Annotated in this window: 43 protein-coding genes, 1 tRNA gene and 2 pseudogenes; 17 read left to right on the top strand and 29 right to left on the bottom strand. The window is 60.2% G+C overall.

Annotated elements, in window-relative coordinates:
• Window positions 1-70: 70 nt before the first annotated feature.
• The 3 genes from AO388_RS18200 to AO388_RS18190 form a co-directional block, all read right to left on the bottom strand.
• On the bottom strand, window positions 71-1,018 hold the full coding sequence (locus AO388_RS18200) for a SphA family protein (RefSeq protein ID WP_003435410.1): 948 nt from the start codon (window positions 1,016-1,018) through the stop codon (window positions 71-73).
• 85 nt (window positions 1,019-1,103) lie between these two features.
• Entirely contained in the window at window positions 1,104-1,871 is a 768-nt protein-coding gene (locus AO388_RS18195; RefSeq protein WP_058416880.1) for a coniferyl-alcohol dehydrogenase, read from the bottom strand.
• Between the two features lie 86 nt (window positions 1,872-1,957).
• Window positions 1,958-3,439 carry a benzaldehyde dehydrogenase gene (locus tag AO388_RS18190; RefSeq protein WP_058396883.1) on the bottom strand — a complete coding sequence of 494 codons (1,482 nt, stop codon included), beginning with the start codon at window positions 3,437-3,439 and terminating at the stop codon, window positions 1,958-1,960.
• Window positions 3,440-3,719: 280 nt separating this feature from the next.
• Here AO388_RS18190 and AO388_RS18185 point away from each other — a divergent pair, with 280 nt between their 5' ends.
• The gene (locus AO388_RS18185; protein WP_032609751.1) at window positions 3,720-5,483 is read left to right on the top strand and encodes a sigma-54-dependent Fis family transcriptional regulator; all 1,764 of its coding nucleotides are present in this window, start codon (window positions 3,720-3,722) and stop codon (window positions 5,481-5,483) included.
• Between the two features lie 50 nt (window positions 5,484-5,533).
• Here the strand turns inward: AO388_RS18185 and treS are convergent, their stop codons facing one another.
• The 4 genes from treS to AO388_RS18165 all read right to left on the bottom strand — a co-directional run bounded on the left by treS (window position 5,534) and on the right by AO388_RS18165 (window position 9,462).
• A complete protein-coding gene (gene treS / locus AO388_RS18180) occupies window positions 5,534-7,597 on the bottom strand; it encodes a maltose alpha-D-glucosyltransferase (protein ID WP_003370787.1) in 2,064 nt (687 codons plus the stop codon).
• A gap of 164 nt (window positions 7,598-7,761) precedes the next feature.
• Complete coding sequence (locus AO388_RS18175; RefSeq protein WP_231989862.1) at window positions 7,762-8,331, bottom strand: substrate-binding domain-containing protein; 570 nt, start codon at window positions 8,329-8,331, stop codon at window positions 7,762-7,764.
• On the bottom strand, window positions 8,328-8,627 hold the full coding sequence (locus AO388_RS18170) for a helix-turn-helix domain-containing protein (RefSeq protein WP_003370783.1): 300 nt from the start codon (window positions 8,625-8,627) through the stop codon (window positions 8,328-8,330). The genes AO388_RS18175 and AO388_RS18170 overlap by 4 nt, the downstream gene beginning before the upstream one ends.
• 229 nt (window positions 8,628-8,856) lie before the next feature.
• The gene (locus AO388_RS18165) at window positions 8,857-9,462 is read right to left on the bottom strand and encodes a DJ-1/PfpI family protein (protein ID WP_003435425.1); all 606 of its coding nucleotides are present in this window, start codon (window positions 9,460-9,462) and stop codon (window positions 8,857-8,859) included.
• Between the two features lie 142 nt (window positions 9,463-9,604).
• On the opposite strand from AO388_RS18165, the gene ftrA reads away from it, so the two are divergent.
• The gene (ftrA, locus tag AO388_RS18160; RefSeq protein ID WP_054080956.1) at window positions 9,605-10,558 is read left to right on the top strand and encodes a transcriptional regulator FtrA; all 954 of its coding nucleotides are present in this window, start codon (window positions 9,605-9,607) and stop codon (window positions 10,556-10,558) included.
• Here the strand turns inward: ftrA and AO388_RS18155 are convergent.
• The 11 genes from AO388_RS18155 to AO388_RS18100 form a co-directional block, all read right to left on the bottom strand.
• Window positions 10,518-11,714, bottom strand: coding sequence for a serine hydrolase domain-containing protein (locus AO388_RS18155; protein ID WP_054080957.1), 1,197 nt, complete (start codon window positions 11,712-11,714; stop codon window positions 10,518-10,520). The two genes, ftrA and AO388_RS18155, sit on opposite strands and share 41 nt — an antisense overlap.
• Complete coding sequence (locus AO388_RS18150; protein WP_058416879.1) at window positions 11,711-12,865, bottom strand: iron-containing alcohol dehydrogenase; 1,155 nt, start codon at window positions 12,863-12,865, stop codon at window positions 11,711-11,713. Before AO388_RS18150 ends, AO388_RS18155 begins: the two co-directional genes overlap by 4 nt.
• Before the next feature lie 24 nt (window positions 12,866-12,889).
• A complete protein-coding gene (locus tag AO388_RS18145) occupies window positions 12,890-13,534 on the bottom strand; it encodes a LysE family transporter (RefSeq protein WP_054080959.1) in 645 nt (214 codons plus the stop codon).
• Window positions 13,535-13,549: 15 nt separating this feature from the next.
• Complete coding sequence (locus tag AO388_RS18140; RefSeq protein ID WP_058416878.1) at window positions 13,550-15,298, bottom strand: FAD/NAD(P)-binding protein; 1,749 nt, start codon at window positions 15,296-15,298, stop codon at window positions 13,550-13,552.
• Window positions 15,298-17,481, bottom strand: a complete 2,184-nt coding sequence (sbnB, locus tag AO388_RS27785; protein WP_083515836.1) for a 2,3-diaminopropionate biosynthesis protein SbnB — start codon at window positions 17,479-17,481, stop codon at window positions 15,298-15,300. Before sbnB ends, AO388_RS18140 begins: the two co-directional genes overlap by 1 nt.
• Before the next feature lie 5 nt (window positions 17,482-17,486).
• Complete coding sequence (locus AO388_RS18125; RefSeq protein ID WP_054080961.1) at window positions 17,487-18,806, bottom strand: lysine N(6)-hydroxylase/L-ornithine N(5)-oxygenase family protein; 1,320 nt, start codon at window positions 18,804-18,806, stop codon at window positions 17,487-17,489.
• A gap of 44 nt (window positions 18,807-18,850) precedes the next feature.
• Entirely contained in the window at window positions 18,851-19,831 is a 981-nt protein-coding gene (locus AO388_RS18120; protein ID WP_054080962.1) for an ABC transporter substrate-binding protein, read from the bottom strand.
• Window positions 19,828-20,982, bottom strand: coding sequence for an NAD(P)/FAD-dependent oxidoreductase (locus tag AO388_RS18115; protein ID WP_054080963.1), 1,155 nt, complete (start codon window positions 20,980-20,982; stop codon window positions 19,828-19,830). The genes AO388_RS18120 and AO388_RS18115 overlap by 4 nt, the downstream gene beginning before the upstream one ends.
• Before the next feature lie 14 nt (window positions 20,983-20,996).
• The gene (locus AO388_RS18110; RefSeq protein WP_054080964.1) at window positions 20,997-22,496 is read right to left on the bottom strand and encodes a methionine--tRNA ligase; all 1,500 of its coding nucleotides are present in this window, start codon (window positions 22,494-22,496) and stop codon (window positions 20,997-20,999) included.
• Window positions 22,489-22,881, bottom strand: coding sequence for a cupin domain-containing protein (locus AO388_RS18105; RefSeq protein WP_046719352.1), 393 nt, complete (start codon window positions 22,879-22,881; stop codon window positions 22,489-22,491). Before AO388_RS18105 ends, AO388_RS18110 begins: the two co-directional genes overlap by 8 nt.
• Before the next feature lie 334 nt (window positions 22,882-23,215).
• Window positions 23,216-24,181 (bottom strand): site-specific integrase, encoded by a 966-nt coding sequence (locus AO388_RS18100; RefSeq protein WP_003370754.1) that lies wholly within the window; start codon window positions 24,179-24,181, stop codon window positions 23,216-23,218.
• A 212-nt stretch (window positions 24,182-24,393) separates the two neighbouring features.
• On the opposite strand from AO388_RS18100, the gene AO388_RS18095 reads away from it, so the two are divergent.
• On the top strand, window positions 24,394-24,858 hold the full coding sequence (locus tag AO388_RS18095; RefSeq protein ID WP_046719350.1) for an antitoxin Xre/MbcA/ParS toxin-binding domain-containing protein: 465 nt from the start codon (window positions 24,394-24,396) through the stop codon (window positions 24,856-24,858).
• Window positions 24,859-24,863: 5 nt separating this feature from the next.
• On the opposite strand, the gene acuI is transcribed toward AO388_RS18095, so the two are convergent.
• A complete protein-coding gene (gene acuI, locus AO388_RS18090; protein ID WP_046719349.1) occupies window positions 24,864-25,847 on the bottom strand; it encodes an acrylyl-CoA reductase (NADPH) in 984 nt (327 codons plus the stop codon).
• 49 nt (window positions 25,848-25,896) lie between these two features.
• Window positions 25,897-26,556, bottom strand: a complete 660-nt coding sequence (acuR, locus tag AO388_RS18085; RefSeq protein WP_058416877.1) for an acrylate utilization transcriptional regulator AcuR — start codon at window positions 26,554-26,556, stop codon at window positions 25,897-25,899.
• 135 nt (window positions 26,557-26,691) lie between these two features.
• On the opposite strand from acuR, the gene AO388_RS18080 reads away from it, so the two are divergent.
• From AO388_RS18080 to AO388_RS18055, 6 genes are all read left to right on the top strand, one after another.
• Window positions 26,692-27,771 (top strand): NAD(P)H-dependent flavin oxidoreductase, encoded by a 1,080-nt coding sequence (locus tag AO388_RS18080; protein WP_058416876.1) that lies wholly within the window; start codon window positions 26,692-26,694, stop codon window positions 27,769-27,771.
• A gap of 101 nt (window positions 27,772-27,872) precedes the next feature.
• Complete coding sequence (gene modA, locus AO388_RS18075) at window positions 27,873-28,640, top strand: molybdate ABC transporter substrate-binding protein (protein ID WP_003370745.1); 768 nt, start codon at window positions 27,873-27,875, stop codon at window positions 28,638-28,640.
• A complete protein-coding gene (gene modB / locus AO388_RS18070) occupies window positions 28,641-29,321 on the top strand; it encodes a molybdate ABC transporter permease subunit (protein WP_003435467.1) in 681 nt (226 codons plus the stop codon).
• 3 nt (window positions 29,322-29,324) lie between these two features.
• The gene (gene modC / locus AO388_RS18065) at window positions 29,325-30,413 is read left to right on the top strand and encodes a molybdenum ABC transporter ATP-binding protein (protein ID WP_003435470.1); all 1,089 of its coding nucleotides are present in this window, start codon (window positions 29,325-29,327) and stop codon (window positions 30,411-30,413) included.
• Between the two features lie 89 nt (window positions 30,414-30,502).
• The gene (locus AO388_RS18060; RefSeq protein ID WP_058396871.1) at window positions 30,503-31,573 is read left to right on the top strand and encodes a DNA topoisomerase IB; all 1,071 of its coding nucleotides are present in this window, start codon (window positions 30,503-30,505) and stop codon (window positions 31,571-31,573) included.
• A 165-nt stretch (window positions 31,574-31,738) separates the two neighbouring features.
• A tRNA-Leu gene (locus AO388_RS18055) sits at window positions 31,739-31,824 on the top strand.
• 290 nt (window positions 31,825-32,114) lie between these two features.
• Here the strand turns inward: AO388_RS18055 and AO388_RS30065 are convergent.
• The 5 genes from AO388_RS30065 to AO388_RS18035 all read right to left on the bottom strand — a co-directional run bounded on the left by AO388_RS30065 (window position 32,115) and on the right by AO388_RS18035 (window position 35,741).
• On the bottom strand, window positions 32,115-32,303 hold the full coding sequence (locus AO388_RS30065; RefSeq protein WP_003370737.1) for a hypothetical protein: 189 nt from the start codon (window positions 32,301-32,303) through the stop codon (window positions 32,115-32,117).
• Window positions 32,304-32,566: 263 nt separating this feature from the next.
• Entirely contained in the window at window positions 32,567-33,325 is a 759-nt protein-coding gene (locus AO388_RS18050; protein ID WP_058416875.1) for a lytic polysaccharide monooxygenase auxiliary activity family 9 protein, read from the bottom strand.
• A 149-nt stretch (window positions 33,326-33,474) separates the two neighbouring features.
• A complete protein-coding gene (locus tag AO388_RS18045; RefSeq protein WP_003370733.1) occupies window positions 33,475-33,861 on the bottom strand; it encodes a VOC family protein in 387 nt (128 codons plus the stop codon).
• A gap of 1 nt (window position 33,862) precedes the next feature.
• The gene (locus AO388_RS18040; RefSeq protein ID WP_054080971.1) at window positions 33,863-34,876 is read right to left on the bottom strand and encodes an isopenicillin N synthase family dioxygenase; all 1,014 of its coding nucleotides are present in this window, start codon (window positions 34,874-34,876) and stop codon (window positions 33,863-33,865) included.
• Window positions 34,877-35,102: 226 nt separating this feature from the next.
• The gene (locus tag AO388_RS18035) at window positions 35,103-35,741 is read right to left on the bottom strand and encodes an isochorismatase family cysteine hydrolase (RefSeq protein ID WP_003370729.1); all 639 of its coding nucleotides are present in this window, start codon (window positions 35,739-35,741) and stop codon (window positions 35,103-35,105) included.
• A gap of 179 nt (window positions 35,742-35,920) precedes the next feature.
• Here AO388_RS18035 and AO388_RS18030 point away from each other — a divergent pair, with 179 nt between their 5' ends.
• Complete coding sequence (locus AO388_RS18030; RefSeq protein ID WP_044307998.1) at window positions 35,921-36,298, top strand: YceK/YidQ family lipoprotein; 378 nt, start codon at window positions 35,921-35,923, stop codon at window positions 36,296-36,298.
• A 152-nt stretch (window positions 36,299-36,450) separates the two neighbouring features.
• Here the strand turns inward: AO388_RS18030 and AO388_RS18025 are convergent, their stop codons facing one another.
• Window positions 36,451-36,741 (bottom strand): hypothetical protein, encoded by a 291-nt coding sequence (locus tag AO388_RS18025; RefSeq protein ID WP_044307997.1) that lies wholly within the window; start codon window positions 36,739-36,741, stop codon window positions 36,451-36,453.
• 515 nt (window positions 36,742-37,256) lie between these two features.
• Between AO388_RS18025 and AO388_RS18020 the strand changes: the two genes are divergently transcribed.
• The 7 genes and pseudogenes from AO388_RS18020 (at window position 37,257) to arsH (ending at window position 41,166) form a co-directional block, all read left to right on the top strand.
• The gene (locus AO388_RS18020) at window positions 37,257-37,601 is read left to right on the top strand and encodes a hypothetical protein (protein ID WP_058416874.1); all 345 of its coding nucleotides are present in this window, start codon (window positions 37,257-37,259) and stop codon (window positions 37,599-37,601) included.
• 236 nt (window positions 37,602-37,837) lie between these two features.
• Window positions 37,838-37,984: pseudogene (locus AO388_RS30060) on the top strand (transposase); the annotation flags it as partial.
• 51 nt (window positions 37,985-38,035) lie between these two features.
• Window positions 38,036-38,215: pseudogene (locus tag AO388_RS30370) on the top strand (transposase domain-containing protein); the annotation flags it as partial.
• Between the two features lie 76 nt (window positions 38,216-38,291).
• Complete coding sequence (locus AO388_RS18010) at window positions 38,292-38,642, top strand: metalloregulator ArsR/SmtB family transcription factor (protein WP_058416873.1); 351 nt, start codon at window positions 38,292-38,294, stop codon at window positions 38,640-38,642.
• A gap of 19 nt (window positions 38,643-38,661) precedes the next feature.
• Window positions 38,662-39,951, top strand: coding sequence for an arsenic transporter (locus AO388_RS18005; protein WP_058416872.1), 1,290 nt, complete (start codon window positions 38,662-38,664; stop codon window positions 39,949-39,951).
• Window positions 39,952-39,961: 10 nt separating this feature from the next.
• Entirely contained in the window at window positions 39,962-40,432 is a 471-nt protein-coding gene (locus AO388_RS18000) for an arsenate reductase ArsC (protein WP_058416871.1), read from the top strand.
• Window positions 40,433-40,446: 14 nt separating this feature from the next.
• Window positions 40,447-41,166 carry an arsenical resistance protein ArsH gene (arsH, locus tag AO388_RS17995; protein WP_442963824.1) on the top strand — a complete coding sequence of 240 codons (720 nt, stop codon included), beginning with the start codon at window positions 40,447-40,449 and terminating at the stop codon, window positions 41,164-41,166.
• Between the two features lie 299 nt (window positions 41,167-41,465).
• Here arsH and AO388_RS17990 read toward each other — a convergent pair whose 3' ends face one another.
• The 3 genes from AO388_RS17990 to AO388_RS27770 all read right to left on the bottom strand — a co-directional run.
• Complete coding sequence (locus AO388_RS17990) at window positions 41,466-42,710, bottom strand: SGNH/GDSL hydrolase family protein (protein WP_058416869.1); 1,245 nt, start codon at window positions 42,708-42,710, stop codon at window positions 41,466-41,468.
• Window positions 42,707-42,886 carry a hypothetical protein gene (locus AO388_RS17985; RefSeq protein ID WP_054070446.1) on the bottom strand — a complete coding sequence of 60 codons (180 nt, stop codon included), beginning with the start codon at window positions 42,884-42,886 and terminating at the stop codon, window positions 42,707-42,709. The genes AO388_RS17990 and AO388_RS17985 overlap by 4 nt, the downstream gene beginning before the upstream one ends.
• A 56-nt stretch (window positions 42,887-42,942) precedes the next feature.
• Window positions 42,943-43,096 (bottom strand): DUF2514 family protein (locus AO388_RS27770; protein WP_153003996.1); only part of this gene is annotated, 154 nt, incomplete at its 5' end.

Raw genomic sequence — 43,096 nt, 5'->3', positions numbered from 1 at the left:
GTGTGACGCAGAGCGTCACGAACTGCATTCCCACGCGCGTGAGGAACGATAGTCAAAACATTCCAATGCCTTAAAGCTTATGCAGAAAATTCAGCACCAGCTTGTTGCCTTCGGTGCGGTTTTCCGCGCCCTGTTCGAAGTAGCTATTGACCGTCAGCACGTTCTCCTTGTTGAAGGCATACAGCAGGCCCGGGCCGATAGCCCAGACCTTTTCCTTGCGACCACTGACATCATGACCGTCCACCTGAGTGTCGGTGAACTGCTTGAGCCAGTAACCGTTGAGCCCCAGCGAAAGTTGCTCGTTGACTGCGTATTGCAGAGTCAGGTTGGCATGCAGAGCCTGCCCTGCCTGAGTGTCGGAAGCATTGCCGAATCCGGCTTGCGGGTCATCATTCTTGCCGTTCCACAAATACATGAAACGCCCGCTGGCCGACCATTTCGGCGAGAACCAGTAAGTCGCGGCGTAGTAAGGGTTGAACGACCAGAAATTACTGCCCGGGTTGATCGAGCGATTGCGATCATAAGCGCCGACCGGAATCGCAATGTCCGCCTCGACACGCTGGGTCAGCAGCGGGCTGCCATCGGCATGGGTGATCGTCGGCAGTTGCAGAAACGGACCGATGACCAAATCACCGAAACCGGCACGCGAACTCAGGGCGGTGTTGCCCAGGCCGTCATCCACGTCGACATGTGCCAGCGACGTGTTGATTGCGGTAATACCCGGCATGGCACCATTGGCCATTGGCTGACCGACGTAGATGATCTGCGTGGTCACCGCCAATACATCCACATCCTGTTTGGGAAGTTGCAGTTTGTCGCCATTCACGTCATTGAAACGATTGGCCTTGGCATAGTTCAGATACTCCTCCAGATACCAGCCCGGACCCGCAGGCGCCGGGGATCCGTCGTAGAAGCTGGTGTTGCCCAGATTGAGGCCGGGCAAGTCATAGGCGTATGCAGTCGAGGACAAGGCGATGAATGATACGGTCGCAACGGTACGCAAGACAGACTTGGGCATCTTGTGATTCCTGTACTTATTGTTGTTGTTTTCAAGTGCCCCCGACGCCACGAACGCGTCGCCGGGGTTGCAACACGTACAGCCATTACACGTAGGAAGCGGCCAACCCTCCATCTATGGGCAAGTTGACGCCGTTGATCCAGCGCGAGGCGTCGGAGCACAGAAACGCAATCACCTCGGCCACCTCATCGGCCAGCGCAGGACGTTTCATGTGCAGGCCATCGCGGGCTACCCGCTCCTGGCCAACCATGCTGACAAAGTCTCCCAGAATCGGTGTGAACACCGGCCCCGGTGCGACGCAGTTGACGCGCACAGAATGATCGCGAAACCATTCCTGCGACTGCTTGAAACTCCAGACGATCAACGCTTCCTTGAAATACTGATAGCAGGTTTCATGGGCAACCGGATTGGCAGCCAGCCACTCCTGCCCTGCGCTGTAGCTTTCAGTGGCGGCCAACGCCTTGTGCAACTCCAGCCTTTCCGGCCACTGCGAGCCGAGTATCGAAGCTATGTTGACGATACTGCCGCCCGGTGAAATGCGCGGCAACAGGCGTTGGGTCAGGTGGCGCAGCCCGAGGTAATTGACCTGGGCGACCGCCTGAACGGGCGCTGTGCCAGGTACACCGGCGATGTTGCACAGGCCGTCGATCTGCTTGGGCAAGCGCTCGATCAACGCATCGATATTCTTTGGATCGGCCAGGTCCGCCTGGAAAAAACTGTCTACGGTCAATTGCGGTTCATGACGATCGATGCCGATCACTCGGGCACCCTGGAAGCGTGCCACACGTGCCAGCTCAGCGCCGATGCCGGATGACACACCAGTCACGATCAGTGTTTTGTTAGTCAGGTTCATAGTCACGCGCTCTTATTGTTGTTGGATCACGTCTTGCCGTTGAATCACATCACCTGTTGCAATGAAGCATGGAATGTCAGTCAGACTCAGAATGGGTAGGCTGGCGCCTGGTTCTTCACCGTGACCCACTGCCATTGGCTGTATTCATCCCAGTCCGAGGGGCTGCCAGCGCTGCTGCCGTTGCCCGACGCACCGCGCCCGCCGAACGAATTGACACACTCATCGGCCACCGTCTGATCGTTGATGTGCAACATGCCGCACCTGAGCCGGTCGCCAATCGCCGTCGCGCGGCCGATGTCCGGGGAGATCACCGCAGCTGCCAGGCCATACTCGGAACGGTTGGCCAGTTCGATGGCTTCCTCGTCCGTGGAAAAGCTGACCACAACCGCCACCGGGCCAAAAATCTCTTCCTCGAATGCGCGCATACCGGGTTTCACGCCGCTGAGCACCGTCGGGCGATAGAACAGGCCTTCATACTCGCCACCGGTTTCCAGTCGCGCACCGGCCTGCAGGCTGTCACTGACCACCTGATGCACGTGCTGCAACTGCCGTTTGTTGATCAGCGGCCCCAGAGCAGCCTCACCGCGTGCCGCATTACCCACCGTCAGCGCCCGCGCCTTGTCCGCCAGCTTGCGGGTCAGCTCGGCAGCGATGGATTCGTGCACCAGGATCAACCCGGTGGCCATGCAGATCTGCCCCTGGTGCAGCCAGGCACCGAACGCCGCATTGCTGGCGGCCAGATCAAGGTCGGCGTCTTCGAGAATCACCAGCGGATTCTTGCCGCCCAGCTCCAGCGACACTTTCTTCAGGTTGCGGCCCGCCGCTTCGGCAACCTTGCGTCCGGCCCCGGTCGAGCCGGTGAAGGTGATCATCTGCACATTGGTGTCGCGGCACAGCGCTTCGCCGGCATCGGCAGAACCCGGCAGCACGTGCAGCAGCCCTTTGGGCAGACCGGCTTCCTCGAACAGCCGGGCGATCAGGAAACCGCCGCTGATGGGTGTCTGCGGATCGGGCTTGAGCACCACGGCATTGCCGGCAGCAAGCGCCGGAGCGACCGAGCGCAGGGAAAGCACCAAGGGAAAATTGAATGGCGAAATCACTCCCACCACACCGTGCGCGACACGCCGCGCGTAGGACAGACGACCGGCCTGACTGGGCAGCATCAGGCCATGACCATGAGCCTGCGACAGCATGCCCGCCGCCTGACGCAACAACACGATGGTCTCGTTCACTTCGTGCTGGCCCTTTTGCAGGCTGCCGCCGGTCTCGCGGGCGACATACAGCGCCAGTTCATCGAACGCACAAACCGCGTGATCGGCGGCGAGGAGAAATATGTCAGCCTTTTCACGCGGCCCCAGCGCCGCCCAGGCAGGTTGAGCCAGCGCGGCCTCACGGCAGGCAACCGCGATGTCCGCAGCATCGGCCATGGCTGTGTTCATCAACAGCTCGCCGGTCGCAGGCTCGATGACGGGCAATGAAGGAGACGAGGAAGGAATCCAGTCGCCATTGAAAACACATTCGGCTTCAATCGCGCGTTGCAACAGAGGGGTGCCATCAGACGCTGACATATTAAGACTCCGGCTTTTATGGTTGTAATCGCCTGCCCCATTTGCCACGGGAAGCATGCGCCGTACGTACGTCAGAGCAAAGCCTGTGCCGGGATTGTCATCCGACCATCATGTCATCACTCAACCGCTTTAGAACAAGGGTTTTCGACGACCACGCTGAAGCGTCGAGCCCCTTCAGGCGGAAACTCTACGCGGACCCGCTTGTTCATTTGATGAAGTTATGTTTATTAATCAAGCCATGATTTGATCATTTCGACCATCACCCGGCCGAGGTACAACGATGGATAATCCCCACTGTGAGTTGCCCGATCACAGCGTTCCCACCGAACATTTCGCGCCTCGCGGCGACAGCAGTCAGATGCATTCAGGTGATTCGCCAACCCCCGAGGAGTTGACCAGTTGCCTGTTCTTCTCGCCTGACGATGGGCGCATCTGGCTCAACGACCAGCGGATGTTGCTGCTGCACACCTCATCGTTCGGCACCCTGCGCCGCGAAATCATCGAACGTCTGGGCCAGGAGCAGGCGCGCGGGATGTTCACCCGAGCCGGGTATCTGTCTGGCGCACGGGACGCCCGATTGATTCGCGAACGCTGGCCAATGGCTGACGCTTCGTCGGCGTTTCGTGCCGGTACGCACTTGCATACCCTGGAAGGCATGACCAAGGTCGAGCCGGTGCACTTCAAATTCGACGCCGAGTCGGGGTTTTACGAGGGCGAGTTTCTCTGGCATAACTCCTGCGAAGCCGATGAGCATGTCGCGGCGTACGGCATCGGCCAGGATCCGGTGTGCTGGACCGAAATCGGCTACGCCATCGGTTTTGTCAGCGGCCTGTTCGGACAGATGGTGGTTTTCCGCGAAGTGGAATGCCGTGGCATGGGGCATGCGAGCTGCCGCGTGGTCGGCAAGACCTCGGAACAATGGGGCGATGTCGAACGCGACCTGAGCTACCTGAGAGCAGTCAAACCCCCTGCACCCGTGCACAGCGCACCGGTGCCTGCGGCGAGCTATGAAGCAAGCCCGCCGACCGGCAGCAACCAGCCGCTGGTCGGCGCAAGCGCTGCCTTCAATGCGGCCACGCAGGCGCTGCAACGGGTGGCGATGACCCCGGCAACCGTCTTGATCAGCGGCGAGTCCGGGGTCGGCAAGGAGATGTTCGCCCGCCAGTTGCACCAGCTCAGCCGCAACCGCGAAGGCCCGTTTGTGGCACTCAATTGCGCAGCCATCCCCGACAACCTCATCGAGGCCGAGCTGTTCGGCGTGGAGCGAGGGGCTTATACCGGGGCCACGCACTCCAGAGCCGGGCGTTTCGAACGCGCCAACGGTGGCACGCTGTTCCTGGATGAGATCACCTCCCTGAGCCTTGCCGGGCAAAGCAAGCTGCTGCGCGCCTTGCAGGAGCGGGAGATCGAGCGCGTCGGGGGTGGGCACGGTATCAAGGTCAACGTGCGAGTGGTGGCGGCGACCAACGTCGACCTGCGTAAGGCGGTGGCCGATGGCGATTTCCGCGAAGACCTGTTCTATCGCCTCAACGTCTACCCGATCGCCCTGCCGCCATTGCGCGAGCGCCGCGATGACATCCCGCTGCTGATCAACTTCTTTCTCAAGCGCTTCTGTCAGGAGTACGGCAGGACGCCGGCCGGATTGACCATGCGCGCATTGAAAACCCTGCTGGGCTATGACTTTGCCGGGAACGTGCGCGAATTGCAGAATCTGATCGAGCGCGGCCTGATCGCCAGCGATGAAGGCCAGGCCATCGATCTGGTGCATATTTTCCGCAACGAGTCGTTACCACGGGACGCCTATTCGCTGAATCACCATGGCGCGCTGCGTCAGGCATCGGCTGCGAGCGCACAGCAGGCACCTGCTACCTCCCTGCTGGACTCCCTTAATCAGTCGGATCAGGCGTTCTCCATCGACGACCTTGAACAGCGCCTGATCCAGGAGGCGCTGGACAAGAGCGAAGGCAACCTGGCGGCCGCCTCGCGCTTGCTGGGCCTGAGTCGCGCCCAGTTTGCCTACCGCCTGAAAAAGCGTCAGCCCTGAACAGCCTGACTCAGCGGTAACGCGCAGCCGATCCGGCTGCGCGTTACACCTTACAGTGGCAAGGCGCTGACCACACGCAGGGCCAGCCCTTCGTAGGCGTCCAGGGTGATAGTGAACTCGCCCTGCTCGGTCAAATCGCCTTCGACACGCTCGTTGATGATGTCGACCACCGGACCTGGCGCAATACCGGGCAGTTGCAGCGTTTCGACGATCGTCTCGGCGCTGAAATTGAGCGCAGTGATCTGCGTGCCCTTACCAGCCGGCAGTTCATGGACCATGACCAGCAGCCCCGGATGCTCGACATCCGGAATCAGAATCTGACGGCTTGCGGCGATGTCATAGGCACGGCGCACAGCAAGAATCTTCTTGAGCTGCGAGGCAAACGAATCAGGTCGCTGAAGCTGACTGACCAGGCTGCCGTAAAGCGTCTTGGGACGAGGCATGTCACCCGCAGAAAACTCGGCTGCGGGGTCCAGATCGACCAGATCGTAGGCGCCACGATGAACCCAGCGCGTGTCGCCATCCTGCATCAGGTGGTCGACCTGCTCGGCCGGCAGCGTCAACGCACCGACAAGGTCCCAGCCCGACAGGGCAAATACGCCCGGCTGCATGGCGTTGTACATCACCAGCAGCAGGTGAATGTGCTGGATCTGCTGAATGTCGGCATCGGTAATGGTGCTCAGGTCACGAATGCCCAGCGCAGCAGTGATGATGCTCGCTGTGGTGCAAGAGACGCCGTTGGTGACGAACTTGAGGTTGTATGGCGCGTGTTCGCCGGACAGTTTCTCGTACATTTCCTCACGGATGTGCTCGCGCAGGATGTTGCCCGGGAACGTCTGGCCCTGGTAATGGAAGGTGTCGTGAGCGTGCAGCGTCCAGAAGTGCACCAGTTCCAGGGTCAGCTCGTCGTGGTTCTGCAGGGCATGGATCAACGATGCCGGATCGATGCCATAGGCATGCACCTGACGCAGCATCAGGCGCAGGAATTCGGTGGTGCCGGTCAGCAGCGCGTGCTGATAGGCCGGCCGGGTAATGAAGTCGTAGGACAGATCCGCGCCACCCTGCCCCATGGAGGCAATGTCATCGATGGTCAGGTTCAGCTCCTGGAAGCTGAAGCCGCCCGCCTTGCGGATCGCACCAGCCAGAAGCTGATTGCCGGTGATCGACAGCGGATGGCTTTCCGACCAGGCGGTGCCTTCGGCGCGACGTTCGACGCCAAGGAAGCCGTTGGCGTCCAGACGTAACACCCGGGCGCCCATGACATCGATGGCATGCAGCGCGTCACCGATGATCATCTGCTGCGCGGCAAAGCTGGGGTCCAGCCAGTTCAAGGAGGGCTGGCCGTCCTTGAAGTAATGCAGGTAGACCCAGCGGCGGGCCTTGCCGTCGACGCCGTGTACCACGTCGGTGGCGCTCCAGTCGGTTTCCTTGACCCCTGGCTCGAAGAAGATCACCCGTTGCAGCTGGCCGACGATGTAGTGCTTGTCGCGCAGCTGATCCACCACATCCGGCATCAGGTTGACCGCATCGCGGCCGGCTGGCACTTCAGGCAACAGCTGCCAGTCTTCCTCACGGATCTCGACCATGTGGAACAAACCGGGATAATCCTCGTACGCCATCTCGGCCAGGCGGAAGTCTGCGCCCTTGCCGGTGTGCGACGGAATGATGTCATCGATGATCACCGCGTTGTGCGCTGCGGCAATGCGCGACAGGCTCAACAGTTGTGCTTCGGTACCCAGGTCCGGGTCGATGCCAAAACTGATGCGGTCGAAGTTGCCATCGATGCTCGGCGTGCGCTCACGCCCCTTCAGTCCGCCGGAGAGCTTGAGCGGGCCGTTATGAATGCCCTGAATGCCGATTTCCGACAGTGCATGCCACAGCGTTTCATCACCCAGTGCTTCAAGCACCGAGCCACCTTCACGGGTGACGATGGAGGCCGGGTAGGCGGTAAACCAGACCGAGGCGATAGCGGAGGCGTCTCTGGGACGCGCAAGGGCGAAAGGACGCTGCCAGAGCCTGCCCTGCCCCGAATAGGTCTTGGCGCGCTGTCTTGCGGCGTTAAGCATCGATTGCTCGACCAGCCAGTCCACGTATTGCTTGTCCGGTATCGTCATAGCGTTCAGTCTTCCTCTCGAATCGGCGACCTGAGACGCCCCGCATGCGGAGCGTCCTGAATGTATTGCTTACGGATATGAGCCTTGCCGGCCCGATTCGTTGCATTCATGTCGCGGTCAAACGCTCGTTAAGGGCACTGTGACAACGTTTTGCGACACCTCCGTCAATCAGGCCGAGTGTTCGAGGCCGGTGGTTTCTTGAGTGCCTGAACCACGGCATTGGCGGCGTTGGACAACAATGAAGCAGGCCGCGCCACGACGCTGATCTGGCGCCTCACGGTCAGCGGCAGCGGGATAGATTCCAGCTCGCGAAGCCGCCCGCTCAACAGCGCGCTGGGCACAATCGAGATGCAATGGCGCTTGGCGACCAGGTCCAGCAGCGTGTCCAGGCAACTGAGCTCGCCGCGTTGGCTGAGCCGTAGCTGTGCCGATGCCAGTTGCTGGTGCAGGCGCTCCACCCCAGGATGCCGCCAGGCCACATAGCGCGACACCTGCGCAAGCTCGGCGAAACACTGCGCCGCGCCCTGCTTGCTTCGCGCCGCTACCAGTACGTAATGGTCCGACCAGCAATGGTGTTCGAGATAATGCTCGTCCAGCACAGTAGCCGGCAGGATGAGGATATCGGCCACGCCCTTTATCAATGCGTCCAGCGACGGATTCTGCTCGCTGCGGTGCAGCACGTTCAGATGGATATCGGGGTAATGATGGGCGAGAAAGTCCAGCGAGGCACTCAGGCCGGTCTCGCGGATGTGCGAGTGATAATGAATGGTGACGCTACCACTGACCCCATTTTTTTTAGTTGTTCGAGCGTGGCCATGATATTTCCCAGGGTCTGGCTGATGACCTTGCCTTCAGGGGTGAGCGTGCAGCCTGTGCGACTGCGAATGAACAGGCGTTTTTCGAAAAAATCTTCGACCTCCTTGATGGCATAGCTGATGTTCGACTGGCTGCAGCCCAGAATGGCGGCGGCCTCCGAGAACGAACCGTGCTGTGCAACGGTTTGAACGACTTTGAAGAAGTGGGTTTTCATGTGTCCTGCACTCTGGTTTTGCAAAGGTGGGTGCGGCCCTGCCGCTGAGCCAAAGGCTCGGGAATACAGGAAACCCCCGCCGAAACACCGATCTGGCCGGGTTATCGGCCATTCGAATGAATGTCTCAAGCGGGGGTAAAGCGAACGCTGGCTATCGCGTTGAAGCGCTGGCTATGCACATTTCGGGCACATAGCCTCTTCAGGGGTATCCGCAGCGCGACTGGATGACTCAGTCGTTCTCGGTCCAGTCGAAATCCATTTGCAGCGCCGTGCGTTCGGCCAGTTCACGGCTGTGCAGGCGCTCGACCAAGTGCAGGCTCATGTCGATACCGGCAGAAATACCTGCCGATGTCACGAACGAGCCCTCATCGACCCAGCGCAGCGTGCTGAGCACGTCCACCGACGGGAACATTTCCTTGAGGTCGTCGATGTCTTCCCAATGCGTGGTCACTTGCTTGCCGGCCAGCTTGCCGGTCCTGGCCAGCAGGAAGGCGCCGGTGCACACGGCAGCGACCACGCGGCCAGGCTCCGACTGATCGCTGATCCAGTGAATCACGTCGGGTTTTTCCAGTTCGGCGGTCACGACGCCACCCGGAACGATCAGGCAGTCGACGGCCGGATGGTCGTTGATCGAGAAATCCGGATCGACCTTGAGGCCGGCGCGGGCACGCACCGGCGCGGTGCTGCGGCCGATGGTGAATACGTTGAACAACTGCCGGTCATCACGGCTGTTGCGAGCGTGCATGCGGGTTGCGGTGGTGAATACTTCATAGGGGCCAGCGAAGTCGAGAACCTCGACGTCGTCATAAACGTAGATACCGATATTGAGTGGCACGAGTTGGCTCCAGGGTCTGCATGGCAGACCACTTGCATCATAGTGAGGGTTAAGCGGGTTTCAGCGGTGACACAGAGCAGATTACTCAGTAGCATCACGCCAAACTACTGGCTGAAATGCCAATATCCGGTAACATCGCGCCATGAAAAATCATCTCGTTGTCGCACTCATCTATAACCAGCTGTGCACCTTCGAATTTGGCTGCACGGTGGAAGTCTTTGCGCTGAAAAGACCCGAGCTGGGCGTCAGTTGGTACGAGTTCGCGACGTTCCCGGTCGACGACGGACCGATCACCGCTGCCGGGGGCATCACTATCGTGCCGACACCCGGCGAGGTGCTGCTGGAAAACGCCGACACCATCATCGTGCCGGGCTGGCGCGGGGTGGAATCTGCGGTTCCGCAACGGCTCATCGAACAGCTCCAGGCGGCTCATGCACGCGGCGCGCGAATCTGCTCGATCTGTACCGGGGCCTTCGTCCTGGCGGCGGCGGGTCTGCTCGACGGGCACAAGGTGACGACCCACTGGCGCTACACCGACCTGCTGGCCACCATGTACCCTGGCCTGACCATTCAGCCCAACGAACTCTATGTGGATCAGGGCAGCATCGTCACCGCAGCAGGCTCGGCCGCCGGGCTGGACATGATGTTGCACCTGGTGCGCAACGATCACGGCTCGCGCGTCGCCAACATGGTCGCGCAGCGCATGGTCATCCCGCCTCATCGCGAAGGCGGACAATCGCAATACGCATCCCGGCAACTGGTATCAGCCAGCGACGGGCCGATTTCCAACCTGATGGACTGGATTCGCAGCGACTTGCAGCGCCCGCATACCATCAAGGAGATGGCCTCAAGGGCGGCGCTCAGTACCCGTACCTTGCATCGCAGCTTCATGGAAAGCACCGGGCTCACGCCTTACGACTGGTTGCTCGGTGAGCGCATTGCCTACGCCAAGGAACTGCTGGAATCGTCGAAATTACGCCTGAACGAAGTGGTGGACCGCACCGGCTTCGGCTCCGAAGAGTCGTTTCGCCGGCACTTCCGCAATCTGGTGGGCATCAGCCCGAGCAGCTACCGCAAGCAATTCGCCCGGGCCTGACCGCAGGCGCGGGGTAAAGCGCATCGACGATCGCGTCGGCAAATTCGCCCCACGCGCCGGCAACCGCTGTATTGGTCAGGACCACCATGCTCAGCGCAGCATGCGGATCGACCCAGTAATGGCTGCCATACAGGCCGCACCATGACCAGGTCCCTGCGCCCTGCCGCTGCCCGGCGAGCACTGGGTCGGTGAGAATCATCGGCCCCAGCCCGAACCTCCAGCCGGGTCCGCGGCTGGCGATGCTCGTCTGGCCAATCGCATTGCCCAGCAAGCGTGCGGTACTGGCTTCACTCAATAGCGGCGCGCCGCCGAGACGCAGGCATTCAAGCAGCCGAAGATAGTCATCAGCCGTGCCCAGCATTCCCGCACCGCCCGACTCATACGCACCGGTGTCAAAGACGCGAGCTGCGGACAGCCGCGCCTTGCCGCTGGCGAGCAGCACCTCATCCTCGTCGGCGATACGCTGCGGGCCGCTGAGCCCGTCCTTGTAGGCGCTGGCCAGCGGATGTTCCGGCAGGTGCCTGAATGAGGTCGCGTGCATGCGCAACGGTACGGTGACCCATTTATCGATGGCTTCTGACAACTTCAGGCCAGTGGCCTGTTCGACCACTGCACCCAGCACATCAGTGGCCAGCGAATATCCCCAGGCGCTGCCGGGCTCGAAGAGCAAGGGCACACGCGCCAAACGTGTCAGATTTTCCTGCAGGTCGAACGGGACCCGGTCCAGCCCGTCCGACACCCCGGCCCGCTGATAGGCATTCTCGGGCGCCTGCTCAAAGCCGTAGCTCAAACCCGACGTGTGCGACAGCAGGTGCTGCAGCGTGATGGACGGTTCGCGGCCATTGGCCAGATGCGGTCGAAAGGCTGGCAACCAATGAGTCACCGAAGCCTGAAGATCCAACACACCCCGTTCGCAGAGCCGCAACACCGCAACCGAGGTCAACAGCTTGGTCAGTGAGGCCAGGCGAAAACGCGTGTGGCGGGTGATCGGAATCTGCTGCTCGCGATCCGCCCAACCGCGTGCACTGGCGTATTCCAGGCGGCCCTGGCGAGCCAGCAACAGCACCCCGCCGACGATCCGGCCCGGCTCGACGAATCCCCGCCAGACCTGGTCAAGACGCTGTATGCCCGCCTCGTCAGGGCGGTCATGGTTCACTCGCCCCTCACAGCGCGGCTGAAAATCTGCGCGTAGACCTGCGCCGAATGGCGAATCGGGTTGGTGTGCGAGCAGCCATCGACGAAAGCCATCCGCCCGACGCGCTCGGCTTCGCGATCATCGATGCCGATCTCGCTCAGCGTATGTGGAATGCCAATCTGCTCGCGCAGCGTCAGCAGCCAGTCCATCACCCCGGAGAAGCCGGGCGACGGCAACCGCAGGTAAACCGCCAGATCGTCCATTTGCGTCTGCAGCACCGAACGATTGGCCTCCAGCACATAGGGCAGCAGGATTGCGTTGAGCAAGCCGTGATGCTGATCGTAGAGCGCCCCAAGGCTCTGGGCGATCGCGTGTACGCCGCCCAGACCGCGCTGAAATGCAGCAGCGCCAAGGCTGGAGGCCACCAGCATCTGCTGCCGCGCCTCAAGGTCCTGCCCGTCGGCGACGACACGCGGTAGAAACGCCTTGATCATCTGCATGCCCTTGACCGAAACCGCTTCGGCCATCGGGTGCCAGGCCGGCGAACACCAGGACTCCATGCAGTGGGTCAAGGCATCGGCGCCGGTGGCGGCGGTCAGGTGCCTGGGCAGGTCGAGTGTCAGCGTGGCATCCAGAATCGCGATGCGCGGCATCATGCGAATGTGCAGGATGGTGCGTTTGACCTGAGCCTGTTCATCGGTAATCACTGACGCACGCCCGACTTCAGAGCCGGTCCCGGCCGTCGTCGGCAGCGCAATCACCGGCGCAATGCCAGCCGGATCGGCGTGCAGGTGGTTGTCGTTGATGTCTTCGAAATCCCATAACGGGCGGGTCTGGCCCGACATCAGCGCGACTGCCTTGGCAGCGTCCAGCGCCGAGCCGCCGCCAAACGCAATCACACCGTCGTAGCCACCGGTTCTATAAGCGTGCAGCCCCTCGGCGACGTTGGTGCCGGTCGGGTTGCCCTTGACCCGGTCAAACAGGCCGCAGTGGCCCAACTGACTGCGGCAGTCCTCTACGGCGCTGGCGATCATGTCGGTGCTGCCCAGAAAGCTGTCGGTGATCAGCAGCGGACGTTGTATGCCGGTCACCCTGCAGGCGTCGGCCAGTTCGTTGACGCGTCCTGCGCCTGCGCGGATGGAAGTCGGGTAGTGCCAGTCGTTGCGATGCATTCAAGTATTCCTTTACAGATGATTTCAGTGGATGAAGCCAGCAGGCAGCAAACCGATCAGCAGGCGCAGGCCGAAAGCGATCATGAAAAGGCCGGTGACGATGTCGATGGCCTTCTTCATGCGCTGATAGCGCGCCTGTACCGCAGGTATCGAAAACAGCGTGGCGAGCAGCACGAACCAGGAAATCGCCAGTACCGCGATGATCGACACACCTGCAGTGCGCACCCACATCGGCATGCCTGGCGTGGTCACGGTGGTGAACACGCTGGTGTAGAACGCCAGTGCCTTGGGATTGGTCAGGTTGGTCAGCAGACCGAACCGATAGGCACGGCTCAGACTGCCAATGCCCAGCGCAGCGATGTCCCTGGGTTTGGGCTGGCTGCCGGCACTGCGCAGGCTTTTGCTGCCGAGCCAGGTGAGGTAGGCACTGCCAAGCAATTGCAGGGTCGGTTGCAGCCATGGCAACTGTTGGAATACCAGCCCCAACCCGGTGGCGGCCAGCAAGGCCCAGAGAATGCTGCCCGAGGCCACGCCCAGCCCGGCACAGATACCCTGCTGCCGCGACTGGCTGAACGAGAGTTGGGTGATTACCAGAAAATTCGGACCGGGGCTGATGATCAGCACGATGAACGCGCCAGCGAGAGCGGTCAGCAAAGTGATTTCGTACATGGCAATAATTCCTTTTTAATTAATGGCTTGAATGGCTTTGTTCAACTGAAATGTGATGCCACTTGAAGTTGTGTTTGTCAGCGTATCCAGGCAGGACTCGACCGCCCGGCGCGCCTCGATCAGCGCGCGACAGCTCGGGTCAGGTGTCGGTAAGTAGTGGTTGTAGAACGTGCAGCCTTCCACGGCGGGCCCGAGAACCCATAGCCGCTGCTGCACCTCACCGTCGCGACCGATTGCGCGGCCCGCTGCGTCGGTGTCGATGCCATCGGCAGGCCAGGCATGGGCGGCGCGAATCAGCCCGCGCTCGCGCAGATCGTTGATCAACCCCTGACGACTGCCCGACACGCCGCTGTGGGCAACGCGGGCAGACAGGCAGTTATGCGGCTCCTGCACGTCACTCATCGGCGGCAAGAGCGTCACGACCCCGGCTTCGATCAGCGCCAGCAGGTCCTCATGGCGTTCCTTCTGCGGCCCACCGACCAGACGATTGCTCAGCCCCGCCCATACGCCATAGAACTCCCGCGTCGAGGATTCAGTCAGGCCGTTGCGATCAGCGACCAGACGCAACAGGTCGCGATAATCGCGCCAGACCTCCAGCGCCTGACAGATCGGGCTGTGCGCGGTGCCCAGCCGACTCAGGGCCAGGTCACGTTTGATCCAGTCGACAAACCACGGTCCATACGAGTCTTCGGCGCCAGACCAGGTCTGAGTGCTCAGCCAGTGCTCAGGATCGAATGCACCCCATTGCTCTGCCAGACGGGCAAACACTGCCGATCTGGTGATGGACTCGCGCAGCAGGCGCTGAACAGAGTCCAATCGCCCAGGCGCCTCCATCCGGACCCTGGCCTGATAAAACACGGCACACATCTCATCCTTGATCAGGGGCAGCACATCGGCGCGAAAGTCGAGCCGCCCGCCTTCCCTCTGCTCGCGCAAACGGGCTATGGCATCGGCCGTAAAAAACAGCCTTGGCAACGGGGCGTGACGGCAGGCATGCCATTGCGGCCTGGCATGAAACGGCAATCCGCTACGCGAATGCATCAGCACCCTGGGCTCGCGTCCGGACGGCAGGTAGCGCCAGCCGGCAAAGCCACCATCGCGCACGTAGCGCCCGCCGCGCCCCTCAGTCAGATGGGCCAGCGTGTCCATGGCCGTGAGTCCCAGGCCTTCGATGACCACGCAATCGCCGACGTCCTGCTGCGCGGGGTTTTCAGGTGCGTGTCCGCTGGTGAGGAATACGCCGTCGACATCCATTACCACGCTGCCGGTGCGCAGCCGGAAACCCGGCGTTTGTGACCTTGGCTGGCCGCTCAGCACCTGCTCGGCGTGGTGACGCACCTGTACATGCGCCGGGCAGCGTTGCAGCAGGAAACGGTAACTGTCCTGCAAATAGCGCCCGAGCAATGCACGCGGCACGAAGTCGCCAAATGCCACCGCTCTGCCCTGCCCGTCCAGGCTGACATGACCGCGCGCGTCCAGGCGTACATCCTCACGGCTGCACCATTGCAAAAAGGTCGGGCCTGGCGGTTCGCACGCCGGGAATGCCGAAGAAAACGCTGACAATTGACCAGCCATGGTGTTGAGCATCAGGTAATCCGGCTGCTGCGCAAGGTGCAGCCCGCTGCCCGGCGGCTGCGGATCGAACACCTCGATACGCAGCGGTTGCTGCACGTCTTGGCGACTCATGCCGATCAACTGCTCCAGAATGCTCAACCCGCGTGAGCCCATGCCGATAATGGCGAAGGTATGCGTGTGCATGGCCATCACCAGCGCGCCGATTCAAAGAAGAACTGCGGCACCGGCAAAGCGCTGCCCTCGGCCACCGCCTGGCGATACACCCGCTGCCCCACGGCGAGGTCCAGCACGCCGAGCCCGAACGGCGAAAAGATCGAAGCCTTGTCCGGACTCAGCTCCACTTGCCCGGTCATCAGCTGTGCCAGCGTCCCGGTAATGAACGAGCGATGCTGATACTGCTGCACGGCAAGGTCAGGCGAGGTCTGAGCCTTGAGACAGTGTTCGACGTCATCGAGGATGTTGTTGGCCTGGGCAATGACCTCCGGACCCAGATCGCGCAACGAGATGTTCAGCACCAGTTGCCCCGGCTGAAACACCGGTTCCAGTACATAAGGGCTTGGCGCGGTAGTGGCGAACACCACCACATCGGCTTGCAGGCACGTCACCAGGTCACTCGGCTCGCTGTGCAGTCCATGGCGACTGGCAGCATGCCCGACCAGCGCCAGCGCCGAGTCATGGTGCTGATCGAAGACGCTGACGGCCTCCATCGTCCAGCCATCGCTGACGAACATGTCAAGGATGGTGCGGGCAATGAAACCGGCACCGATGAACGACATTCGTCCGACATGACGCTGCTGGCGGTTCATCCAGCGTGCCCCAAGCACCGCCGAGGCTGCCGTGCGCATGGCGCTGATGCGCGAGGCTTCCAGACAGGCAAAGGCATAGCCGGTCAGTGGATCGTTGAGGATCAGCACTGCCGAGGCGCGCTGCAGGCCCGTGTCGATATTGCCCGGAAAGCTGGAAATCCATTTGATGCCACTGACCGGCTGCTCGCCCGACAGGCTGGCGGGCAAGGCAATGATGCGATTGGCCGGTGCTTGCGCAAAGCGCAGAAAGTAACTGTCGGGATTGATGGTCTGGCCAGCCTCATGGGCCAGATACGCCGTCTGAACATCATCGATACAGGCCAGCGGGTCTGCCGCCAGCAGGCGTGCAACCACCTCACCGTCGACCACATGGAAAGCCGACTGCTTCAGCCGCTCGGCGGCCAGCCAGAAGGTTGAACTCTGCTCCCGCGCAAGCGCGCTTGCACCCGAAGGCGCTGCGACTGAACCGCCGTCTTCGCGAGCAAACTCGGTCCCAGAACGCGTCGCGTGCGCGCGCACGACATTTACACACCTATTCTGTGGGAGCGAGCTTGCTCGCGAAGGCGTTTTCACGCTTCCCGGAGATGTTACAGCCTCTGATGAGGAAAGATCCGCCAAGGTCATGCTCAGCACTTCATGGCCAAAACGCTGCTCGACCCACTGATCATCGTAAAGAGTATCCAGGTAGCGCTCGCCCCAGTCCGGCGATAACGCCACGACCACTGAACCGGGCTCGATGCGCTCGCGCCAGGCATGCACCGCAGCGATCACCGTTGCGGTGGACCCGCCGACCAGCAGGCCCTTGCTGCGCGCCAGGATTCTGCACATGGCGACGGTACGGGATTCCGGGACCATTTCCAGCGCGTAAATACCATCAGCCTTGAAGATTGGCGGATGCTGGCTGGTGCCCAGTCCCGGTATGAAGCGACGGCTGGCCGGAGTGCCAAAGGTCACCGAACCGACGCTGTCGACGGCAATGATTCTGGTGGTCGGGTGATGCCGCTGAAAATGCTGGACACAGCCCATCAGCGTGCCAGTGGTCCCGGCACCGACGAACACATAATCCACATGGCCGAAATGCTGGCTGATCGAACGCGCTGTGGTTAGCGCATGGGCACGCGGATTGGCCGCATTCTCGTATTGATTGAGCCAGACATAGCGCGGGTCGCTGGCCACTTTTTCACGAATCATCTCGATGCGCGTCCCGAGAAAGCCGCCGTTGGCGTCCGGGATTTCGACCTGGATGACCTCGGCGCCGTAGCTGCGCATCATGCGGATGTTGTGGCTGGAACTGTTGGGGTCGACCACGCAGGTAAACGGGATGCCCCGTTCAGCGCAGATCATCGCCAGCGCCACCCCGAGATTGCCCGATGAGGACTCGATCAGAATCGTGTCCGGGCCCAGCAGCCCTCGCGCCTGAAGGTCATTAATCAACCCCACGGCAGTCTTGAGCTTGATCGAGCCTGCCGGGTTGAGTGATTCCATTTTCAGGAAAAAATCGGCCCCCAGGCCAGTCACCTTGAGGAAGGTCTGATCGTGAACGATTTCGCAAAGAGAGTTGTACATGGGCTTCACTTCCACTGTGCCAGCAAGGGTTCGGCGGCCGGTGCTACAACCTCCTGAAGGGCCGTGGCGATACGCTCGGCGCGCAACGCCATCAGTGAAAACGACTGACTGTCACTGATTCCGTGACTGCGTTCGGAAAGACCGTTGACCCAGATATTCACGTCACACTCGCCTTGAGTGGCGACCCGATAATCCCGATCGATGAGCAGCCCCCCGTCGACATCGGCCTGCAGCCATGGCTGCAAACCACTCAACAACGGGGGTATCAGGTAGTGCTGATACCCGGTGCCGAGCACCACGGCGTCGACCTCCAGCACCTGAGTGCGCTGGCTGAACGTGTCGGTCAGCTCGACCCGGTAGCCCTCGGCGACGGGCTCGATGGCGCTGATCACGCTGTAGGCGTAGGTCTGCAGGCGCTTGCGACCAGCGATGGCGTCTTCGTAGATCAACGAAAACAGCTTCTGGCTTTCGTCCGGATCAATCCCTGCGTAATTGGTCGAGCGGCTCCAGTCGAGAAAACGCTGCCGCGCGGCGGGGTCCAGGCTATGGAAATAATCGACGTGATCCGGAGCGAATACCCGGTTGGGGAACTGGCCCAACTGGGTGAGTTTGAAACCAGCCGAGCGATGCACTGAATGCACCTTGATGTTGGGGTCGCGGCTGACCAGTTCCAGCACCGATTCACTGGCGCTCTGCCCCGAACCGAGCACCAGCCAGCGCTTGGGCAACTGCTCGCCAAAGGCTTGCAGGCGGCTCAGAAACTGCGACGTGTGAAACAGCGTCGGGCCGATCAGCGCCTGGAACGCGTGCGGAATACGCGGCGCACTGCCGCTGGACAGCACGACATTGCGCGTCGTGAAGCTGGTATCCGGCGTGCATACGCGTAGTTCATGCAGGCGTCCGTGACGCAGCACCGGGTCAATGCCTGTGACCGGCGTGTTGAAGCAGGTCTGACTGTCCACCTGTGCGGCGACCCAGGCCAGATAGTCCGACCATTCATGGCGACTGGCCGGGCGGCCCAGCAGGCCGAAATCGAACATTCGCCCGTGTTCCTTGAGGTACATGGCGAACGAGAAGCGGCTGCGTGGATTACGCGGGGTCACCAGATCGCGAAATACGTGATGGTTGATGTCCGTTCCGGCCAGCAGCAGTTCGCGATGCCATTGGCTGTCCTGCGCGGCCTCCAGATAGCGAACGGACAGCGCGCCCAGCGGGTCATTGGCCTCCCGCGCATCGGCAAACGCGCAGGCCAGCGCGATGCCGGCCGGACCGAAGCCGATACAGACGGCGTCCGAATGCAAGGTGTGTGGTGTCGAGTTACCCATGAAGTTCCTGTCCTTAGAGTTGGTGTAAAGCGGTGTTTTGGGTGCTATGAGGTGATGCGGCTCAGCCCGGTGGGGCCTGGCGTCCAGAGGCAGGTCGTCGCGTTGCGCAGCTCGCCCTGATCGAAGCTGACCGCGCCCAGCGGTGTGTTGAAGGTGCTGTGCCGAAACGCTTCCGGCAGTTGAAGGGCGCGAAGACCGCCGCGGGCCACCTCGGCCAGCACGTAAAGCATCAGCAGGCTTTCGCGAAAGTAAGTCTGCGGTTCGGCAGCGAACAGTGACCGGTGCAGTGCCTGGGCCTGACAGCAATGTCCGGCGTTGTCGGGGGCTCCGAAGCCGATCACGAAGGTGTTACTGTCGTGCGCTGCGGCGCGCCCCAGATACGGCGAGGCAGCGTCGTCGGTCAGCACCAGCGGTCGCGTACTGCCCGCTTGCCGCCGCGCTTGCCAGCGCTCGCGACTGGGTTTGAGGCGTCCGGCAAACACCTCGACATCGGCCTGGTCGAGCTCGTCGACACGTTGCAAACCGGCACTGGCCAGTGCCGCGCTGATGGCGAAGCACAAGGCCCGACCGTGAGCACTGTCGTCGGCCTGAACATGCACGCGCGGCCACTGACGAGTCGCCAGCCAGCTGACCAGCTCCGCCGCCAGTTGTCGGTCAGAGGGGCAGAAACGAAAGACGTTGTCATGCTCCAGAGTCAGGCAATCGATCGTCGCCGCGGGGGTCAGCAGGGCAATGCCGGCGTGTCGATACAGCGGCGCGGCAGCGACGGCGGCATCCGAAGAGAAATGACCGATGACCAGATCGGCCTTCCAGTCGACCATTTGCCGGGCCACATCGGCACCGCGAACGGCATCGGCAGCGTCGTCGAGAAAGTGCCACTGCACCCGCTCGAGCCCCGGCATGCCATTGCGCGCCACCGCCAGCGCCCTCAATAAGGTCCGTGCATGCGGCGTGTCGTCGGGGTCGAACAGAGCGCTGACCCCGACTCGCAAGCCCGGCAGGCGCGATTCGATCGAAGACGTCATGACTGCACGCTCGCCAGCGCGAGGCCTTGGACTGAAAAGCCCGGCATCGCCCTGCCTGGCGACAATGCCGACCAGCCAGAGCAAGCGCGGTCAGCTCCGGCCAGATGCCTGCGCAGTTGCTCGACCGCAATGTGCGCCACGCCGGGCGCAAACTTGAAGCCCAGCCCGGACATGCCTGCGGCCAGATACACCGGGCTGCGCTCGGCGCAGAACCCCAGCATCGGCCGACCGTCGGCGCTGTAGCTGTCGAAACCGGGCAACACATCGAGCACGTGCGGCTTGCCGACCGAGGCGCACAACTGGGCGACGCGCTTGCAGGCGTCCTCGGCATGCCGTGCGTCAGACTGCGCAAGGTGCTCGGGCCACAGGCCGCTATCACGCGCGCCACAGCCGGTCTGCACGATATGCCGAGTCAGCGGTATGCCGTAGCTCTGGCTCACCGCATCAATCACCGGCATTGACCAGTCGCCTTCGGTCAGCACCCGGGCCAGGGGAATCGAGCGTGCTTCCAGCCCCGAGTGCGGCACCAGGTGCTGGCTCCAGGCACCGGCAGCGACCACCACGGCGCGGCAACGCAGCGTGGCGCTGCCCAGGTCGATGTGCACAAGGTCGGGCGCACGGCAGTCGATGGACTTGATCTCGCGATGCTCCAGCAGCAAGCCCTGCTGGCGTACTGACTGACACAGCGCGGCGACGGCCTGGCGCACATTGCCGACGCAGGCGCGCGGCTCGAACAGGTTGACGCGTTCCAGCGTCGGACAGTGCGGGTAGCGCTGGCCATCGAGCTCGTGACCTGACAGCAGGCGCATCGGGTAGCGTTCGCTGCCGTACTGGTCGATGGCGCGGTGCAGGTTATCCAGCTGGTCCGTAGCCGCCCGGTAAATCACCCCGGTACGCCGCAACGCAGTGGCGTAAGTGCTCGCAAAAACCCCGTCGTTCATCAGGCTGATGGAATAGGCCGCCAGCTCCATCAGCAACGGATCGCTGTCATACAGACGAACCAGGCCACCGGAATAACCGCTTGCGCCCAGGCCGCCGGCTGCGCCCTTGTCGATCAGCGCGACCGACACACCGGCGCTGCACAGCTTCGCCGCGATACTGGCGCCGGTGATCCCCGCGCCAATGACCGCTATCTCATAATCGATGAGCATTGTCGTGAATCCGTTCAGATGGAGTATTCAGCGGCCGGGCCGTTCATCAGCGTGGCGTGGACGCGGGCCTCGGGCAGTCCGAACGCGCTGATGATCTGCGCTGACATGTCCGGAATCAGCGCCTTGCCAAGCACCGCGATGAATGCCGCCAGATGGCTGACCGGACGACCTTCGGCCAAACGCGCGCGAGTGATGGCGATTACGTCCAGCAGCACCTGGGCCATGCGTTTCATCGAAAACTGCGCAGGCTCCGAGGCTTTGCTCCATTGCAAGCGCAGCGCTTCCAGGAGTCCGGCGTCTGCCCCGCAGAGGCCGCTCCACCAGTGGTCGTCACGATTACTTCCAGCGTCCAGCAAGGCCGGGAAAAACTCGCTGAACACCTCTGTCCGCCATGCGAGGAACTGCGCCAGGCGGAAATCACCTTCGCTTTCTTCCGGCGCGATACTCGCCAGATACAGGCGCGCACTGTCGGCGCAGGCTTCACGGGCCAGGTCACCGACCCAGATCGCGTGGTTGCGGCTGGTCGACAGGTTCAGGCCGTCCAGCTTGAGAAACTGATTGGGCATGAAGCGCTGGCGGACCTTGATGTCGCGCAGCGCCGACAGTTGTGCCGGGTAGACGATGGCGTGGCTGAACACACAGTCAAAGCCGAGAAAGTGCACCAGCGTGCCCTGCCCCGACTGCCAGTACTGACGAAACAGCTCCGGACGCCCGACGCTGTCGGCGTACTCCCGAAATGCCGCCATATAGCCTGCCAGCCCCATGAACCAGGTGTGCACCCGGCACGAGCCGTCGGCCTGCAGGTCGAGCCCGCCGTCGCCTGGACGCGTGACGCCCCAGTCATGCAAGTGCTCCAGGCTGTCGCGCAACCAGCTGTCGAGCGGCTTGCGCCATGACTGGCCCAGCAGGCGGTCACGCAACTGCGGCTTGAACCCGGCCAGTTTCAGAAACGCGCGATGGACGGTTTTCCATTGCGAGGGCTGACCGCAGAGCTTGCAGCGCAAGTCCGTCATCAGCTCGGCGTCAGGGGCCTGAGCACAGTTCTCGCACTGACTGGCGTCGGACTCGGCACCGCAGTAATTGCAGTTGCCCCGGGCAAAGGCCTCGTAGCCCCAGACGTCGCAATCAGGGCAATACGGCTCGCTGGAATCCCGACATTCGATTGCGCCGGCATCACGCAACGCACTGAACACCTCACCCACCGCTTCGGCGAACCACGCATTGTCGTGCGGGCGCATCCAGTTGTCGGGCTGTATGTTGATGGCCGTCAGAGAAGCTTCGATAAGGTCGGAATTGCACCTGGCCAGCTCGACCGGGTCGACGCCCTGCTCCAGTCCTTTGCGCAGCATGTAGGACTGGTAGTCGTCGGAGTAGGACACCAGCACACACTCGTGGCCGCGCTGGCGCTGCACCCGGGTAAACACATCAGCGGCCAGAAACGGCCCGGCGATATGGCCTATGTGCAAATCGCCGTTGGGGGTCGGTGGCGTGATGGTGACGATGAACTTACTCATCGAGGCACCCCGTGGTCTCGCTGTGCTGCGCCACGAACGCGTTGACGTAGTTCATGTCCCACCAGACCACATAAAAGTGGAAGTCCTCGGCGGAGTCGTTGATGACGTAATGGTTGGTGTGTTTCGGAATGGCGGCGATATCGCCGACGCTGAAATCCATCTCCCTGTCACCGACAACCAGACGCGCACTGCCCTTGATGGCGATGAAGATTTCCTGATCGATTTGTGTGTGTGCTTCGCTGCAGGTGCCCGGACGGACCACGCACCAGCCGCCAGCAAACGGCATCGGATAGCCTTCCCACGGCAGCAGGCGGCTGCCATCCAGACCGTACTCCTGTACCAACGAGTCGAATCGGGTTTTACGGTGTATATCGAACTTTTCCATGCTCAGTCCCGTACGTTTCAAGTGCGGCAAAGCATGAAATTGTTGCCAATTGTTGGCTATCCGATTGCCGGATACCTCAGGGTCGAACTATCCACTTTTTGGATGGCAATCCGCAGGCAGGCCCACCGTCCTATTTTTTTTGACAATGACGGCTATCGATAACGCTGATAACTGAATCGGGAGCGGCGGTGTTAACGTTGCCGGCGATGAACGAACATTTCTCCCGGCCCCGCGAATCCGCGTCGCGATGCCGGTGAATCTCTGCTCTGCTTCATCACTCCTTTGGTTAGATCTTTTAAGCCACCCCGTTTACGCGAGGTGGCTTTTTTTTTGCTCAAAGGTCGAACCCGTCCACAACGTTGCGCCGCTCGTTGTCACTGCGCATGTCGTAACTGGCGGTGGTCGAGATGTGCGTGTGGTGCGCGAGCTTCTGGGCAATCGACAGATCGAACTCTTCGATCACCCGGGTGATGAACGAACGTCGAAAATCGTGGGGCATGATGTTCACGCCCACTTGCCGCCCGCGCTGCTTGGCGATGAAGTAAATGGCATGTTTGGTGATTCTGTCGCGGGTGATATGGCTGCCACGGCGGATCCGGTTGAACAGGAACGGGTCATCGCCCTGCCCCGGCGGGAGGCACGACCGGCGCAACGCCAGCCAGTCGTTCAGCGCCTTGAAGGCCCATTCGGGGGCGTACTTGATCAGTTGCTTGTTGCCTTTGCCCAGCACCCGCAGGCTGCGCTCGGCGAAATCGATCTGGGAAAGGTCGAGGTTGACCGACTCGGACTTGCGCATCCCCGAGCCATACAGAATGGCAATGATCGCGGCATCGCGACGCCCTTGCGGCCTGGGGTCGGCAGCACAGGCTTCCATCAGCTCGCGAATTAGCGTGCGACGGATGTTGCGGCCCTTGACCAATCGCGTGCCGCTGACCGGTTTGATCGAGCGGATTTTCAACAACTGATCGTGGCTGATCAGGTCGTGCCGCCAGGCTTCGTTCATCACCCCGCGAATAGCGTTCACATACAGCGAGGTGGTATTGGGCGCATAGTCATCCTGACGCAGCGTTGCGACCAGCGCGGTAACGTGGCCAGGTTGCAGGGTGTGCCAGGGAATATCATGAATATCGACGTCAGCCATGCCCAGCCGGTCTGCCGCATCCTGCAGAACGTAGGTCATGGTCAGGCGGCTTGAAGGTGCCAGGCGGTCGAGGTAGAGGCGCAGCGGCTTGTTGACGTCGGGCAGCGAAGGCTGGCTGACAATACGTGCGTCCTGGTCGGTGTGAGGGTCGTGCGGCATAGGGAGCGACGCCTTTTCTGGTGCAAGCGCGTGCCAACAGCCACGGCGCTTTTCATTCGTATTCAGGCGACCGACTTTAGCACGGGGGCTCTGGCGCGACACCTGCGCTGCAGCGCCGTCAGGCAACGCCCGGTAACATCGTGGTGTTTGAACAACGTGTCGCTTGAGATAGCCTTTGCCGTCCTTTCCGCCACCGAAGGTCGGCGCGTACCTTGATTCCGTCCTCTACCAGCAAAACAAGTGGTCGTCGTGAAGCGGCGGCCAGTTTCTGGTTGCTGACTTACCAGCTCAGTCAGCGCAGCGAAGCCGAACGCCTGACGAACATTCAGGCGGGTTTTGCGCCGCGCTGGATCCGTGCAGTGCGGGACGCGCTGGCCCTTGGTCCCCGGCAAATGGAAGCGCTGTTCAACGCATCGATTTCAACCCTCGAACGGCGCCAGCGCCAGCAGCAGTCACTGGACCTGGTGGCCTCCGAACGCCTGGACCGTGTGGCGATGATTGCCAGCCACGCTCTGCAGGTGTTTGCAACGCCCGAGCGTGCCGGCCAATGGCTGGTTACGCGCAACACGTCACTCGGCGGTCGCACGCCGTTGCAATTATGCGAAACCGGGCTCGGCACGACGCAAGTGCATCGCGCACTGGTCGCACTCGAGTGTGCCAGTGCTGACGCGCCGTGATTCACTCAGCGTGCAGTATCCACCACGATCCGCCCACGAACCTGCCCTGCAATCAATTGCGGCGCGAGGTCGATCACCTCGCTCAGGCCGACTTCACGGCTGATCAGCGGCAGCAACGACATGTCCAGGTCGCTCGCGAGCCTCGACCAGGCTTCCAGCCGGTCCGCGCGCGGGCGGGTCACGCTGTCGATACCCGCCAGCGTGACACCGCGCAGAATGAACGGCGCAACCGAACCCGGAAACTCCATGCCCTGCGCCAGACCACAGGCCGCCACCACGCCGCGATAACGAATACCGGCGCACACATTGGCCAGTGTATGGCTGCCGACAGAGTCGACTGCCGCCGCCCATTGCTCCTTGGCCAGCGGTCGCCCAGGCTGCGAGAGGGTTTGCCGGTCAATGATCTGTGCCGCGCCGAGTTGCTGCAGGTACTCGCTTTCCGAAGCCCGCCCGGTGGAGGCAATGACCCGATAGCCGAGCCTGGCGAGGATGGCGATGGCAAAGCTGCCGACCCCACCATTGGCGCCGGTGACCAGCACATCGCCATGGTCTGGCGTCAAACCGTGCTTTTCCAGTGCCAGGACACTGAGCATCGCGGTGTAGCCCGCCGTGCCGATGGCCATTGCCTGTGCCGGCGTGAAGGCCTGCGGCAGAGGAATGAGCCATTCGCTCTTGAGCCGGGCCTTCTGCGCCAGGCCGCCCCAATGCCCTTCGCCGACCCCCCAGCCATTGAGCAGAACCTTGTCCCCGACCTTGAACTCAGGGGTATCGCTGGCTTCAACCGTACCGGCCAGGTCAATACCCGGCACCATTGGAAAGCTGCGCACGATCGGGCTCTGACCCGTGATCGCCAGCGCGTCCTTGTAATTGAGCGTGCTGTGCGACACGTCGATCGTCACGTCGCCCGTGGGCAGCCGCGCTTCGTCGATGTCGGTCAGATTGACGTGGTAGCCCGCCTCATCCTTATCGATCAAGATGCCCTTGAACATATGCGCCTCCAATTTAGACTGATCGTCTTTAAATAGCCCTGAAGAGAAATCATTGCGGCAAACCACGAAGGTAGCCGGCAATGAACGTGTTCAATGGTGTAGCGCTTTTGACCAGCCGGGCGCGCAGCACTGCGCCTTCCCAGCCGATCCAGAAAAACGCGGCCAGCTCATCGCAATCAGCGTCTGCAGCCAATTCGCCCATTGATTGCGCAGACCTCAGACAGCCCGCCAGCTTTGACTGCCAGTCCAGCAGCGTCTGTTCCAGTACCTCTCGAAATCCGTCCGGCAAGAGACTGATTTCCTGGCCCAGATTGCCGACCATGCAACCGCGTCGGTAGTCGTGTCGCGCCATACCGCCCTTGGCGCTCTGCACAAAGCCGACCAGTCGTTCCAGTGGCGAAAGCGCCTCATCCAGCAGCCAGCGGTCCAGCCGCTGTGCGAAATAGCGCGCGTACTCATCCAGCACCGCCCGGCCGAAGGCTTCCTTACTGGGGAAATAGTGATAGAAGGAGCCTTTGGGAATGCCGACTTCCTTGAGGATGTAATCCAGCCCCGTGGCCGAAAAGCTCTGTTCGGTGAGCACTTCCAGACCGCGGCGCAACAGCGCCTCGCGGGTCTCGAGGTTATCGCGATCAACCTTCGGCGGCCGGCCGGGACGCCGGGGCCTGGCGAGTGAGGGAGTGGGTAGTGGGCTAGTTGGCTGAGTCATGCCTGAATAGTAGACCGATCGTTTTTTATGTCAACCGAATGGCCCTGTCGGCTTGTCGACGCTCGCCGTTGCGTTTGCCATTCACACCATTCTCGCGCTCAATGAGCGTTTGCCGAATGCCTGCCGGAGAATCCCATGAGCCAATGGCCAGATAGCCGCATCATTGACCTGTTCGCCATCGAACTGCCCCTGTTGCAAGCCCCCATGGCGGGCGCCAGCGGATCGCAGATGGCCATTGCTGTGGCTCAGGCTGGCGGCTTGGGGGCATTGCCCTGCGCCATGCTCACCCCTGAGAAAATCGATCAGGAAGTGGCGACGTTCAGACAGCAGACCGGCAACGCCCCGCTGAACCTGAATTTCTTCTGCCATCAGCCTCCGGCCGACGATGCCGAGCGTGCTGAACGCTGGAAGCAGTCGCTCAAGCCGTATTACGAGGAACTGGGTGCCGATTTCGATGCGCCAACACCTGTCTCCAACCGCGCGCCTTTCGACAGTGACAGTTGCACGCTGATCGAACGATTGAGGCCGGAAGTGGTGAGTTTCCATTTCGGCCTTCCGCAGCCATCGTTACTGGATCGGGTCCGGGCCACCGGTGCGAAGATCATCTCGTCAGCCACCACAGTCGAGGAAGCGATCTGGCTGGAGCGACGCGGCTGCGATGCGGTCATTGCCATGGGCTATGAAGCAGGCGGCCATCGGGGGCTGTTTCTCAGCGATCAACTGCACACACAGGTCGGCACCTTTGCGCTGGTGCCGCAAATCGCTGACGCGACAAGCATCCCGGTCATCGCCGCAGGTGGCATTGCAGACGGTCGCGGGGTCGCAGCAGCATTTGTCCTGGGCGCTTCGGCGGTACAGGTCGGAACCGCGTATCTATTCTGCCCGGAAGCCAGCGTCAGCGCCCTGCATCGACAGGCGCTATACGATGCCTCGGGCAGCCAGACCGCTCTGACCAACCTCTTCACCGGGCGCCCGGCGCGAGGCATCGTCAACCGGATCATGCGCGAGGCAGGCCCCATCAGCCCGCTCGCCCCGGCATTTCCGTTGGCGGGCGGTGCCTTGATGCCGCTGCGCGCGCAGGCGGAAAAACTGGGCAGCAGTGACTTTGTGAACCTCTGGGCAGGCCAGGCAGTCGGTATCAAACATCAGCTGGGGGCCACCGAACTGACGCGGCAACTGGCTGAAAACGCGCTGAAAATTCTGTCTCCGCAATAAAACAGTGCTTTCAGAACAACAGGCTGACGCTATATATTTATCTATATAGCGAAACGCCCTTATCTCGATGGCGTGCGTTTTCATTATCAAGGAGCTGTTTCATGCGAACGACCACGCTGCGCGCCATTCTCAAGTTCTCCGTGCTGGCCTTTGCCGCCTCTGCTGCAGCCCATGCGTCTGCCGACGAAGTGCAGGTCGCCGTGGCGGCCAATTTCACCGCGCCGATCCAGGCGATAGCCACTGACTTCGAGAAGGACACCGGCCACAAGCTGGTCGCTGCGTTTGGCGCTACCGGTCAGATCTATACGCAGATCAAAAATGGCGCGCCGTTCGAGGTGTTCCTCTCGGCTGACGACACGACACCCGCAAAACTCGAGCAGGAAGGCGACACCGTCAAGGGGTCGCGTTTCACCTACGCGGTGGGAACGCTGGCGCTGTGGTCAGCCAAGGATGGTTATGTCGACAGCAAGGGCCAGGTGCTCAAGGCCAATCAGTATCAACACTTGTCCATCGCCAACCCCAAAACCGCTCCCTATGGCCTGGCAGCAACCCAGGTGCTGAGCAAACTGGGCCTGACCGAAGCCACCAAAGCCAAGATCGTCGAAGGTCAGAGCATTACCCAGGCCTACCAGTTCGTGTCCACCGGCAATGCCGAGCTGGGTTTCGTGGCCCTGTCGCAGGTCTACAAGGATGGCAAGTTGACCAGCGGCTCGGCCTGGATCGTACCGGATGACCTGCATGACCCGATCAAGCAGGACGCGGTCATCCTTAACAAAGGCAAGGACAGCGCCGCTGCCAAGGCGCTGGTCGAGTACCTCAAGGGCCCGAAAGCCGCCGCGATCATCAAGTCCTTCGGATACCAGCTGTAAATGCCGCTGGGGAGTGCCGACATCGCGGCGATCTGGCTGACGCTGAAACTGGCGTCGCTGACCACCGTTATCCTGCTGATTATCGGCACGCCCATCGCGCTGTGGCTGGCGCGCACTGATTCATGGCTGAAGGGGCCGATTGGCGCAGTGGTCGCCCTGCCCCTGGTGCTGCCGCCAACCGTTATCGGTTTTTACCTGTTGCTGCTGCTCGGGCCTAACGGTGCGGTGGGTCAGCTTACCCAAAGCTTGGGGATGGGCACCCTGACTTTCAGCTTTGCCGGGCTGGTGATTGGCTCGGTTCTGTACTCGATGCCTTTCGTCGTGCAGCCGCTGCAGAACGCGTTTGCAGCGATCGGCACCCGCCCTCTGGAGGTCGCATCCACCTTGCGGGCCGGCCCTTGGGACACTTTTTTCCACGTGATTCTGCCACTGGCAAAGCCGGGGTTTATCACCGCGGCGATCCTCGGGTTCGCGCACACGGTCGGCGAGTTCGGTGTGGTGCTGATGATCGGCGGCAACATTCCCGAGAAAACCCGTGTGGTGTCAGTGCAAATCTTCGATCACGTCGAATCCATGGAGTACCTGCAAGCGCACTGGCTGGCCGGCGCGATGCTGGTCTTTTCCTTTCTGGTGCTGCTGGCGTTGTATTCCAGCGGCAAATCCAAAACGGCATGGAGCTGAGTCATGGCGTCGCCGATAGAAGTCCGCCTGCAAATGGCCTACCCGGATTTCACCGTCCGTACCGACCTGAGACTGCCGGGTTCGGGCATTACCGCGCTGTTCGGGCCTTCCGGCTCGGGCAAGACGACTTGCCTGCGCTGCATCGCCGGCCTGGAAAAAGCCGATCAGGGCTTCATCCGCGTTCACGATGAAGTCTGGCAGGACACTGAAAAAGGTATTTTCCTGGCTCCGCACAAGCGGGCGATCGGCTACGTGTTTCAGGAAGCCAGCCTGTTCCCGCATCTGTCGGTACGGGACAATCTGGAGTTCGGGATGAAACGTATCCCGCGCCAGCAGCGCCGCATTCAACTGCCGCAGGCCAGCGAATTGCTCGGCATCGATCACCTGCTAGAACGCAGCCCGGACAAGCTGTCCGGTGGCGAGCGCCAGCGCGTAGGCATCGCACGCGCGCTGCTGACCAGCCCGCGGCTGATGCTGCTCGATGAGCCGCTGGCGGCGCTGGACACCCGGCGCAAAAGTGAAATTCTGCCGTACCTGGAGCGCCTGCACCGGGAGCTGGACATCCCCATGCTGTACGTCAGCCACGCTCAGGATGAAGTCGCACGCCTGGCGGACCACTTGGTACTGCTCGACGCAGGCAACGTGCTGGCCAGCGGTCCGATCCACGAAACCCTGGCGCGGCTGGACCTGCCTCTGGCGATGGGCAGTGATGCGGGGGTGGTCATCGAAGGCACGGTCAGCGCCTATGATCACCATTACCAGTTGCTCACCGTGACGCTGCCCGACAGCAAACTGAGCATGCGCGTCGCCCACGTGCAGATGCAGGTCGGCACCCTGCTGCGCATCAAGGTCCAGGCCCGGGACGTCAGCCTCAACCTGCAACCCGATTACCAGAGCAGCATCCTCAACCGCTTGCCGGTCACGGTGATCGAGGAAGCGCTGGCCGACAATTCGGCGCACGTCCTGGTCAAGCTGGACGCGGGCGGCACGCCGCTGCTCGCGCGCATCACTCGCTATTCCAGCGACCAACTGAACCTGCACAGAGGCCAGTCGCTCTGGGCGCAGATCAAGGCGGTCGCGGTGCTGGCCTGACCTTTCGAAAAAAACTGCCACGCAGCAAATAGACGGCACCACCGTAAAAGGCCGAGGTCAGTGTTTTTAACTGCCTTTGGAACTTAGCCATGCCTGACTCGACTGCCATCAGCCAGCCCGCCAGTGAACTGCATTACGTAGACGACACTCAACCGGGCCTTACACGCAAGGTACTGCGCGGCAAATTCGCGTACTTCGACACTAACGGTCAGCGCATCAAGGACGAGTCGGAGATCAAGCGCATCAACGCTCTGGCAGTGCCGCCCGCCTACACCGACGTGTGGATCTGTGCCGACCCGTTGGGTCACCTGCAAGCCACTGGCCGCGACGCCCGCGGGCGCAAACAGTATCGCTACCACCCGCGCTGGCGCGAAATACGTGATCAGGACAAATACTCGCGGCTGATCGAGTTCGGCCATGCGCTGCCCAAAGTGCGCAAGCAGATCGAAGCACAGCTCGCCCAGCCGGGCATGGGCCGGGAAAAAGTCATGGCGACGGTCATTTCATTGCTGGACGCCACTCTGATCCGCATCGGCAACAGCCAGTACGCCAAGGAAAACCGTTCGTACGGCCTGACCACCCTGCGCAATAAACACGTCGAGGTCAAAGGCGGTCAGATCCTCTTCGAATTCCGCGGCAAGAGCGGCGTCGAGCACAAGGTCAGCGTCAAGGATCGACGTCTGGCCAACGTGATCAAGCGCTGCATGGAGCTGCCCGGACAAAACCTCTTCCAGTACCTGGACGAAGACGGCGTGCGCCACGCAGTGACCTCATCCGATATCAATGCCTACCTGCAAAGCCTCACCGGCTCGGACTTCACGGCCAAGGACTACCGAACCTGGGCGGCCAGCGCGCTGGCGCTGGCAACGCTGCAAAAACTGCACTGGGAGCCAGAAGCCGACGCCAAACGGCACATCGTCGACATGGTCAAGGCAGTCTCGAAACAACTGGGCAATACCCCCGCCATCTGCCGAAAATGCTACATCCACCCTGCGGTTCTGGAGGGCTTCCTGCTCGGCAACCTGGCCAAACTCCCCCGCTCCCGACAACGCAAAGGCCTGCGCCTGGAAGAAGTCGCCCTGGCAAGCTACCTGCGAATACTGGCTGACAAGGTCGAGGCCGTGGTTAACGATGCGGTGGTGAAAGACAGCAAAGCCTGAGCCGCCCGACCACGGCATCAGCCTTTGCTGCAATAAAATTTCGTAGCCTCATGATTTGCCAAGCATTTCTGACAGACAAAAAAGCAGCGTCTTGCACCCTTCGAGACGCTTTGAAGCTTGCTTCATGGGGGCCGGGTGTATATATTCCCTGCTCTTGGCGCTACCGCCCCGATGGCGAAATTGGTAGACGCAAGGGACTTAAAATCCCTCGTCCTTTGGACGTGCCGGTTCGACCCCGGCTCGGGGCACCACATATATGAAGGGCTTACTGGGCATTTTGCCGGGTAGGCCCTTTTTGTTTTGGTGCGGAAAAATAGTCGTGGTCCGCAACTCCAAAAAACTCCTTTTCCGGCGCTCTGCCGACGAACACCACTCTCCAAATCTGAAGCACTCAAGCACTGCACGCCCTCACCGCGATTAGGGGTCACTCCACGTACGTCAAGTACACCAAAAAAGTTCATCGCCACCATGGTTCCATTCAGCGAGATTTCGAGGCAATAGCAGATACCAGGCACGGTCATGTAGATCCCGGCTCTAATGTCTACTTTTCCCTAAATACACTTGTGCAGATTCGATCGACAACAAATGCCATCGCGATCATCCAGCCGAGGAAAAATATTGTCCGTGTGTCGTGATCTATTCCAGGAATCTCGAATCCCAGCCATGCACCTGCGAACATCAGCGGCATAAACAAAGCAAGGGCAAGCAATCGTTCTAAAAGTCGACCCACACTTGAAACTCCACATAAAAAAACGTGGGTTGTTTTAAGCCTTTTCATGATGCAAAAAAAGCCCGGCGCTGAGGCCGGGCCTTCTGATCATCAATTTCTTCTCTGCGCAGGCCTTGTAGTATAAGCGGGGGTAATACGTCGCTGGACGCTTGCACCCTACCCTTCACATCCGTCGCCTCACTCTCCGAACGCGGCCACATCTTAAACAGAGCGGATCCAGGAGTCATCAAGGCGCAGAGCTTACACTGCTGGCCGAATGAGCCTTACTCACCAAAATCAACATCAAACGCCTGATAAAATGCTTTATCGGTTTCGGCGACGATCCAAGCAAGAAGAATGACATGATGTCCGTGTTTATCGCTGGGTAATGTTGCTTTTGTAATCTCTGCGGGCTGAAGCTCATCCCGGTGTTTATCAAAAGGACTCAACGGCGAGATATCGCTCCACATCAACCCGTCTTGACCGTCCGCTTTGAAGTGGTTATCACTGACGTAGTTCTTTCCCTGGAAGGCCTCCCGGCTAATGGGCTTGCTTTCATCCCAGCCGTCTTTGGTAATAAACCACCGGTAGCCGCGTGTGACATGTACGGCATGGTACGCCCATCTAACTTCAAACTCGTCTCCACCCGCAACGCTCAACCGAGGCCACTTTTCAGCCGTACCATGACCTTTTTGCGTTATTTCCTCAATGATCCCGACATCCGTCAGGTTCAAGCATTTACGCCGATCATCTTGCCCCCCGCTCAGTATGAGTCCGTCTGGTGGCGGGTTGGCAAGCGGCGGCGCTGACGCAGGCGGATCGAGATTAATAGGCTCATCGACGCCAGGGAAGTCGTGCGCAAGACCAAATGTCTCGCCTGGAAAGTTTTTGCCTCCTTCCATAGCGACCACCTCCCACTCCAGCAACAGCCCTTTGGATATGGCATAAGAACCACGGGATTCGGGACTGGTTACCATGCCGTGTCTGGGTTGTGCGCTATCAGATGTACTCATGTCCATATCCTCAATTATTGAATCAGGCATCCTTTGCCTGTTGCACAATTGAAGACCTGCTTTCATGAACGGAATAGCTAGCAGTTCAGCGAGTAGATTTTTCCGTAAAACCCTGAACCAAGGGTGCGGGAAGCTAACCAAGCCGGCCCGCTCGCCACTCCATACTCGGCAGCAGCGTTTCAGAGCATCACGTTAATGCGAAAGACGTTCTGCTCAGGGTCCAGCAGCACGGCCTGATACCAGTTGTAATAGGTCAGGTACGGTTCCTTGATCAGTTTCGCGCCCTGCGCCACTGCCAGCGGCACCAGTCGGTCCACCTCGGCTTGGTCGGACACGTCGATGTTCAGCAAAAACCTGCACCCCGTGCTGCCTGCAAATGCTTCCAGGCCAAGCAGCTCGTACGCATCCAGTGCGTTGAAACCAATGCAGGACTTGCCGGTGTCCAGCCCGCGAAAGATGGGTGACCTGATGGCCTCGATTTCGCGAAAGCCGAACAGGTTCGAGTAGAACGTGCTCAGGCGGACGATGTCCTGCGCGAACACGTTGACGTAAGACAGTGAGTTCATATCAGGCCACCTTGCTACCGCCAAAAGTGGTCTGCTTGACGAACTTGGACAGCAAATGATCGCCTGATGTCACCGGCGCATGCCGAGGCGTGGCGCCAGACGGCAGGCAGCCTGGCAGGCATTGAATTAACGTGTCGTAGTTGGGTTGATGGAAGAACACCAGAGACTGTCGACGGTTGTCCTGCTCGCTGGTCATCGGCGGGTTGACCACTCGATGCAGCGTGGAAATCCACTGGTCGTTGGTCCACTGCATCATCAGGTCGCCAATGTTGACCACAAAACCATTCTCGACATACGGCACATCGACCCACTCGCCTTGACGATTACGTACTTGCAAGCCGCCCAGCGCGTTATCGGGGCGCACGATGGTCAGGCTGCCGTAGTCGGTATGCGCACTCGCACGTAATTGACCAGCCTCGACTTCGGTCTTGATGTCCGGATAACTCAGGCTGCGGAACATGCTGATATGCCGGTCGATCTTGTCATCGAAAAAACATTCATCCAGCTCCAATGCCAAGGCAAACAGGCGCATCAGCGATTGGGCCAATTCGCTCATGGCATCGAAATAGGCCTGATAAGCCTCCTTGAATCCGGGCAGCAGGTTTTGCGCAGGCCAGACATTCGGTGCGAAGTGCGAGCCGGCTTGGGCATTGTGATAATAATCTTCATCCGGCACATCGCTCGGCCCGATGGAGAAAGACTCCTTGAGATCCCCCGGCGCACTTTCCTCCAGAGAATAGGAAAGGCTCTCCTCGGCCACCGCACTGTAACCCCGCACCATCTCCGGGCTGGGCCGATCTACCTTGCGCTTTTCCGACAGCGGCAAATCAAAGAATTGGCAGGTCAAACGCGAGACCCTGTCGATAAGCTCTCCGGGAATCTGATGCTCGGTAATGACCAGAAACCCGATGTCCCTGCACGCCTGATTGACTGCCTTGGCTACGGCAGCCTTACCGTCCGGGTCTTCTGAGAAATAGGGGGCCAGGTTGATAATGGGCACATATTGCAGAGTCATACGGCTGTTTCCTCTCGCTGACACGCTGCTGGAAAGGCTCACCAACAAGGGTGAAGGTCAGCGAGGCAAGAGCAGAAAGCATGCCACTGGAAGAATTCATCGCTCATACAAGCAGTTAGCTGGTTCGACCGTTAAAACCGGATCAAACGGTCTGAAACAGAACGCATGGTTTGAATGCACAGGTCTGAAAAACGGGCCAGAATTGCGCACATTCGACCCGCTGTTTTCAGGCGTTTTCAATGCGCTGGATGACGTCGGCAGTCGTTGTCACTTCGCCAAACTCATAGGCAATCGTCGTCAGCGATATTCGCTGTACCTCTTCGGCTGAAACAGCGCCGAACCCGACATCCGGGTAGTCCATTGCAGCGTTGGCGTCGCTCAGGGCGATGACTTTGTATTCTCGATGCACCCCGTCCCTGATCGTGGTTTCACAACACACATTGGTGACCGTACCGCAGACGATGATGGTGTCTACATCCCGCGCACGCAGCACGGTGTCCAGGTCCGTGTTATGAAAGCCGCTATAAAACAGCTTGTCGACAATCACATCACCCGACCGAGGCGCTAGCGCTTCGATGACCTCAACGTCCGGATCATGCCGTGCCAGTATCTGGTCCACATTCGGATAAAGATCACGCATGCGCCCGGTATCAGAACCATCGCCGCGCACGATATGGCGAAGATAAACCACCGTCACCTGCGCAGCCCGTGCGGTTTGCAGCAGCATCTGAATGGGCTGGACGATGCCCGCAGTACTTTTTACGTACAACGCCCCGGTGGGCTCACAAAAGACCTTTTGCATGTCTACAACGATGACCGCCGTTCTGCGCGGAATGATCGGCCAGCGGACAAGGGGTTTGCTCATGGGACTTACCTCGATTGAGCCTGACAGGCGGGATAGCCTTGCCAAGCAATAATCGTGCTGTATGTCTTCAGTGCATCTGTATGGAAGAACTGCGCACCGGTCACGCGGCAGTGCAGAGTATGTGCCTCGCGCGACTGAGTTGCCGTCCTAAACGCATCGAAAATACAAGGAGCGTTATTATGAAGCCGGGTTTCGTAAAGCAAAAACCGTCAGGCAGGTTTCATCTGAAAACCCATGGCATGCTACTGCTGGCACTTGCCTTGACGGGGTGCGGAACGATCAACACTACGTTCAGACCCGATTCCGTCGCAGGTGAAAAGCTCACTGACTGGAAATCAAATTGCTCCTCCATTCCGCGCGTTTACAGCGGGGTCATGCTCGATTTCTGTGAACTGAACGCCGAGCCCAAACAGAGTAGCGCTTATCAGAAGACCAATGCGCCCGAGTGGGTTTTACTGGACATGGGCTTATCAGGCATCGTCGATACATTGCTCCTGCCTTACACGATTTATCAGCAAAACCAATACGGTTATATCAACGCAAGCCGCTTTAAATAGCGGCTGAGCTCGGCTTTCGGAACCCATCACTTTCATCGCGCCCGATAAAAAACCCGCAGACGTTAATCTGCGGCGTTTTGAATGGTGGGAGCACAGGTGGGAATCGTATCTGCAGAAACGCCTCAATTGCGCAAAAAGCATCAAACGAAAGCTCAGGAATCCTTGAAGTTCTTCAACTCCATTTTGGCATTGGCTATCAGGTCAGGCGTCATTGGCCTTCCCTGCCTGTCCAGAAGTATCGGGGTGCATGCGCATCGGCAGCGCACCCGATTATCCCCTTCTGCCCACCAATCGAGCATCTGCTGCCCCGTGAACAACTCGCCATGTCGTTCGATATGATGCTCCCGACTGGTGGATGTCAACGCAGACAGGTGCATGAATTTCACCGGCATCCCGAGGCGCTCTGAGTCGGCGATGTCGTTCTGCAACTTGCGAATCCGCATTTCATGAAGTTCGGAATCAGAAATTCTACCGACCAAGGCTGAGCCCTCGTTAAGACACACATGAAATTAATAGACCACTCAAGCAACTCACGCCACTTTCCAATCGTGTATGAGCCAGCCCTTTTGTTTGCTGGCTGAGCGCGGTGCCTATGAATGATTTCAGTGTCCCGGAGTTGTCCTGATCAGATGGAAAAATACAAATCTGCGCCCAATAAAAAACCCCGCAGACGTTAATCTGCGGGGCTTTGAATAGTGGAGGCCGAGGTCGGAATCGAACCGGCGTAGGCGGATTTGCAATCCGGCCATGAAACACAATCAGGCTGCGGCCTGTAGCGATATTTAGTTCCGAAATGGAAGCAAAAAAAGTCCTCTGGAGGCCCCGAGGAATGCGGACTCTACTTTTTATTTCGGAACTGATTTTCCCCCTTCCCGGCGTCCTGCCGACGAACACCACTCCCCAAATCCGAACCACTCAACTACTGTATGCGCATACAGCATTTTGAGAATCACCCATCATGAACATCGACTACGCCGAAGACTGGCCGTTTTGCCCCACCGAGGAACAGATGCTTAAACAGCACGCGCATCTGGTGGTGGAAGAAAACAGACTGCTGCGCGACGAGGTCGACCGATATCGCAAGCACGTTACGAAGCTCATCGACATGCACAACGAGGCGGCGCTAGAGCGTGACAAGCTCAGGATAAAACTGAGAGACGCGGACAGCCGGATATCTGATCTGCTGCGCGACGCTTGCGATTACTGGGCGACAATCAACTCGCAGAAGTACGTCATCGACCAGCATCGTGAGGTTATGAGGCTCGAAGGAATCAGCCCGGAAAGATGGGGTGAACTGGAGTAGCGCTCAAGGCGGACCTACACCTTGCGTATACCGAACTGCGCGACTTTCACTATCCAGCTCAGCCCGGCAGCGGAGTATTGGTGGACGGGGCTCCCCCTCATCCCCACCTCACTAGCTCTCACGCAGCCTTCAGCGTAACCGTCCGGCAAACACACCTTCCTGAAGCTACCGCCGAAGGCCATGGTGTCCACCTAATTTGAGTGGACACCAGTTCTGGCCCATCAAGCGGATTTCTCATGCATCCTAAGCGTCGTACCTATAGCAAATCCTTCAAAGCCCAGGTCGTCCAAGAGTGCGCCGAACCTGGTGCCTCCATCGCAAATATCGCCCAGGGCTACAGCCTCAATGCCAATCTCCTTCACAAGTGGATTCGACTACACACTCAAGAAACCAACGCGATCCAGCCTGCCTTCATCCCGCTGCATGCAGAGGTGCTGAATGCTGGATCACTTGCTCAGCCTTCCAGCATCTGCCTGGAAATTCAGCATCCACGCACGCCCGTCAACATGAATGGGCATGATCCGTACACCTACCTCAAGGACGTGCTGACGCGGTTGCCAACTCACAGAGCAAGCAAGCTGCACGACCTGCTTCCGCACGTTTGGTCGGCGTAAGTAAAAAAGCTGCTTCCACTGGGGAAATTATATCTGTAAATTCGTATATACGTAAAATCGAATATACAGGTCAGCCATGTCGATTCAGCCCCACACTTTCTTCAAATGCCTCGGTGACGAAACCCGCGCCCGGATCATGCTGATGCTCGCTGCCGAGGGCGAGCTATGTGTCTGCGAACTGATCTGGGCGCTCGACGATCACCAATCAAAAGTCTCCCGACACCTTGCGCAGTTGCGTACCTGCGGGCTGCTGGAGGATCGCCGTCAGGGGCAGTGGATCTATTACCGCCTTCATCCAGAACTGCCTCAATGGGCAGTGGAGGTGCTCCAAACGACCCTTGAGGCTAACCGTTCCTGGCTCGGCGATGACCAAGGTCGCCTTGCTTCGATGGAAGGTCGCCCGGTACGCCAGGTTTCCTGCTGCTAAGTGTTTCTGGAGAACTGACATGCTGCTGGCGGTTTCAATATTTCTGATCACGCTGGTACTGGTGATCTGGCAACCCCGTGGACTTGGCGTTGGCTGGAGCGCGTCTGCCGGGGCGGTACTCGCATTGGTGACCGGTGTCATCACGCTCAGCGATATCCCAGTGGTCTGGCACATTGTGTGGAACGCCACGGCGACGTTCATCGCGGTGATCATCATCAGCCTTCTGCTGGATGAGGCAGGTTTCTTCGAGTGGGCAGCGCTTCATGTGACTCGCTGGGGTGGAGGCAGCGGCGCACGCCTGTTTGCTCTGATGGTGCTCTTGGGGGCAGCGGTCTCGGCCCTGTTTGCCAATGATGGCGCAGCATTGATTCTGACCCCCATCGTGATCGCAATGCTGACTGCGCTGCGCTTCAGTCCAGCAGCGACCCTGGCTTTCGTGATGGCTGCCGGATTCATTGCCGACACGGCTAGCCTGCCGCTGGTTGTCTCGAACTTGGTGAACATCGTCTCTGCGGACTTTTTCGATATCGGATTCGCTCGGTACGCCTCGATCATGTGGCCAGTGAATCTCGTCAGCATCGTTGCAACCCTGGGCATGCTCTGGCTGTTCTATCGAAAGGAGGTGCCGCTGGCGTACTCGCCCGAGCAATTACGGCGACCCAAAGATGCCATCAAAGACCGCCACACGTTCATTGCGGGCTGGTGGGTGTTACTGCTTCTGCTGGTCGGTTTGTTCGCCCTTGAACCACTTGGCATCCCTGTCAGTGCTGTCGCCGCCGCGTGCGCTCTGGTGCTGCTGATCATTGCTGCGAAGGGGCATGTGATCTCGACACGCAAGGTGATGTTCAACGCCCCCTGGCAAGTCGTGCTGTTTTCGCTCGGCATGTATCTGGTGATCTACGGGCTGAAGAATGTCGGTCTGACTGAAGGGCTCAGCTCGCTGCTCGGCTGGTTCGCCGACCATGGCTTGTGGGCTGCCACATTGGGCACCGGCTTCACTGCCGCGCTGCTGTCATCCGTTATGAACAACATGCCAAGCGTGCTGATCGGTGCCTTGGCGATTCAGGGTACGGGAGCATCTGGACTCGCGCACGAAGCGATGGTGTACGCCAATGTCATTGGCTGCGACCTCGGCCCAAAGATCACGCCTATTGGCAGTCTGGCGACGTTGCTATGGCTGCATGTCCTGGCTCAGAAAAACATCCGCATCACTTGGGGTTACTACTTCAAGGTCGGCTGCGTAATCACCTTTCCCATTCTGCTTGCGACACTGGCAGCACTTGCCGTGCGCTTGAGCATCAGCGCGTAGGAGTTAGCTTATGAAGATCCTGTTCATGTGTACGGCCAATAGCTGCCGCAGCGTTCTGTCAGAAGGACTGTTCAATCATGTAGCCCCGGACGGGTTCGCAGCCATCAGTTCGGGTAGCTTCCCCAGTGGCAAACTCAACCCACGTGCCGTGAGCACTCTGCAAGGCTTGGGAGTTGATACGTCCGGCCTGTACAGCAAAGGCTCGGAAGCCTTCGCAGACACACCACCCGATATCGTCATCACCGTGTGCGACAAGGCAGGTGGCGAACCTTGTCCGGTGTATTTCGGCCCGGCCATCAAAAGCCATTGGGGATTGTCCGACCCGTCTGAGGTAAATGGCACTGATGAGGATGTTCAGGCCGCATTTGATGCGACCGTCGAACACATCAAGAGGCGATTCGCCGCGTTCTTCACCCTGGATCTCAAAACGCTTCAGGGTGCTGATCTGAAGCAAGCCCTGGATCGGATCGGAGCCCTGTGATGAGCGAATTTGATATGGACTCTGCCGAGGCCTTTCCAGCCCTTGATCTGTCGCTGATGGATCTGCCGAGCGCTGAAAAATTGGGGTTTCCAGATGACTCGAACATCAAACCACGCATTCTCCTGCTCTATGGGTCGACCAGAGAACGGTCGTTCAGCCGTCTGCTGACGCATGAAGCTGCACGTCTGCTCCAACACATGGGTGCCGAGACGGTGATCTTCGATCCGTCCGGACTGCCGCTGCCGGATGACGCGCCGGTCGATCACCCTAAGGTGCAGGAGCTGCGCGATCTGGTGCTGTGGTCAGACGGTCAGGTGTGGTGTTCCCCCGAGCGTCACGGTGCGATGTCTGCGGTGTTCAAAGCGCAGATCGACTGGATTCCTCTGACCATGGGTGCGGTACGCCCTACACAGGGTAAGACTCTCGCGGTGATGCAGGTGTGTGGCGGCTCGCAGTCCTTCAACGCAGTGAACCAGATGCGTGTCCTGGGTCGGTGGATGCGCATGCTGACTATCCCGAATCAGTCGTCGGTGTCCAAAGCGTATCTGGAGTTTGATGATACAGATCGGATGAAGCCTTCACCGTACTACGACCGTGTCGTCGATGTGATGGAGGAACTGGTGAAATTCACTCTGCTGGTTCGTGGCCGTGAGAGCTATCTGGTTGATCGCTACTCGGAGCGGAAAGAAAGCGCGGAAGCTTTATCTGCCAGGGTGAATCAACGTTCTATCTAGGCCAGCGGCGCTCGGGTGGGAGGTCAGCCATTACACCTTGTCAATTGCAATGCGTGATGGCTGGGCGCTTACCCTTCAGCCCTCACTTCCTATTTCAAATGGTCGACCGTAGACTTGAGGATAGAAGAGCGATTGAGCCTGGAGGGCATCCTCTTCGGACGCCAGAGTCCGCGAACCAATCCCGCCACCGCGAAGCCGGCGTTCGCATCTGAGCCGCCCACTTTCAAAGTGAGAAATCCTGACGAAAGTTGTGAACAGTATCAGACGCCTGAAGCGCTATTGCGAGGCGCACGACCCTTCTAAATTTTGCGTATCCCAAACTGCGCGGCCTTGACTGTCGAGTCCTGCGGTACGCCTGCAGCCAGGTACAGGCCCATGCGCGAGGTGATCACGGTTTCACTCAGGTCAATCGTGCCGCGCTGCGTTTCCAATGCCCCGGAAAAGCTGGCCGGCATGGTGAACGGCTCTTGGTACTTGTCCATCGACCGAAAGTAGAACGTGGACGACGCGCCGTTGACCATCTTGGTGATGGTCAACTCAGCCTCCCAGGCCAGGATGCCGCGCGACGACCCTATGATTTCCGCCGCCGACACCATTTCGATAACGTCGCCGGCCGCCAGGTTGGTCTGTACCACGTTGGCCGTGGGTTGCATGTAGATATAGCCGCCCGCCGTCGCCATGTTGCCACGCAGCTCGATGCACTGCGCCTCACCATAGGCGGCGGGTTCCTTGTACCACCGCGTCGTGATCCCGGTCAGGCCAGACCCGACGGCTTTGTAGCCGTCCGCCAGCACTGACCCGGCCACAGCGTTCACGCCCGCTGGTAGCGCGCCGCCAGTGCCCGCCAGCAGCGGGTTGGCATTGAGACAACCGAACGGGCGGATGGCCGAGTAAACGTCGCCAGCGTCCATGGGCAGCGGAATGCCGGGAAATTCGAAGTTGGAGGTGATGATCGGCACCACCCGCGAACTGATGAACTCGGCACCCAGGAGATTCGGGTGCAGGCCTTCCACTGTCATGGCCTCGGTGAAGCCGTCCCAGATGTTCACCACCAGCACGAACTGGCTGACGTAGTTCAACACCCAGTCTTTGTAAGCGATCGCATCGGACAGCGCCTGCCCGGTCAGCACCCTGTTGCCGAAGCGCGGCGTGCCGGTGCCCACGATCAGGTACTTGCCGGGCGTGTTCATGAACGCGGTGACGATCTTCATCACGTTGGCTTTCGTGTCGGCCAGGCTCATACCTGCCGTGGTGCTGTCGTTGGTGCGCGACAGCAGCAGCCAAAGGTCGGCAGTGGACGACGCAATGCAGGCCGGCAGCCTGGCCAGAAACTGCCCGGTGTGGTCGCCGAGCTTGCCTTGGTTGTCTACGTAGCTCGGGAACAGGCCGGTACGCGCCGCGATCCAGGCCGCATAGCCATAAGCCTCGGTACCGAACGCTGTCGCGGCGATGGTATGGCAGTTGCCCGAGAAGCTGTCGCCGAGCAGGCCCAGGCCGCGCCGGATCGGTTGGCGGCGTGGGATCGGGTTGACCAGAAGGCTCATGCGTACACCTCAAACGCAGCGCCACCAGCTGGCACATAGCGGATCGTCGCGGGCGGAATGCTCAACGGATAGCCACCGTCTTTCCATAACGTGTCGGTGGTGATCCAGTTGTCACCGGCCTGGATCTGGACCGTCACCGACCCGCCGTTCGCCTTCACTGCCAACGTCACTTTCATCGTGCGGTCGTAGGTTTCTTGCTTCGTTGCTGTCTGCACAGTACTTCCCCGGCGGCCTACGGCCTGGCTTGGTTGGTGGTGTTGGATAGCTCATCGACAAAGCGGTTACACGCCAGGCCGGCTATTCGGGATTCGTCATAAGCCTTTGCCAGCTCTCCCGCTCGCGCGTCAGCCCGGCCGAGCAGGTCGGAGAGCACCATGGCGGCGCGG

It is taken from the genome of Pseudomonas sp. ICMP 10191 (assembly GCF_001467335.1).
Classification (GTDB): domain Bacteria; phylum Pseudomonadota; class Gammaproteobacteria; order Pseudomonadales; family Pseudomonadaceae; genus Aquipseudomonas; species Aquipseudomonas cerasi.
The sequence above is the reverse complement of the archived record's forward strand: the minus strand, read 5'-3'. Positions and strand labels throughout refer to the sequence as shown.

Bases quoted from the DNA above. Each gene is read 5' to 3' on its own strand.
- AO388_RS18200 (WP_003435410.1), bottom strand. From the start codon at position 1,018: ATGCCCAAGTCTGTCTTGCGTACCGTTGCGACCGTATCATTCATCGCC.
- AO388_RS18195 (WP_058416880.1), bottom strand. From the start codon at position 1,871: ATGAACCTGACTAACAAAACACTGATCGTGACTGGTGTGTCATCCGGC.
- AO388_RS18190 (WP_058396883.1), bottom strand. From the start codon at position 3,439: ATGTCAGCGTCTGATGGCACCCCTCTGTTGCAACGCGCGATTGAAGCC.
- AO388_RS18185 (WP_032609751.1), top strand. From the start codon at position 3,720: ATGGATAATCCCCACTGTGAGTTGCCCGATCACAGCGTTCCCACCGAA.
- treS (WP_003370787.1), bottom strand. From the start codon at position 7,597: ATGACGATACCGGACAAGCAATACGTGGACTGGCTGGTCGAGCAATCG.
- AO388_RS18170 (WP_003370783.1), bottom strand. From the start codon at position 8,627: ATGAAAACCCACTTCTTCAAAGTCGTTCAAACCGTTGCACAGCACGGT.
- ftrA (WP_054080956.1), top strand. From the start codon at position 9,605: ATGAAAAATCATCTCGTTGTCGCACTCATCTATAACCAGCTGTGCACC.
- AO388_RS18150 (WP_058416879.1), bottom strand. From the start codon at position 12,865: ATGCATCGCAACGACTGGCACTACCCGACTTCCATCCGCGCAGGCGCA.
- AO388_RS18145 (WP_054080959.1), bottom strand. From the start codon at position 13,534: ATGTACGAAATCACTTTGCTGACCGCTCTCGCTGGCGCGTTCATCGTG.
- AO388_RS18140 (WP_058416878.1), bottom strand. From the start codon at position 15,298: ATGGCCATGCACACGCATACCTTCGCCATTATCGGCATGGGCTCACGC.
- sbnB (WP_083515836.1), bottom strand. From the start codon at position 17,481: ATGTACAACTCTCTTTGCGAAATCGTTCACGATCAGACCTTCCTCAAG.
- AO388_RS18125 (WP_054080961.1), bottom strand. From the start codon at position 18,806: ATGGGTAACTCGACACCACACACCTTGCATTCGGACGCCGTCTGTATC.
- AO388_RS18120 (WP_054080962.1), bottom strand. From the start codon at position 19,831: ATGACGTCTTCGATCGAATCGCGCCTGCCGGGCTTGCGAGTCGGGGTC.
- AO388_RS18115 (WP_054080963.1), bottom strand. From the start codon at position 20,982: ATGCTCATCGATTATGAGATAGCGGTCATTGGCGCGGGGATCACCGGC.
- AO388_RS18110 (WP_054080964.1), bottom strand. From the start codon at position 22,496: ATGAGTAAGTTCATCGTCACCATCACGCCACCGACCCCCAACGGCGAT.
- AO388_RS18105 (WP_046719352.1), bottom strand. From the start codon at position 22,881: ATGGAAAAGTTCGATATACACCGTAAAACCCGATTCGACTCGTTGGTA.
- AO388_RS18100 (WP_003370754.1), bottom strand. From the start codon at position 24,181: ATGCCGCACGACCCTCACACCGACCAGGACGCACGTATTGTCAGCCAG.
- acuI (WP_046719349.1), bottom strand. From the start codon at position 25,847: ATGTTCAAGGGCATCTTGATCGATAAGGATGAGGCGGGCTACCACGTC.
- acuR (WP_058416877.1), bottom strand. From the start codon at position 26,556: ATGACTCAGCCAACTAGCCCACTACCCACTCCCTCACTCGCCAGGCCC.
- AO388_RS18080 (WP_058416876.1), top strand. From the start codon at position 26,692: ATGAGCCAATGGCCAGATAGCCGCATCATTGACCTGTTCGCCATCGAA.
- modA (WP_003370745.1), top strand. From the start codon at position 27,873: ATGCGAACGACCACGCTGCGCGCCATTCTCAAGTTCTCCGTGCTGGCC.
- modB (WP_003435467.1), top strand. From the start codon at position 28,641: ATGCCGCTGGGGAGTGCCGACATCGCGGCGATCTGGCTGACGCTGAAA.
- modC (WP_003435470.1), top strand. From the start codon at position 29,325: ATGGCGTCGCCGATAGAAGTCCGCCTGCAAATGGCCTACCCGGATTTC.
- AO388_RS18060 (WP_058396871.1), top strand. From the start codon at position 30,503: ATGCCTGACTCGACTGCCATCAGCCAGCCCGCCAGTGAACTGCATTAC.
- AO388_RS18050 (WP_058416875.1), bottom strand. From the start codon at position 33,325: ATGCCTGATTCAATAATTGAGGATATGGACATGAGTACATCTGATAGC.
- AO388_RS18045 (WP_003370733.1), bottom strand. From the start codon at position 33,861: ATGAACTCACTGTCTTACGTCAACGTGTTCGCGCAGGACATCGTCCGC.
- AO388_RS18040 (WP_054080971.1), bottom strand. From the start codon at position 34,876: ATGACTCTGCAATATGTGCCCATTATCAACCTGGCCCCCTATTTCTCA.
- AO388_RS18035 (WP_003370729.1), bottom strand. From the start codon at position 35,741: ATGAGCAAACCCCTTGTCCGCTGGCCGATCATTCCGCGCAGAACGGCG.
- AO388_RS18030 (WP_044307998.1), top strand. From the start codon at position 35,921: ATGAAGCCGGGTTTCGTAAAGCAAAAACCGTCAGGCAGGTTTCATCTG.
- AO388_RS18025 (WP_044307997.1), bottom strand. From the start codon at position 36,741: ATGCGGATTCGCAAGTTGCAGAACGACATCGCCGACTCAGAGCGCCTC.
- AO388_RS18020 (WP_058416874.1), top strand. From the start codon at position 37,257: ATGAACATCGACTACGCCGAAGACTGGCCGTTTTGCCCCACCGAGGAA.
- AO388_RS18010 (WP_058416873.1), top strand. From the start codon at position 38,292: ATGTCGATTCAGCCCCACACTTTCTTCAAATGCCTCGGTGACGAAACC.
- AO388_RS18005 (WP_058416872.1), top strand. From the start codon at position 38,662: ATGCTGCTGGCGGTTTCAATATTTCTGATCACGCTGGTACTGGTGATC.
- AO388_RS18000 (WP_058416871.1), top strand. From the start codon at position 39,962: ATGAAGATCCTGTTCATGTGTACGGCCAATAGCTGCCGCAGCGTTCTG.
- arsH (WP_442963824.1), top strand. From the start codon at position 40,447: ATGGACTCTGCCGAGGCCTTTCCAGCCCTTGATCTGTCGCTGATGGAT.
- AO388_RS17990 (WP_058416869.1), bottom strand. From the start codon at position 42,710: ATGAGCCTTCTGGTCAACCCGATCCCACGCCGCCAACCGATCCGGCGC.
- AO388_RS17985 (WP_054070446.1), bottom strand. From the start codon at position 42,886: ATGAAAGTGACGTTGGCAGTGAAGGCGAACGGCGGGTCGGTGACGGTC.